This window comes from Pseudomonas baetica (assembly GCF_019733355.1).
GTDB lineage: Bacteria > Pseudomonadota > Gammaproteobacteria > Pseudomonadales > Pseudomonadaceae > Aquipseudomonas > Aquipseudomonas baetica_A.
The window spans coordinates 1-57671 of record NZ_JAIHLQ010000039.1 but is presented as its reverse complement, the minus strand read 5'-3'; the positions used below and the strand labels follow the sequence as shown (position 1 = coordinate 57671).

At 57.8% G+C, this 57671-nt stretch carries 51 protein-coding genes, 1 tRNA gene and 4 pseudogenes (1 of these 56 running past the window's edge); 12 read left to right on the top strand and 44 right to left on the bottom strand.

Going from position 1 to position 57671, the window contains the following annotated elements:
* The 4 genes from ptsP to treP all read right to left on the bottom strand — a co-directional run.
* On the bottom strand, positions 1 to 1594 hold the 5' portion of the coding sequence (gene ptsP / locus K5E40_RS27355) for a phosphoenolpyruvate--protein phosphotransferase (protein WP_221733394.1). It extends 944 nt beyond the left edge of the window; the window shows 1594 of its 2538 coding nt (coding positions 1–1594); it begins with the start codon at positions 1592 to 1594; the stop codon falls past the left edge of the window.
* A gap of 62 nt (positions 1595 to 1656) precedes the next feature.
* On the bottom strand, positions 1657 to 2880 hold the full coding sequence (locus K5E40_RS27350) for a carbohydrate porin (RefSeq protein WP_221733393.1): 1224 nt from the start codon (positions 2878 to 2880) through the stop codon (positions 1657 to 1659).
* Between the two features lie 97 nt (positions 2881 to 2977).
* Positions 2978 to 4630 carry an alpha,alpha-phosphotrehalase gene (treC, locus tag K5E40_RS27345; RefSeq protein WP_221733392.1) on the bottom strand — a complete coding sequence of 551 codons (1653 nt, stop codon included), beginning with the start codon at positions 4628 to 4630 and terminating at the stop codon, positions 2978 to 2980.
* A gap of 28 nt (positions 4631 to 4658) precedes the next feature.
* The gene (gene treP, locus K5E40_RS27340; RefSeq protein WP_221733391.1) at positions 4659 to 6101 is read right to left on the bottom strand and encodes a PTS system trehalose-specific EIIBC component; all 1443 of its coding nucleotides are present in this window, start codon (positions 6099 to 6101) and stop codon (positions 4659 to 4661) included.
* Positions 6102 to 6336: 235 nt separating this feature from the next.
* Here treP and treR point away from each other — a divergent pair, with 235 nt between their 5' ends.
* Positions 6337 to 7041 carry a trehalose operon repressor gene (gene treR / locus K5E40_RS27335; RefSeq protein ID WP_221733390.1) on the top strand — a complete coding sequence of 235 codons (705 nt, stop codon included), beginning with the start codon at positions 6337 to 6339 and terminating at the stop codon, positions 7039 to 7041.
* Between the two features lie 101 nt (positions 7042 to 7142).
* Positions 7143 to 10235, top strand: a complete 3093-nt coding sequence (locus K5E40_RS27330; protein WP_221733389.1) for a membrane-targeted effector domain-containing toxin — start codon at positions 7143 to 7145, stop codon at positions 10233 to 10235.
* An 82-nt stretch (positions 10236 to 10317) separates the two neighbouring features.
* Here K5E40_RS27330 and guaA read toward each other — a convergent pair whose 3' ends face one another.
* The 3 genes from guaA to K5E40_RS27315 form a co-directional block, all read right to left on the bottom strand.
* A complete protein-coding gene (guaA, locus tag K5E40_RS27325; protein ID WP_221733388.1) occupies positions 10318 to 11895 on the bottom strand; it encodes a glutamine-hydrolyzing GMP synthase in 1578 nt (525 codons plus the stop codon).
* A gap of 99 nt (positions 11896 to 11994) precedes the next feature.
* Positions 11995 to 13464: an IMP dehydrogenase gene (guaB, locus tag K5E40_RS27320; protein ID WP_221733387.1), complete on the bottom strand. Its 1470-nt coding sequence runs from the start codon at positions 13462 to 13464 to the stop codon at positions 11995 to 11997.
* A gap of 116 nt (positions 13465 to 13580) precedes the next feature.
* Positions 13581 to 14129, bottom strand: a complete 549-nt coding sequence (locus tag K5E40_RS27315; RefSeq protein ID WP_221733386.1) for a sugar ABC transporter ATPase — start codon at positions 14127 to 14129, stop codon at positions 13581 to 13583.
* A gap of 220 nt (positions 14130 to 14349) precedes the next feature.
* Between K5E40_RS27315 and xseA the strand changes: the two genes are divergently transcribed.
* From xseA to leuA, 3 genes are all read left to right on the top strand, one after another.
* A complete protein-coding gene (gene xseA / locus K5E40_RS27310; RefSeq protein ID WP_221733385.1) occupies positions 14350 to 15729 on the top strand; it encodes an exodeoxyribonuclease VII large subunit in 1380 nt (459 codons plus the stop codon).
* 3 nt (positions 15730 to 15732) lie between these two features.
* Positions 15733 to 16554, top strand: coding sequence for a M23 family metallopeptidase (locus K5E40_RS27305; protein WP_221733384.1), 822 nt, complete (start codon positions 15733 to 15735; stop codon positions 16552 to 16554).
* A 459-nt stretch (positions 16555 to 17013) separates the two neighbouring features.
* Positions 17014 to 18693, top strand: coding sequence for a 2-isopropylmalate synthase (gene leuA / locus K5E40_RS27300; protein WP_221733383.1), 1680 nt, complete (start codon positions 17014 to 17016; stop codon positions 18691 to 18693).
* Positions 18694 to 18856: 163 nt separating this feature from the next.
* Here leuA and K5E40_RS27295 read toward each other — a convergent pair whose 3' ends face one another.
* The 21 genes from K5E40_RS27295 to trmJ all read right to left on the bottom strand — a co-directional run bounded on the left by K5E40_RS27295 (position 18857) and on the right by trmJ (position 37730).
* Positions 18857 to 19648 carry an amidohydrolase gene (locus K5E40_RS27295; protein WP_221733382.1) on the bottom strand — a complete coding sequence of 264 codons (792 nt, stop codon included), beginning with the start codon at positions 19646 to 19648 and terminating at the stop codon, positions 18857 to 18859.
* The gene (locus K5E40_RS27290; protein ID WP_221733381.1) at positions 19636 to 20784 is read right to left on the bottom strand and encodes a pyridoxal phosphate-dependent aminotransferase; all 1149 of its coding nucleotides are present in this window, start codon (positions 20782 to 20784) and stop codon (positions 19636 to 19638) included. The genes K5E40_RS27295 and K5E40_RS27290 overlap by 13 nt, the downstream gene beginning before the upstream one ends.
* 156 nt (positions 20785 to 20940) lie before the next feature.
* A complete protein-coding gene (gene der, locus K5E40_RS27285; RefSeq protein ID WP_221733380.1) occupies positions 20941 to 22410 on the bottom strand; it encodes a ribosome biogenesis GTPase Der in 1470 nt (489 codons plus the stop codon).
* Positions 22411 to 22623: 213 nt separating this feature from the next.
* Complete coding sequence (gene bamB / locus K5E40_RS27280) at positions 22624 to 23775, bottom strand: outer membrane protein assembly factor BamB (protein ID WP_221733379.1); 1152 nt, start codon at positions 23773 to 23775, stop codon at positions 22624 to 22626.
* Positions 23768 to 24409 carry a tetratricopeptide repeat protein gene (locus tag K5E40_RS27275; protein ID WP_221733378.1) on the bottom strand — a complete coding sequence of 214 codons (642 nt, stop codon included), beginning with the start codon at positions 24407 to 24409 and terminating at the stop codon, positions 23768 to 23770. Before K5E40_RS27275 ends, bamB begins: the two co-directional genes overlap by 8 nt.
* Before the next feature lie 41 nt (positions 24410 to 24450).
* Positions 24451 to 25740 (bottom strand): histidine--tRNA ligase, encoded by a 1290-nt coding sequence (hisS, locus tag K5E40_RS27270; protein WP_221733377.1) that lies wholly within the window; start codon positions 25738 to 25740, stop codon positions 24451 to 24453.
* A 37-nt stretch (positions 25741 to 25777) separates the two neighbouring features.
* On the bottom strand, positions 25778 to 26887 hold the full coding sequence (gene ispG, locus K5E40_RS27265) for a flavodoxin-dependent (E)-4-hydroxy-3-methylbut-2-enyl-diphosphate synthase (protein WP_003227888.1): 1110 nt from the start codon (positions 26885 to 26887) through the stop codon (positions 25778 to 25780).
* A 3-nt stretch (positions 26888 to 26890) separates the two neighbouring features.
* A complete protein-coding gene (locus K5E40_RS27260) occupies positions 26891 to 27898 on the bottom strand; it encodes a RodZ family helix-turn-helix domain-containing protein (RefSeq protein ID WP_221733376.1) in 1008 nt (335 codons plus the stop codon).
* On the bottom strand, positions 27898 to 28656 hold the full coding sequence (gene pilW / locus K5E40_RS27255; RefSeq protein ID WP_221733375.1) for a type IV pilus biogenesis/stability protein PilW: 759 nt from the start codon (positions 28654 to 28656) through the stop codon (positions 27898 to 27900). The genes K5E40_RS27260 and pilW overlap by 1 nt, the downstream gene beginning before the upstream one ends.
* Positions 28657 to 28668: 12 nt before the next feature.
* Positions 28669 to 29817 carry a 23S rRNA (adenine(2503)-C(2))-methyltransferase RlmN gene (gene rlmN / locus K5E40_RS27250; RefSeq protein ID WP_221733374.1) on the bottom strand — a complete coding sequence of 383 codons (1149 nt, stop codon included), beginning with the start codon at positions 29815 to 29817 and terminating at the stop codon, positions 28669 to 28671.
* A gap of 28 nt (positions 29818 to 29845) precedes the next feature.
* Positions 29846 to 30271: a nucleoside-diphosphate kinase gene (gene ndk, locus K5E40_RS27245; protein ID WP_007916882.1), complete on the bottom strand. Its 426-nt coding sequence runs from the start codon at positions 30269 to 30271 to the stop codon at positions 29846 to 29848.
* An 88-nt stretch (positions 30272 to 30359) separates the two neighbouring features.
* Complete coding sequence (gene iscX, locus K5E40_RS27240) at positions 30360 to 30560, bottom strand: Fe-S cluster assembly protein IscX (protein ID WP_095190531.1); 201 nt, start codon at positions 30558 to 30560, stop codon at positions 30360 to 30362.
* A gap of 14 nt (positions 30561 to 30574) precedes the next feature.
* Positions 30575 to 30916 carry an ISC system 2Fe-2S type ferredoxin gene (gene fdx / locus K5E40_RS27235; protein WP_007916885.1) on the bottom strand — a complete coding sequence of 114 codons (342 nt, stop codon included), beginning with the start codon at positions 30914 to 30916 and terminating at the stop codon, positions 30575 to 30577.
* The gene (hscA, locus tag K5E40_RS27230) at positions 30916 to 32781 is read right to left on the bottom strand and encodes a Fe-S protein assembly chaperone HscA (protein ID WP_221733373.1); all 1866 of its coding nucleotides are present in this window, start codon (positions 32779 to 32781) and stop codon (positions 30916 to 30918) included. The genes fdx and hscA overlap by 1 nt, the downstream gene beginning before the upstream one ends.
* Before the next feature lie 51 nt (positions 32782 to 32832).
* Positions 32833 to 33354, bottom strand: a complete 522-nt coding sequence (gene hscB, locus K5E40_RS27225; RefSeq protein ID WP_221733372.1) for a co-chaperone HscB — start codon at positions 33352 to 33354, stop codon at positions 32833 to 32835.
* Between the two features lie 8 nt (positions 33355 to 33362).
* Positions 33363 to 33686, bottom strand: a complete 324-nt coding sequence (iscA, locus tag K5E40_RS27220; RefSeq protein ID WP_003227904.1) for an iron-sulfur cluster assembly protein IscA — start codon at positions 33684 to 33686, stop codon at positions 33363 to 33365.
* 34 nt (positions 33687 to 33720) lie between these two features.
* Positions 33721 to 34107 carry a Fe-S cluster assembly scaffold IscU gene (gene iscU, locus K5E40_RS27215; protein WP_003227907.1) on the bottom strand — a complete coding sequence of 129 codons (387 nt, stop codon included), beginning with the start codon at positions 34105 to 34107 and terminating at the stop codon, positions 33721 to 33723.
* Positions 34108 to 34190: 83 nt separating this feature from the next.
* The gene (locus K5E40_RS27210) at positions 34191 to 35405 is read right to left on the bottom strand and encodes an IscS subfamily cysteine desulfurase (protein ID WP_221733371.1); all 1215 of its coding nucleotides are present in this window, start codon (positions 35403 to 35405) and stop codon (positions 34191 to 34193) included.
* A 50-nt stretch (positions 35406 to 35455) separates the two neighbouring features.
* Positions 35456 to 35947 (bottom strand): Fe-S cluster assembly transcriptional regulator IscR, encoded by a 492-nt coding sequence (iscR, locus tag K5E40_RS27205; RefSeq protein ID WP_009045442.1) that lies wholly within the window; start codon positions 35945 to 35947, stop codon positions 35456 to 35458.
* Positions 35948 to 36179: 232 nt separating this feature from the next.
* A complete protein-coding gene (cysE, locus tag K5E40_RS27200; RefSeq protein ID WP_221733370.1) occupies positions 36180 to 36956 on the bottom strand; it encodes a serine O-acetyltransferase in 777 nt (258 codons plus the stop codon).
* Between the two features lie 3 nt (positions 36957 to 36959).
* Positions 36960 to 37730: a tRNA (cytosine(32)/uridine(32)-2'-O)-methyltransferase TrmJ gene (gene trmJ, locus K5E40_RS27195; protein WP_221733369.1), complete on the bottom strand. Its 771-nt coding sequence runs from the start codon at positions 37728 to 37730 to the stop codon at positions 36960 to 36962.
* A 145-nt stretch (positions 37731 to 37875) separates the two neighbouring features.
* Between trmJ and suhB the strand changes: the two genes are divergently transcribed.
* Positions 37876 to 38694 (top strand): inositol-phosphate phosphatase, encoded by an 819-nt coding sequence (suhB, locus tag K5E40_RS27190; protein ID WP_016773320.1) that lies wholly within the window; start codon positions 37876 to 37878, stop codon positions 38692 to 38694.
* 251 nt (positions 38695 to 38945) lie between these two features.
* Here the strand turns inward: suhB and K5E40_RS27185 are convergent, their stop codons facing one another.
* The 6 genes from K5E40_RS27185 to queA form a co-directional block, all read right to left on the bottom strand.
* Positions 38946 to 39494: a glycine zipper 2TM domain-containing protein gene (locus K5E40_RS27185; RefSeq protein ID WP_221733368.1), complete on the bottom strand. Its 549-nt coding sequence runs from the start codon at positions 39492 to 39494 to the stop codon at positions 38946 to 38948.
* 120 nt (positions 39495 to 39614) lie between these two features.
* Entirely contained in the window at positions 39615 to 40529 is a 915-nt protein-coding gene (secF, locus tag K5E40_RS27180) for a protein translocase subunit SecF (RefSeq protein ID WP_221733367.1), read from the bottom strand.
* A gap of 9 nt (positions 40530 to 40538) precedes the next feature.
* Positions 40539 to 42407 (bottom strand): protein translocase subunit SecD, encoded by a 1869-nt coding sequence (secD, locus tag K5E40_RS27175; RefSeq protein ID WP_221733366.1) that lies wholly within the window; start codon positions 42405 to 42407, stop codon positions 40539 to 40541.
* 62 nt (positions 42408 to 42469) lie between these two features.
* Complete coding sequence (gene yajC, locus K5E40_RS27170) at positions 42470 to 42808, bottom strand: preprotein translocase subunit YajC (protein WP_003227923.1); 339 nt, start codon at positions 42806 to 42808, stop codon at positions 42470 to 42472.
* 43 nt (positions 42809 to 42851) lie between these two features.
* Positions 42852 to 43967 carry a tRNA guanosine(34) transglycosylase Tgt gene (gene tgt, locus K5E40_RS27165; protein WP_162130185.1) on the bottom strand — a complete coding sequence of 372 codons (1116 nt, stop codon included), beginning with the start codon at positions 43965 to 43967 and terminating at the stop codon, positions 42852 to 42854.
* Between the two features lie 14 nt (positions 43968 to 43981).
* Positions 43982 to 45046 (bottom strand): tRNA preQ1(34) S-adenosylmethionine ribosyltransferase-isomerase QueA, encoded by a 1065-nt coding sequence (queA, locus tag K5E40_RS27160; protein WP_221733365.1) that lies wholly within the window; start codon positions 45044 to 45046, stop codon positions 43982 to 43984.
* A gap of 108 nt (positions 45047 to 45154) precedes the next feature.
* On the opposite strand from queA, the gene K5E40_RS27155 reads away from it, so the two are divergent.
* Positions 45155 to 45239, top strand: a tRNA-Leu gene (locus K5E40_RS27155).
* A gap of 1182 nt (positions 45240 to 46421) precedes the next feature.
* Here K5E40_RS27155 and istB read toward each other — a convergent pair.
* The 8 genes and pseudogenes from istB to K5E40_RS27115 all read right to left on the bottom strand — a co-directional run.
* Complete coding sequence (istB, locus tag K5E40_RS27150) at positions 46422 to 47225, bottom strand: IS21-like element ISPsy20 family helper ATPase IstB (protein WP_221733364.1); 804 nt, start codon at positions 47223 to 47225, stop codon at positions 46422 to 46424.
* 7 nt (positions 47226 to 47232) lie between these two features.
* Positions 47233 to 47988 (bottom strand): annotated as a pseudogene (locus K5E40_RS27145) (Mu transposase domain-containing protein); the annotation flags it as partial.
* 18 nt (positions 47989 to 48006) lie between these two features.
* A complete protein-coding gene (locus tag K5E40_RS27140) occupies positions 48007 to 48528 on the bottom strand; it encodes a hypothetical protein (protein ID WP_221733363.1) in 522 nt (173 codons plus the stop codon).
* Entirely contained in the window at positions 48525 to 49259 is a 735-nt protein-coding gene (locus K5E40_RS27135; RefSeq protein ID WP_221733362.1) for an alpha/beta hydrolase, read from the bottom strand. The genes K5E40_RS27140 and K5E40_RS27135 overlap by 4 nt, the downstream gene beginning before the upstream one ends.
* Before the next feature lie 3 nt (positions 49260 to 49262).
* Entirely contained in the window at positions 49263 to 49760 is a 498-nt protein-coding gene (locus tag K5E40_RS27130) for a PAAR domain-containing protein (RefSeq protein ID WP_221733361.1), read from the bottom strand.
* 771 nt (positions 49761 to 50531) lie between these two features.
* Positions 50532 to 50750 carry a hypothetical protein gene (locus tag K5E40_RS27125; RefSeq protein ID WP_221733360.1) on the bottom strand — a complete coding sequence of 73 codons (219 nt, stop codon included), beginning with the start codon at positions 50748 to 50750 and terminating at the stop codon, positions 50532 to 50534.
* A gap of 313 nt (positions 50751 to 51063) precedes the next feature.
* On the bottom strand, positions 51064 to 51672 hold the full coding sequence (locus K5E40_RS27120) for a LysE family translocator (protein WP_221733359.1): 609 nt from the start codon (positions 51670 to 51672) through the stop codon (positions 51064 to 51066).
* 145 nt (positions 51673 to 51817) lie between these two features.
* A pseudogene (locus K5E40_RS27115) lies at positions 51818 to 52317 on the bottom strand (hypothetical protein); the annotation flags it as partial.
* Positions 52318 to 52420: 103 nt separating this feature from the next.
* Between K5E40_RS27115 and K5E40_RS27110 the strand changes: the two are divergent.
* Positions 52421 to 53323, top strand: coding sequence for a LysR substrate-binding domain-containing protein (locus K5E40_RS27110; RefSeq protein WP_221733358.1), 903 nt, complete (start codon positions 52421 to 52423; stop codon positions 53321 to 53323).
* 164 nt (positions 53324 to 53487) lie between these two features.
* Here K5E40_RS27110 and K5E40_RS27105 read toward each other — a convergent pair whose 3' ends face one another.
* The gene (locus K5E40_RS27105; RefSeq protein ID WP_221733357.1) at positions 53488 to 53727 is read right to left on the bottom strand and encodes a DUF6429 family protein; all 240 of its coding nucleotides are present in this window, start codon (positions 53725 to 53727) and stop codon (positions 53488 to 53490) included.
* Between the two features lie 286 nt (positions 53728 to 54013).
* Between K5E40_RS27105 and K5E40_RS27100 the strand changes: the two genes are divergently transcribed.
* Entirely contained in the window at positions 54014 to 54343 is a 330-nt protein-coding gene (locus tag K5E40_RS27100) for a hypothetical protein (RefSeq protein WP_221733356.1), read from the top strand.
* Positions 54344 to 54394: 51 nt separating this feature from the next.
* On the opposite strand, the gene K5E40_RS27095 is transcribed toward K5E40_RS27100, so the two are convergent.
* The gene (locus K5E40_RS27095) at positions 54395 to 55150 is read right to left on the bottom strand and encodes a hypothetical protein (RefSeq protein ID WP_221733355.1); all 756 of its coding nucleotides are present in this window, start codon (positions 55148 to 55150) and stop codon (positions 54395 to 54397) included.
* Positions 55151 to 55277: 127 nt separating this feature from the next.
* Here K5E40_RS27095 and K5E40_RS27090 point away from each other — a divergent pair, with 127 nt between their 5' ends.
* The 3 genes and pseudogenes from K5E40_RS27090 to K5E40_RS27080 all read left to right on the top strand — a co-directional run.
* Positions 55278 to 56027: a hypothetical protein gene (locus K5E40_RS27090; protein ID WP_221733354.1), complete on the top strand. Its 750-nt coding sequence runs from the start codon at positions 55278 to 55280 to the stop codon at positions 56025 to 56027.
* A 71-nt stretch (positions 56028 to 56098) separates the two neighbouring features.
* Positions 56099 to 57052: pseudogene (locus tag K5E40_RS27085) on the top strand (alkaline phosphatase family protein); the annotation flags it as partial.
* A gap of 437 nt (positions 57053 to 57489) precedes the next feature.
* Positions 57490 to 57671: pseudogene (locus K5E40_RS27080) on the top strand (2-oxoadipate dioxygenase/decarboxylase family protein); the annotation flags it as partial.

Sequence of the window (57671 nt, the reverse complement as noted above, 5' to 3'; positions counted from 1 at the left end):
GGGTACAGGCTGCCTGCGTTGCGTGCGCGTGTTCGTGTTGATGGCGCTGGCGTTGTTGATCATGCCTGATCTGCCATTCATTGATCGCCACGGGATCCGGGTCTACGTGCAGCTCGCCCCGGTCGGCATCGAGCAACACGCGGGAGCCACTGACCAACGCCAGCATTTGCATGGGCATCCCGCAGATCGCCGGCAAACCACAGGCGCGGGCGAGAATCGCGACATGACTGGTCGCACCACCGCCAACCGTGGCGAACCCCAATACTTTGTTCGTATCGAGCCCGGCGGTCTGGGACGGCGTCAGTTGATCGGCGATCAGAATGGTCCCCTCCGGCAGCTCCAGCGCATGCTCACGAACCCCAAGGATCAGCTTGAGGACGCGCAGCCCCACGTCGACCAGATCCGCCGCCCTTTCGGCCAGCAACGGACTGCCGAGATGCTGGAAAAGTGTCGCTGTTGCCTGCGTGGCCGCGCGCCAGGCAAACGCCGCACTTTTGCCCTCGGCAATCAACGTTTGAGCCTGATCGAGCAGACCCGGGTCTTCGAGCAGTTCCTGATGAGCCTTGAAAATGTCTGCCTGCGCTTCACCCGTGGCGGTGTCGCGCAGGTGCTGCAAGGCCATATCGGCCTCTATCAGTGCATTGGCGAGGGCTTCGCGCTCTATATGCGACCCGGCGCCGAACTCTTTCACGTCAAGCGTTGGCTCGACGATCTGCATCACTCGGCCCAACGCCGAACCGGGCGATGCACAGACCCCACGCATGACCGTCAGGGCCTCAGGCTCGACCGCCTCGACCTGCACCACATCAGGCATCACATCCACCGCTTCACCACAGCCCTCGGCCAGCAATCGGGACAGCGTGTTGATCGCGGCTTCAGCGTCTTCGCCCACCGCACTCACCTGCACACGGTCACCCAGAGCGGTCTGCAACGCCATGATCGCCACCAAGGACTTGGCGTTGGCTTCAGCCTGCTGTTTGTGCAGATAAATCCTTGCTGAAAAGCCTTTTGCCGCCTGAGCGAATACCGCCGCCGGACGCGCATGCAGGCCATTGAGATTGGGCAATGTCACTGTTGCGCAGAAAAACCTTTCGCCTTCAGCGGCCGCCGGGGCCTCGCTGGTCGCCTCGCAAGTGGCGAGGCTCAACAACGGCTGGCCGAGGTCAACGAGACCGGATGGCGCAGTCAACCTGGTGAATGACTCGCCACTGACCACCAGCATCAGAGTCATCAGGCTGCGGGCGTGCAGCGCGATGTAATCGGCATCGAATTCGATCAGCGCCTGCCCGACCTCAACCCTCTGGCCTTCCTTGACCAGGCGGGTGAAACCCTGACCTGCAAGATTGACCGTATCGAGCCCGATGTGCAGCAATACTTGAACGCCGTTGTCATCGGTAATGCTCACGGCATGCCCGCTGGCCTGGACGTTGCTGACCACGCCGGCCAGCGGTGCGCAAAGGGTCGGCGACGTCGGATCGATGCACAGACCGTCGCCGATCACCCGGCTGGAAAACACCTGATCCGGCACTTGCTCCAGCGGTATCAGCACGCCGGCCAAAGGCGCCAGCAGTTGTAATGGTTGGGATGTGGCCATGACGTCACCTGCGGTTTTGTTCTTTGAAGTGCCGATGGAGCGCGACGCCCCAACAGCATCGCTTATTTCCACCAGTATTCGACCTGCAATCCGACGTTCGCACCGTGGCGTGCATTGCCGAAGGCACCGGTGTCGGACAGCGCCGAACCTTGGGCCAGTTCGTTGGCCGCACGTTTGGCGGCCTCGTTCCAGGTGGCGTACGTGTAATACAGACGCACCTCAGGGCGCGCCCAGAACTCCGGGCCCTTGGGTGACCAGGTCGGGGCAACGGTGAACTTGCTCAGCTTGCGCGTGCCGCCCGGCGCTTCGACTTGATCGTGGCCCAGTTCCGTCACCAGTTTGAACTGTTCGGTGAACGCATAAGTCGGGCGCACGCCCAGAGAAATCCAGTTCTGGTCAGCACCGTCCGGGCGAATGTCTTTCTGATACACCGCCTCGAACTGCCCGCCGAAACGCGGCGTCACCTGCCAGTCGAAAAACTCGACGATCCGATAACTTTTATTGCTGTCGTCCAGTTTGACGTTGCCGGTGTAGCCCAGCCCGGTGCCGGGGCCTTCACCATATTGCAGGGCCAGTTTGTTCTTGCCGCCCAGAAAGTCCTTCTGCACATGCTGAGTGGTGATTGCCCAACCACGGTGGGCGTCACGGCTATCGGGCTTGTCGATATAGCTCAAGCCGAACTCAAGCTGACCGCCCGGGTTGGTATTGAAACCGGCCACGTTGAAGTCGTGCCGGTTGATGTAGTCCTTTTGGTACAGATTGTCCTTGCGCGAGAAGGCGTAGCTGTATTTCAGGTCACCGATCAACACATCCTCGATCCCACCGCCCGTAGCGCTCTGGTTCCAGTAGTAGAAATCGGAAATGTGGATGTCATTACGCTTGTAGTAGCGGCGGCCAGCCCAGAGTGAACCACCATTGAGCGCGGGCATGTTCGACCACTGTGCGTAGGCCTGTGGCAGGCGAATCGAGCCGTTGTCGTCCTTGAACGTGGGCCGGCGGTCGTAGCGGTTGTACAGCGAGGCCATGCCATCAACGCTAAGCACCGAGCCATCGTCGAGGGTGTACAAATCCTGGCGCAACTCAAGCTCGCCATACTGTTCGCACTCGTTGCCCAAACGGTATTTGGTCTGCGCGCCCGGCAACTGGAAACACGATTGGCCACCGCCCTGGGTCGAGCTGCCGACGCCGCTGCGCAAGTAACCGCCGAACTCCAGCGCTTGTGATGTTTGTGGTAACGCCAGGCAAAAACCTGCGACTGCAAGGCTACGATTTATTGTTGTTTTCATAAGCCACCCCATTATTTTTGTTGTGTGATTGCATGAAATCGGCGCGCAAAACTCTCCCGCGCAGGGTTCTGCGTGTTTTTTGAAACACTGTTTTTAGTTAGATGTCAGGGTCGATCAGATGCAGGACGAACGATTCGTAAGGTCGCAAACTCACCCGTCGATTGCGCAATGGACAGTCCAGATAATTACTTATCAACAACCGCTGGCTCAGCGACTCGCCGATCACGATCGGCAGTTCGACGTCACACGGTGCGCCATAGAAATTGTTCACCACCAGCAGACGCTCCCCCGTCCCTTCGCGCAGGTAGGCCCAGACCTGCTTGTGCTCGGGCAGCAACTGTCGATATACGCCCTCTGAGATCAACGCCTCTGTACGCCGCAACGTAATCAAATGGCGGTAGTGATGCAGCACCGACTCCGGGTCGTCGAGCTGGTTGGCGACGTTGATTTGCGCGGCATTGGCCGGCACCCCGATCCACGGCTCGCCACGGCTGAAACCGGCATTGGGTTGCGCGTTCCAGTGCATCGGCGTACGCCCGTTGTCACGGGACTTCTGCATGATCGCCGCCATGTTCTCGACATCACTGGCTCCCGCTTCACGCTTGAGCCGGAAGATGTTCAGCGTTTCGACATCGCGGTACTGATCGATATGCTCGAAACCCGGATTGGTCATCCCCAGTTCCTCGCCCTGATACACGAACGGCGTGCCCTGCAGGAAGTGCAGCGCGGTGCCGAGCATCTTCGCCGAGAGCTCCCGATACTCGCCGTCGTCGCCGAAACGCGAGACCACGCGCGGCTGATCGTGGTTACACCAGAACAGTGCGTTCCAGCCGCCACCGGCCTGCATGCCGGTCTGCCAATCGGACAAAATCTGCTTGAGCTGCAGGAAATCGAATTCAGCGTGAACCCACTTTTGCAGGTTCGGATAATCGACTTTCAAGTGATGAAAGTTGAAGGTCATCGACAGTTCTTTTGATTGCGGATTCGAGTAACGAATGCAGTGTTCGAGGCGGGTGGACGACATCTCGCCGACGTTGATCAGATCGTGCCCTTCGAAGACTTCGCGGTGCATCTGCTGCAAGTATTCGTGGACGTTCGGGCCATCGGTATAGAAGCGTCGACCGTCGCTGTTGTCCTCGGGAAAATCCGCTGGTTTGGAGATCAGATTGATGACGTCCAGACGGAAACCACCCACGCCCTTGTCCCGCCAGAAGCGCATCATCTTGAACACTTCGGCGCGCACCTTGGGGTTATCCCAATTCAGATCAGCCTGGGTGTGGTCGAACAGGTGCAAGAAGTATTGGCCAGTCTGGGCTTCGTACTCCCAGGCAGAACCACCAAACTTGGATTCCCAGTTGTTCGGCTGATCGCGCCAGATATAGAAGTCGCGATAGGGATTGTCGAGGCTGCTGCGCGCCTGCTGGAACCAGACGTGTTCGATCGAAGTGTGGTTGACCACGATATCGAGCATCAGCTTGATCCCGCGCTTGCCGGCTTCGGCGATCAGCAACTCGCAATCGGCCATGCTGCCGTAACTCGGGTCGATCGCGTAGTAATCGCTGATGTCGTAGCCGTTGTCCCGTTGCGGCGAGCGCAGGAATGGGGTGATCCACAAATAATCGACACCCAGCCAATGCAGGTAATCGAGCTTGGCCACGATCCCGAGCAAATCACCTGTCGGGTTGCCGGCGTGGCTGTAAAAACTCTTCGGGTAGATCTGGTAGATCACCGAACGTTGCCAGTCTTGCATGGCACAATTCCTTCAATAAATGGAAGCGTCAGGCAACCCGATATCCAGGCCGGACAATCTTCATGCTCAGTGCACAGGTCAAAACAAACGGCACAACCATGGCGATGACCATCCCGATCACAAACATCGGGATGAACTGCGGAATGATCGAGATGAAACCGGGCAGGCCTCCGACACCGATGGCCGATGCCTGAACCTTGTTCAGCGACAGGAAGATGCAGCCCATTGCCGACCCCGTCAGTGCCGCATAGAACGGAAACTTGTAGCGCAGATTGACCCCGAACATGGCCGGTTCAGTGATACCGAAATACGCGGAAATCGCCGAGGTCGACGCCATGCTCTTGTCCCGCGCATTGCGCGTCATATAGAACACCGCCAGCGCAGCACTGCCTTGGGCGAGGTTCGACATGACGATCATCGGCCAGATGAAGGTGCCGCCTTGGGTCGAGATCAATTGCAGATCGACCGCGAGAAACATGTGGTGCATGCCGGTGATGACCAGTGGCGCGTACAGCAGTCCGAATATCGCCCCGCCGACCATCGGTGCCAGGTCAAACAGCATGACCACACCCTCGGTGATGAAGATGCCAACGTGGCGGGTCACCGGGCCGATCACGGCCAGCGCCAGCACGCCGGTGACGACGATGGTGGTGATCGGCACCACCAGCAACTGCACCGCGTTAGGCACTCGCGCCCGCAGCCATTTTTCGATGACGCTCATGACATAGGCTGCCAACAGAATCGGCAGGATCTGCCCCTGATAGCCGACTTTTTCAATCTGGAACAATCCGAGGATGTCGAAATAGGGGAGGCTCTGGCCATCCAGTCCGGCAACAGCCTTGCCGTAGTTCCACGCGTTCAGCAAGTCCGGGTGAACCAGCATAAGGCCGAGCACAATGCCGAGGATTTCACTGCCGCCAAAACGCTTGGCCGCCGACCAGCCCACCAGTGCCGGCAAAAACACAAACGAGGTGTTCGCCATCAGATTGATCAGGCTCCAGAGCCCGTCGAGTTTCGGGTAGGCATCCAGCAGGGTCTGCCCTTCGATGAACATGCCCTTGGCACCCAGCAGATTGTTGATGCCCATCAGCAGACCGGCAATGATCAGCGCCGGAAGGATGGGCATGAACACATCGGAAAACACCCGCACCAGACGCTGCATGGCGTTGATCTTCTCGACACTTTTCTGTTTAACGTCGGCGATGGTCGCTGCGGCGAGACCGGTCTGTCGGCGCAGTTCGGCGTAGACCTTTTCCACTTCACCCGGACCGATCACTACCTGATAGAGGCCGCCGGTGAAGAACGAGCCTTTGACCAGATCGATCTGGTTGAGCGTGGCGCTGTCGACCAGGCCGGGATTCTTCAGGGCCAGACGCAAGCGCGTGACGCAATGCGCGGCTTGCTCGAGGTTGTCGCTGCCACCGAGGCTTTGGAGCAACTCGCTGGCGATGTTCGGATAGTCATGGCTCATGCTTGTTCTTCCACCGTGAATTGTTGTTATTGGCAGCACGCCGAAGCGAAAAATACTCGTCTGTACGAGTTAATGCAACAACTCGTACAGACGAGTTTGTTTTTGCATATTCCCGTCAGATCGGCAGCGAATTCTCCTACCCTGCCCTTGGGTGATTTCCATTCCCCACATGGACAAAGCCCTACCCTGCCCTTAAGGTTCGACGTTTTGAGCACAGTCGGCACAGAGCCTACCCATGAGCAAATACAACCGGATCTATAGCGATCTGCTGGCCAGCATCACGACTGAACGCCTGGAACGCGGCGCCCGTCTGCCTTCGGAAACCGAACTGATGGACAGCTATCAGGCCAGCCGCGGCACCGTACGCAAGGCCATCGAGCAACTTCAGGAGCGCGGTTTCGCCCAAAAGATCCACGGCAAAGGTACGTTCGTGCTGTCGACCAACCCGATCGAGTTCCAGCTCGGCGGCATCGTTAGCTTCCAGGAAACCTATCCGCGACTGGGCAACGACGTCAGCACCGAAGTCGTCGAACTGACGCAAATTACACTGGAAGGTGCTCTGCTCGAACACATCAACGCCGAGCCCGGCTGCCCCATCACGCGAGTCAAACGGGTGCGGCGCATCGACGGTAAACGGGTGATTCTCGACATCAACCATTTCGTCACCGAGGTGATTCCCGGCCTTTCCCTCGATATCGCCAAGCAGTCGATCTACGCCTATATCGAACAGACCTTGCAGCTTCAGATCGCCTACGCCCAACGCACCATCGAGGCTGTGCCGCGCAGCAAGGATGATCAGTTGCACCTTGATCTCGATGAGCAAAGCCATGTGATCGTGGTCAGCAATCAGACCTTCCTCCAGGACGGTCGGCAGTTCGAGTACACCGAGTCCCGGCACACGCTGGACAAGTTCTACTTCTCCGACGTGGCACGGCGCTGACCGCAGCACGTTTTCGACGGCAATGTGCGGTACATAGTTAGTGCACTCCCCTTGAGCGATTCGGCCATGCTCGGCCTTCGTTTCTCATGGATGGAGACAGCATGAACGCCCCCATACAACGTCCTCAGCCCAATGCGGCAGATAAAGCGGCCCTCAAGGCAATGGCTACGGCCATCGTGCAAAACTGTCCGGGCCTGCACGACACGGCACATGAAGCTGCCCGTCATCTGTTACAAGAAAAAGGTCTAGCGAATCTCGACCCGGATCAGGTCTATTTTCATCGATTCAAGGCCGCCCAGAGCAGCACCCGGTCATTTACCGGCTGGGAGCACATCCGCGAAAAACCCTACGAATCGATGACCCTCACCCAACTGGTGATTCATCGTTTTCGCGCCACCGACCAGGACAACGCCGATCTGCTGGATCTCTACGCGGGTTTCTACAAGGACGGGCCCCAGACCGAAAATTTCGACCACCGCAACGAAGTGCGTCTGCACGGCAACGAGGTGCTCAACACTTTTTGGGATATCGACTTCAGCACGCGATACAACGACAGGTTGACGGCTTTCTGGAACACGCACGCCGATGATTTTCGCACGCTGGCCAAGTGCAACTTCCTCAGCCGTGCCGTGCAGGCACTGGAAGTCGGGCAATTGACCGGAACGGATTTCCAGTGGATCGTCGATTCGGTGATCGGGCCTGTCACCTGGCCAATGAACCTCTCAACGCTGCAAACGCCTCATGCGGCGGGCAATGAGGTGCGAGCGTTCGATATCGACGGCCATCCGGCCAGCAACCTGCTACGCATTGCCGATCCGGCTGGTCGGCAGATTATCTATCTGCCCGGCGAGGTCCTGACGTTCGTAGTACTGGAAACCTCAGCGGACATGCATTGGTGGGTTCTAGAGCAGATGAATCACGACACGCTGCGCAAGCATTTGCTCAATCACTTTCCACTCGCCGAACGTCAGCAGATGACCGAGAACATCACCGATTTGATGAATCGTCTGGTCAGCACCTGGGGCCGTACCGATCACCACCTGATCAATCGGCACAACCTGGCGATCAGTGGTGATGCGTTCAGTTGGTTGCGTGATTCGACCCGCAACGCAATGTTTGCCGAAGCCAGCCTGTCCCTGACCTCCAATGGCGACCTGCGTAAAAAACTATGGATCGGGTATCTGAGTGCAGGCCTCAAGGCTTTTGGCCCGATGGCCGCTGTAGGCTGGCCGGTCGCACTGCCGGTCATTGGCGCCAGCATCGTCAGCATGGGGCTGAACATTGATCAGGCGGTCAACGGCACAACCGCCCATGATCGCAACGCAGGCGTGCTGGGTGCAGTGCTGAGCGGGATTGACGCGCTGTTCAACGTTCCCTTCCTCAAGGGCACCGGCTCGATGCTGGAGGTGGGAGCCGAGGTGGAAGCGGCCGAGGCAGCAGAAATGGCTGAGCTGAGCGCGTCCACGTCGGCACTGGAGCTAACGGATCCGCTGGTCGAACAACCGGAGCTCATCGGTCCGGTCGAGCCAGACGTTATTGCTCCCGGACCTGAAACGTCCGGGTCGATCCCGGCGCAAAGCGCTCTAGCGCCGCCGATCCCTGACAAATACATGTGCAACGAACTGCTCGACGGCCTGGATACGCAGACCGAACCCGGACAGTTCCAAGGCATCTTTCGACTCAACAGCGATCCGCCTTACGCCATTCTGATAAATGACAACCCGTACTATGTGCGCTATTTCGGCGACTATGGCGAAGGCGGCTATTGGGCTATCGTGGACCCGGACAGACCCAATCAGTTTGTTCATTCGTTGCCGGTACGTCTGAATGCCACAGGCGAATGGGAGCGAATGCAGTCGTTGCGCCTCACCGGCGGCGGCCAATGCATGGGAAAAACCTGCGCTCCCGATATTCCACTCGACACCCTTGAACCGACTGGGCCTGAGGCAACCGCTCAACCGCAGGTCGAATCACATACTCCGGTATCACGCCCACTGCGCATAGTGAACTCTGCCTACGATATCGAACCGACTGTGCGCAGTTCGATAAGAGCCTGGGCACTGAACCTGACCGAAACCCATGCCCAACTGATGCGAAATGCCGACGGTAGCTTCAGCATGCACGACCCCTTTGAGATGTATGCCGTGGGCAAGCGCAAACTGCTGCAGGCCGGCGCGAGAAAATTTTTCAGCAATCTTCCGTGGATCACCCCGCCTCCCCGGCCTGCCATGACCGCCATCAGTACACCGATTTCAATTTCAGAGTTCGTCGATCGCATCTTTGAATCGGCACCCGGACTGGTAGTGGGTGAGACGCTGAACCGCATTGCCAGCATGCGCTTCATGATTGAACACATGCCGGCGCTGGCCAGGCACGCCAAAACCCTTTACCTGCGTGGCGTGCTCAGTGACTTCGCTCAAGTGGAATTGAACCGCTACTTCACAACCGGCACCCTGTCGGCAGAGTTACGAACCTACCTGAGCAGCCTGGGCACCGATCCTACGGGGCGATTCAATGTGTTGGAACTGGTCAGGGCAGCCAAGGCCAATGGTGTGCGCATCCAGGGCATCGACTGCGCAGCGAGCTACAAAATGAAGTCACCGCTTTCGCCCTATGACGAACAAATGATGGGCACCTATCTGGCGAGCGACATCATGACGGGCGACACCTACCTCAACAGCCCCAAAAAATGGATCGCGCTGACCGGTGTGCAAAACACCAACACACTGAGAGGTCTACCTGGTATCAGCGAAATAAAGGGCGCTATCGGTTTGCGCATCGAGGAAATCGGAATGGGTGACACCCTGCAAGTCGACGCCGACCCGGGTATCGAAGTGCGTCGAGGATCATTCTCAAATGGCGCTGCGACACAGACTAACGATGTTCTTCGCGCTGACTTTCGCCTGCGAATGCCAGCCGAACCGGTGGCCTGGAATGAGGAGACACTGGAGAACCTGCTGCACAGGCGTGGCATGTATATGATCCAGAAAACCGCAGACACTTACACCGTGTTGCACCGTAGCAAGCAAGGCATGCTCGTGCGTACGCCTGTGGCGAATCTGGCCGACGGCGTCATTTCCCTGCATCGTCCTGCATGGACTCGGGTGAATGACGTCCAGTTCGCCAACATCGAGGAAATGTCGCTACGACTGACAGAGATGGGGCTGGCGCTACAGAGCAGTCTCCCTGACTGACATCCGCGTCAGAAACGAAACCCCCCTGGCCTGGGCCAAGGGGTTTTCAGTCACTCAATGCAAGCATCGAAGTGCAGCAGGATCACTCCCACTCAATCGTCGCCGGCGGCTTGCTCGACACGTCGTAAGTAACGCGGGAGATGCCTTCGATTTCATTGATGATGCGGCCGGAAACGGTTTCCAGCAGTTCGTAAGGCAGGTGTGCCCAACGCGCGGTCATGAAGTCGATGGTTTCCACGGCACGCAGGGCCACGACCCAGGCGTAACGACGGCCATCGCCGACCACGCCAACCGATTTCACTGGCTGGAACACCACGAAAGCCTGGCTGACCTTGTGGTACCAGTCGGCTTTGCGCAGTTCTTCGATGAAGATGTGGTCGGCACGACGCAGCAGGTCGGCGTATTCCTTTTTCACTTCACCGAGGATGCGTACGCCCAGACCAGGGCCCGGGAACGGGTGACGGTAGACCATGTCGTACGGCAGGCCCAGTTCCAGTCCCAGACGACGGACTTCGTCCTTGAACAGTTCGCGCAGTGGCTCGACCAGTTTCAGGTTCATCTCTTCCGGCAGACCGCCCACGTTGTGGTGCGACTTGATCACGTGCGCCTTGCCGCTTTTCGCGCCAGCCGACTCGATCACGTCCGGGTAGATGGTGCCCTGAGCGAGGTACTTGATGTTTTCCAGTTTGTTGGACTGGGCATCGAAGACGTCGATGAAGGTGCGACCGATGATCTTGCGTTTCTTCTCCGGGTCGGCTTCGCCGGCCAGGTTGTTCAAGAACTGGTCTTCGGCGTTGGCGCGGATCACTTTGACGCCCATGTTCTCGGCGAACATAGCCATCACTTGCTCGCCTTCGTGCAGACGCAGCAGGCCGTTGTCGACGAACACGCAGGTCAGCTGATCGCCGATGGCTTTGTGCAGCAGCGCCGCAACCACCGAGGAGTCAACGCCGCCGGACAGACCCAGCAGCACGTTGTCGGTGCCGACCTGTGCGCGGATGTTGGCGATGGCGTCTTCAGCGATCTTCGACGGCGTCCATAGGGCTTCACAACCGCAGATGTCGAGAACGAAACGCGACAGGATGCGGCCGCCCTGTTTGGTGTGGGTCACTTCCGGGTGGAACTGCACGCCATAGTAGCCACGGTCGTCGTTGAACATGCCGGCGATCGGGCAGCTCGGGGTGCTGGCCAGGATGTGGAAGTCTTCCGGCATCTTGGTGACCTTGTCACCGTGGCTCATCCATACGTCGAGGCCGAACAGGCCGTCGGCGTCGATGTGGTCTTCGATGCCGTCGAGCAGGCGGCTCTTGCCGACCACATCAACGCGGGCGTAACCGAACTCACGCAGTTCGGAACCTTCAACCTTGCCGCCCAGTTGCTCGGCCATGGTCTGCATGCCGTAGCAGATACCGAAGACCGGTACGCCCAGGTCAAACACAGCTTGTGGGCAGCGCGGGCTGTTGGCTTCGTGCACGGACTCGGGGCCGCCGGCGAGGATGACGCCTTTCGGAGCGAATTCGCGAATCGCATCTTCGTCCATGTCGAACGGGTGCAGCTCGCAGTACACACCGATCTCGCGCACGCGGCGGGCAATCAGTTGGGTGTACTGGGAACCGAAGTCGAGGATCAGGATGCGGTGAGCGTGAATATCGAGGGCCATGATTCAGTCTCGTCTAAGTCATTCAGAAACAGTCGTGATTCAGAAACAACTCGGGGCTGAATAAAACAGCCCCGGTTGCTTAGCTTGTTGCTTGAAGGCTCAACCTACGCGGTAGTTTGGCGCTTCTTTGGTGATCTGCACGTCGTGAACGTGGGATTCGGCCATGCCAGCGCCGGTGATCCGCACGAACTCAGGCTTGGTGCGCATTTCTTCGATATTGGCGCTACCGGTGTAGCCCATCGAGGAACGCAGACCGCCCATCAACTGGTGAATGATCGCGCTCAGGGTGCCTTTGTACGGCACACGGCCTTCGATGCCTTCCGGAACGAGTTTCTCGGCGCCTGCCGAGGAGTCCTGGAAGTAACGGTCGGAAGAGCCCTGAGCCTGGGACATGGCGCCCAGCGAACCCATGCCGCGATAAGCCTTGTACGAACGGCCCTGGAACAGTTCGATCTCACCCGGCGCTTCTTCAGTACCGGCGAACATCGAGCCCATCATCACGCAGGAGGCACCAGCGACGATGGCCTTGGACAGGTCACCGGAGAAACGGATGCCGCCGTCGGCGATCAACGGTACGCCGGTGCCTTCAAGGGCAGCGGCAACGTTGGCGATGGCACTGATTTGCGGGACGCCGACACCGGCGACGATACGGGTGGTGCAGATCGAGCCAGGGCCGATACCGACCTTGACGGCGTCGGCGCCAGCTTCGGCCAGGGCCTTGGCGGCTGCGCCGGTGGCGATGTTGCCGCCGATCACCTGCACTTCAGGGAAATTCTCTTTGACCCAGCGAACGCGGTCGATCACGCCTTTGGAGTGACCGTGAGCGGTGTCGACCACCACCACGTCCACACCGGCATTGACCAGCGCAGCGACACGATCACCGGTGTCTTTACCGGTGCCGACAGCAGCACCAACGCGCAGACGACCTTGATCGTCCTTGCTGGCCAGCGGGTAGGCTTTGGCTTTTTCGATGTCGTTGACCGTCATCATGCCTTTGAGGGCAAATTTGTCGTCGACGATCAGTACGCGTTCAATGCGGTGTTTGTGCAGCAGTTCACGCACGTCGTTCTTGTCGGCGCCTTCCTTGACCGTGACCAGACGCTCTTTAGGCGTCATCACTTCACGGACGGTGGCATCCAGGCGGTTTTCGAAGCGCACGTCACGGGAAGTGACGATGCCGACCAGGTCGCCATCGTGCAGTACCGGAACGCCGGAAATGTTGTGCATGCGGGTCAATTCAAACAGATCACGAACCGTGGCATCGGCCTCGATGGTGATCGGATCCTTGACGACGCCGGCTTCGAACTTCTTGACCTTGCGAACTTCGGCAGCTTGCTGCTCGATGGTCATGTTCTTGTGGATAATGCCGATGCCACCTTCCTGAGCCATGGCAATTGCCAGACGGGCTTCAGTGACGGTGTCCATGGCGGCAGAAACCAGAGGAATATTCAGCTCGATGCCACGGGTAAGGCGGGTCTTGAGACTGACTTCGTTAGGAAGCACCTCGGAATAACCAGGCACTAGTAGAATGTCGTCGAATGTCAGAGCTTCTTGGCTGATACGCAGCATCGCGGGGGCTCCCGAGCGGGAAAATGGAAGCGCGCCATTATAGTCAGACACCCCCCGCTGTTCAATGTAAAACTCCGCTTAATATCAATGTTGCTGATATACGGGAATCGACGCCCCTACAACTCGACTTTCACCCAGCTCACCGGCAGATCCAGCCAATCGGCGAACTCGTCGATAAAGCTCTGCTTGAACCCTGCTTCCAGCCAGTTGTTGAAGATGAATCCGAGGTTGGAAAACCCGCATTCCTGCAAATACAGAAAGCCGTTGATGTCGTCTTCATGTCCGCATTCCGGGCAAGTGAAGTTGTCGGTGCGGGCCGGCATCCAGTCTTCGAGACTTTCGAACAACGCCTCGCCGACTTCGCGGCGGCATTCGGCGCAACCGGCTTCTTCGAGAAAGCCTTTGGCCGGGGTGTAGATACAGCGTTTGGTGATGATCTCCAACCCGTTGATCGGCTCACCGAATGGCAACGCCTCGGGGTGCAGCACCACGGCGCGGGCGCCGTCGGCAATGGCGTGAGCCATGCGATTGCCGGTACGACCGCAGGTGGTCAACGCTTCTTCGATGATGTTCTTGCGCACCAGCCAGCGCACGATCGCCCTGGCCCGGGGTTCGTGGACCGGCAGGGTGGAGATTTTCGGGACGATGATGCTTTGCGAATTCATGGAAAGGCCTGCGGTGTGGCGTCTGACGCCTTCGCGCTCAAGCCTGCTCCCACCGTGGCCTCCGTCGTTCACACATCTTGTGTACACCAGAGAAACCTGTGAGAGCGAGCTTGCCCGCGAGGGCGCCCTAAAGGCCGGCAGCTTAAGCCCTGACAAAATCCGGTCAAGTGCCTAGTGGGCGTGTGGTGATTCTCAGGCGAATGCCTTTAAACTGCGCCCCATGATTAAAGATCCCTTTGCAAGACTCGGCCTGGACCGTGAAGTCCTGACTGTCAGCCAGCTCAACGGCCGCGCGCGGGTGTTGCTGGAAGACGTGTTCAGCAATATCTGGGTCGAAGGCGAAATTTCCAACCTCGCCCGCCCGGCGTCCGGCCACATCTATTTCACCCTCAAGGACAGTGGCGCGCAGGTGCGTTGCGCGCTGTTCCGGCAGAACGCGGCGCGGGTGCGTCAAGCGTTGAAGGATGGCTTGGCAGTCAAGGTGCGCGGCAAGGTCTCGCTGTTCGAAGGCCGTGGCGACTATCAGTTGATTCTCGACACGGTTGAGCCGGCCGGTGACGGTGCACTGCGACTGGCCTTCGATGCGCTGAAAGAAAAACTCAGCGCCGAAGGCCTGTTCAGCGCTGAACGCAAAGTGCCGCTGCCAGCGCATCCGCAACGCATCGGCATTATCAGTTCGCCGACCGGCGCGGTCATCCGCGACATTATCAGTGTGTTCCGCCGCCGTGCGCCGCAAGTCCAGCTGACATTGATTCCCACCGCCGTGCAGGGCCGCGAAGCCACCGCGCAGATTGTCCGTGCTTTGAAAATGGCCGATGCCCGGGGTTTTGACGCGCTGATCCTCGCTCGCGGCGGTGGTTCGCTGGAAGACCTCTGGTGCTTCAACGAAGAAGCCGTGGCCCGTGCGGTCGACGCCTGCGTGACGCCGATCGTCAGCGCGGTCGGCCATGAAACCGACGTGTCGATCAGCGACTTTGTCGCCGACGTGCGGGCGCCGACGCCGTCCGCGGCCGCCGAATTGCTCGCCCCCGATTCAAGCCATCTGATCCGTCAGGTCGAAAGCCTGCATCGCCGCTTGGTGATGCGTATGCGTGACCGTTTGATGCGTGATCGTCTGCGCCTGGAAGGCATGGCGCGCCGCTTGCGCCATCCAGGTGAACGTCTGCGCCAGCAGGCTCAGCGCCTGGATGATCTGGACATGCGCATGCGCCGGGCGTTCGAGCGCAACTTGAATACCCGTCGAGAACGCCTGATCCGCCTGGAAACCCGCCTCGCAGGGCAACATCCGGGGCGGCAACTGGCGATGTTGCGCCAGCGTCTCGATAGCCTCGCCGAACGTCTGCCGCGCGCGATGCGTGAAGGCCTGAAAAGCCGTCGCCTGCAACTGCACAGCCAAATGCAGACACTGCACGTGGTCAGCCCATTGGCGACCCTCGGCCGCGGCTACAGCATTTTGCTCGACGAACGCGGCAACGCGATTCGCAATGCTGCGCAAACTCATACCGGTCAGCGCCTGAAAGCCAAACTGGGCGAAGGCGAACTGCAAGTGCGCGTCGAAGACAATCATCTGACGCCTGTCACCCTCTCTTTACTGGACTGATCCATGCCGCGTTTTCTGGCTCCACTGTTGCTCCTGTGCCTGACTTTCAATGCCCACGCCGACAGTTACATCACCCGGATGCTGAACAAACCGGTGCCGGGCGGCGTCGCCGTGGTTGATCTGGGCGTATCGAGCCAAGCGCCTAGAGCTACTTATCAGGGCAAACCGGTGCTGGTCGTGAAGGAACAGAACAATTGGCTGGCGATCGTCGGTGTGCCGCTGACGGTCAAGCCCGGCGCGCAGCAGATCAGCAGCGGCGGACGCAATCTGCCGTTCACCGTGGGTAACAAGAAATACCCGGAACAACGCATCACTCTTAAGAACACTCAGCAGGTCAATCCAAACCCGGCCAACCTCAAGCGCATCCAGGGTGAACTGGCCGAACAGATCAAGGCTTACCGCAGCTTTAGCCCGAACACGCCGAGCAATCTGCTGCTGGACAAACCGGTCAACGGGCCACTGTCGAGTAAGTTCGGTGTGCGCCGTTTCTTTAATGGTGAAGAACGCAATCCCCACGCCGGCCTCGACTTTGCGGTGCCGGCAGGCACACCGATCAAGACCCCGGCGGCGGGCAAAGTGATTCTGATCGGCAACTACTTCTTTAACGGCAACACCGTGTTTGTCGACCATGGGCAGGGCTTTATCAGCATGTTCTGCCATATGTCGAAGATTGATGTGAAGGTTGGCGATCAACTGGCCCGTGGTGGCGTGGTTGGCAAGGTGGGTTCGACCGGCCGGGCGACCGGGCCGCACATGCACTGGAATATCAGCCTGAATGATGCGCGGGTCGATCCGGCGATTTTCATTGGTGCGTTCCAGCCTTGAGTCATGCGCTGAGGCTGCTGGCCTCTTCGCGAGCAAGCCCGCTCCCACACAGGTTGGTGGTGTCCATGAGGTGTGTGTGTGCGACACGGACAATGTAGGAGCGGGCTTGCTCGCGAAGGCATCGTGACTGCCATCGAAAAGCGATTGCGCCCGTATCCAACCTCGCGCAAACATCCATACGATTCCCGCCATACCGCACAATAAAATCGTGCAAATCTCTACTTTTCGAGTATTCCTCTCAATTTTTTTCGACTGCTTGCCATCCTTCCCACCCGCGGTTAGGGTTGAGGGCATGAAAACCTCTCACACCCTCATTCAGCTTCGCCAGCACCGCAGCCTGTGCCTCGTCAGCGCACGACTGCGAGGCTGAATCGCTACGCCTCGTCCCACGCTTTTCCAAGAACATTCGTTCCACCGGCAGGCCGCCTCTTTTCGGCCCAGACAATAAGGAATTTCCCGATGAGCATGCTCAAAGATCCGTCTTCAAAGTACCGTGCGTTTCCTGTCATCAACCTGCCGGATCGCACCTGGCCGTCGAAAACCATCGACGCCGCGCCGATCTGGTGCAGCTCCGACCTGCGTGACGGCAACCAGTCGCTGATCGAGCCGATGGATGCGGTGAAAAAGCTGCGTTTCTGGAAAACCCTCGTTCAAGTGGGCGTAAAGGAAATCGAAGCCTCCTTCCCGGCCGCTTCGCAAACCGACTTCGACTTCGTGCGCACCCTGATCGAAGAAGGCCACATCCCGGACGACACCACTATTCAGGTGCTGACCCAAGGTCGTGAAGACCTGATCGAGCGGACGTTCGAATCCCTGCGCGGTGCGAAGAAAGCCATCGTTCACCTGTACAACGCCACCTCGCCTTCCTTCCGTCGCATCGTCTTCAATCAGGACAAGGACGGCATCAAGGCCATCGCGGTCAACGCCGCCAAGCTGTTCGTCAAATACGCCGCGATGCAGCCGGACACCGAGTGGACCTTCGAATACTCGCCGGAAACCTTCAGCGCCACTGAGCTGGAATTCGCCAAGGAAGTCTGTGACGCGGTGATCGAGGTCTGGAACCCGACGCCCGAGCACAAGATGATTCTCAACCTGCCGGCCACCGTGGAATGCGCGACCCCGAACATCTACGCCGACCAGATCGAATGGTTCGGCCGCAACATCAACCGTCGTGACAGCGTGATCATCAGCCTGCACACCCACAACGACCGAGGCACTGGCGTGGCTGCGACCGAGTTGGGCCTGATGGCGGGCGCCGATCGTGTCGAAGGCTGCCTGTTCGGCAACGGCGAGCGCACCGGTAACGTCGACCTCGTCACCGTGGCACTGAACCTGTACACCCAGGGCGTCAACCCTGAACTGGACTTCTCCGACATCGACGGCGTGCGCAAAGTCGTCGAAGAATGCAACCAGATCCAGGTTCACCCACGCCACCCGTACGTTGGCGACCTGGTTCACACCGCCTTCTCTGGCTCGCACCAGGACGCCATCCGCAAGGGCTTCGGCCAGCAGAAACCGGACACCCTGTGGGAAGTGCCATACCTGCCAATCGATCCGGCCGACATCGGCCGCAGCTACGAGGCGGTGATCCGCGTCAACAGCCAGTCGGGCAAGGGCGGCATCGCTTATTTGCTGGAACAGGAATATGGCATCAGCCTGCCACGTCGCATGCAGATCGAGTTCAGCCAGGTCGTGCAGCGTGAAACCGACCGTCTGGGCCTGGAGATGTCCGCCAAGCAGATCCACTCGCTGTTGATCAGCGAATACCTGCAAGCCAACACGCCTTACGCGCTGGTCAGCCATCGCCTGCAGGAAGAAAACGGCAACAGCTCGGTCGAAGTGGAAGTGGCAAGCCAAGGTCAGGGCGAAACCAACCTGCACTGGCGCGGCAAAGGCAATGGTGCGCTGGAAGCACTGGTCGCTGGCCTGCCGATTCCGGTGGAGATCATGGACTACAACGAGCACGCGATCGGCGCGGGCACCAATGCCAAAGCGGCGGCCTACATCGAGCTGCGCGTGAACGGCGAACGTGCGGTGCACGGCGTGGGTATCGATGAGAACATCACCACGGCCAGCTTCAAGGCACTGTTCAGCGCACTCAACCGTTCGCTGAGCCAGCCGGAAGCGAAAGCGGCTTAAGCCATCGCTGAAACGCAAAAGGCCCCGGAGTGCGAACGCCGGGGCCTTTTTTTGCCTGATGGTTTTGTGTTGCTCAATCTGGCCTGCCCGCTCCCCCATTGGAACGCGGTCAACTGTGGGAGCGGACTTGCTCGCGAAGACGGCCTGTCAGGCACCGCAAATATCAGGTGAACTCGAAGGTATCGGCATCCAGATTCGCCGGGAAACGCTCACGGTAAGCAGCCAATGGCGCAGCCTCCAGCACGGCCATGAACACCCCGTCAGCCTCCCCCGCCGCCAGCAAGGTTTCGCCCTGAAAATCCAGCACCTGACTGTCGCCGGTATACGCGAACCCCTTGCCGTCAGTGCCCACACGATTGACCGCCGCCACGTAGCACAGGTTTTCGATGGCTCGTGCAGGCAGCAGGCGATTCCAGTGCAAACGCCGTGCACCCGGCCAATTAGCGGTGTACAGCAGCAGATCGGTGTCCTGCGCGTCACGACTCCACACCGGGAAGCGCAAGTCGTAGCAAATCAGCGGTCGAACCCTCCAGCCCTTGAGCTCGAACTGCACCTGACGTTCGCCGGGGGTGTAGTGGTTGTGCTCGCCGGCCATGCGGAACAGGTGGCGCTTGTCGTAATGCCAGACTTCGCCGTCGGGCCTTGCCCACAACAAACGATTGCGGTGGCTACCGTCGGCGGCCTGAACGATCACGCTGCCGGTGATCACCGCATTGAGCTTGGCCGCCTGCACCCGCAGCCATTTGCTGGTCGGGCCATTCTCGGCTTCGGCGAGGGTTTCGGACTCCATGGAGAAGCCGGTGGTGAACATTTCCGGCAGGATGATCAGGTCCGCGCCACGCGCCTGCTCCAGTAACACGTCGAATTGCTCGAAGTTGGCCTGGCGGTCATGCCACGCCAGGCTTGTCTGGATCAGTGCCAGATTGAGATCGGGTAACGCACTCAGATCGCGCATAGTTTGGCCGCCGCTTCGCGCAGCGTCTCCTCGCGTTTGGCGAAGCACAGGCGCACCAGGCGCTGGCCTTCGGGTGGCTTCTGGTAGAACACTGACACCGGAATACTCGCCACGCCATGCTCGCGGGTCATCCACACAGCCATCTCGACGTCGTTGAGGTCAGGACGGATTTGCGAGTAATCGACCAGTTGGAAATAGGTGCCGGTGACACGGGTAAAGCTCAATCGCGACGGCGTCAGCAGATCACAGAACAGATCGCGCTTGGCCTGATAGAAACCTGGCAGCTCTTCGACGTGCTCAGGGTGTTGCGCCATGTAATCGGCCAAGGCGTATTGCAACGGCGTCACGCCGCAGAAACTGACGTACTGATGCACCTTGCGCAATTCGAGGGTCAGCGCGGGCGGCGCAACGACATAACCGGTTTTCCAGCCCGTGACGTGGTAGGTTTTGCCAAACGAACTGACCACAAAGGCGCGCTGATACAACGCTTCATGGGCCAGCACGCTGACATGTGGCGTGCCGTCGAACACCAGATGTTCGTAGACTTCGTCGCTGATCAAATAGATGTCGCGATCACGGATCAACGCTGCCAATTGGTCAAGTTCACCCCGACTGATCAGGGCGCCGCTCGGATTGTGCGGGGTGTTAAGGATGATCATCCGCGTACGTGGGCTAAGGGCTGCGGCGAGCTTGTCGAAATCAATGGAGAAATCGTTCGACCTCAATTGCACATGTACACAGCGACCGCCGGCCAACTGCGTCGCGGGCTCGTAGCTGTCGTAGCATGGATCAAACACGATGACTTCGTCGCCGCTGTGGATAACGGCCTGAATGGCACAGAAAATCGCCTGGGTTGCACCCGGCGTCACTGTCACTTCATTGTCGGCATCGACGTTCACGCCATAACTGCGGGCGATCTTCACCGCGATCTGCTCGCGCAGTGCCGCCAGGCCGGTCATCGGCGAATACTGGTTATGGCCGCTGGCGATATGCCGACCCACCGCCTCGCGCAGAGCCTGCGGGCCGTCGAAATCGGGAAAACCCTGAGACAGGTTGATGGCGCCGGTCTGCGCCGCGAGCTGAGACATCTGCGTGAAAATCGTGATGCCGACATTCGGCAGCTTGCTGGTGATCATCGGGGTTCCCTGCTCTGCCCCCGGCTCTGACGACGGCGCGGGAGAGCCCGAGGATAGCCCATACGACGCCCATAAAAAAAGGGCGCCGGACGGCACCCTTCTCTTTCAATGATCGTTCCCACGCGGAGCATGGGAACGATCAAATGACAATCTCCATCACTTCTTGTCGCGGCGCTTCTTGTCGGCTTTCTTGGTGTGCGACATCATCCGACGCTTTCTGTTGACCTGGCGATCGGTCAGCGTGTTTTTGTTGCCTTCGTACGGGTTCTCGCCGCCCTTGAACTCGATGCGGATCGGCGTACCGACCAGCTTCAGCACACGACGGTAAGTGTTCTCCAGATAGCGCACATACGACTTCGGTACTTTCTCGATCTGGTTACCGTGGATCACGATGATCGGCGGGTTGGCACCACCCAAGTGAGCGTAACGCAGCTTGATCCGGCGGTTGTTGACCATCGGTGGCGCGTGCTCGCCAACCGCGTCTTCCAGAATCTGGGTCAGACGGTTGGTCGGCCAGCGAGTGACCGCCGACTTGAACGAGTTCTGTACGGAAGCGTAGAGGTTGCCCACGCCAGTGCCATGCAGTGCCGAGATGAAGTGGATGTCGGCGTAGTCAACGAAGAACAGACGACGCTGCAGCTCGACCTTCACGAAGTCGCGCTCGCTCGGCGTCATGCCGTCCCACTTGTTGATCGCGATCACCAGCGCACGACCCGACTCGATGGCGAAGCCCAGCAGGTTGAGGTCGTGATCGACCACACCTTCGCGCGCGTCCATCACGAAGATCACCACGTTGGCGTCTTTGATCGCCTGCAGGGTTTTGACCACGGAGAATTTTTCGACTTCTTCGTGGATCTTGCCGCGCTTGCGCACACCGGCGGTGTCGATCAGCGTGTACTTTTCTTCATTGCGCTCGAACGGAATGTAAATACTGTCGCGCGTGGTGCCGGGTTGGTCGTAGACGATTACCCGGTCTTCTCCGAGCATGCGGTTGACCAGAGTCGACTTGCCGACGTTCGGACGGCCGATGATGGCGATCTTGATCCCGTCTTTTTCGCTCGGGCCAGGAATGCGCTTGGCTTCCTCGCCTTCGGCAACGACCTCTTCTTCGCCGTCTTCTGGCTCTTCCTCGTCTCTCGGGAAATCACCCAAGGCGATTTCCAGCATCTGAGTGATGCCACGGCCGTGAGCACCGGCGATCGGAATCGCGTGGCCCATGCCCAACGGAGCAAATTCAGCGCGGGCCATTTCCGGGTCGATGTTGTCGACCTTGTTGGCAACCACGTAGGAGCGCTTGTTACGTTTGCGCAAGTGTTCGGCGATCATCTGGTCGGCGGCGGTAAAACCGGCCTTGGCATCTACCAGGAACAGCACAACATCAGCTTCTTCAATGGCCAGCAGCGACTGCTCGGCCATTTTTTCGTCCATACCGTGCTCGTCACCGGAGATACCACCGGTGTCGACCAGAATGTAGGAACGCCCTTGCCACTTGGCCTCACCGTACTGGCGATCACGGGTCAGACCGGACAAGTCGCCGACGATGGCGTCACGAGTCCTGGTCAGGCGGTTGAACAAGGTGGATTTGCCGACGTTCGGTCGGCCCACCAGGGCGATTACGGGAACCATGCGGCTCTCCACTTCGTTATTTCAGAAAATACAAAAGCCGCTGCGAGGCAGCGGCTGGTGCTCGGGCAACACTGTGGGAGCGGGCTTGTCCGCGAAAAAACCGTAGCAGCACCGCGTTTATTCAGGCTGTACGCGTCATCGTTGACGCTCTTCGCGAGCAAGCCCGCCCCCACAAGTGAAGCTGCCTGGGTGTGTTAACCCCAAGCATAGTTGTTACTTGATGGTCAGGGCTTCCAGTTTGCCGCTGTTGCCATACACATAAATCGTGTCGCCCACCACCAGCGGACGGGCGCGAAGGCCGTCGCTGTCGATGCGCTCACGGCCGACGAATCGACCGTCCACCTGACTCAACAGGTGCAGGTAACCTTCCATGTCGCCGACTGCAACGTAGCTGGAGAACACTTCCGGCGCCGACAGTTGACGGCGAGCCAGCGAATCGTTGCTCCACAATGCAGTGGTGGAACGTTCGTCGACGCCTTCAACGGTGCCCGATGCCAAGCTGACATAGACGCTGCCGAAACCCTGCGCAATACCGGCGTAGCTCGACGCATCGCGCTGCCATAGTTGACGACCGCTCTCCAGATCCAGTGCCGCAACACGACCCTGATAGCTGGCAACGTAAAGCGTACCGCCGGAAAGCAGCAGACCGCCGTCGATGTCGACTACGCGCTCCAGTTCCGAACGACCCTGTGGAATCGCGATCCGTTGTTCCCAGACCGGCACACCGTTGGAAATGTCCACAGCGACCACTTTACCGGTCGACAAGCCAGCCACCGCGAGGCGGTTGGTCACGATCGGCGCACTGGTGCCACGCAGCGTCAGTACGGCCGGCGTGCTGTCATACACCCAGCGTTGAGTACCGGTGGAGGCATCCAGGCCGACCAGACGATCGTCCTGAGTCTGCACCACTACCACGTCGCCGTTGTTGGCCGGCGGCGCGAGGACTTCGCTGTTCACGCGAGCATGCCACTTCTCTTCACCGGTGACGGTGTCCAGAGCAACGACTTCGCCTTGCAGGGTGCCAACCAGAACCAGACCGTAACCAACGCCTACGGCGCCGGAGACAGGCAGTTCAAGATCTTTTTTCCACTTCACGTCGCCGTTGCTGCGATCCATGGCCATCACGATGCCGGTTACATCGGCAGCGTAGATGGTGTCACCATCAACCGCTGGCACCAGCATGTTGTAGGTTTCGCCCTGACCATCACCAATCGAACGACTCCACTGCTTTTGCAGAACCACTTCTTCTTTGAAGTCGGTCAGTTCAGCCGGTGGCAATTCTTTTTTGCTGTTGCTGCTGCAACCCGCGGCCAGAAGGGCCAGAGCCAGCAATGCTGCATGCTTCCAACGGATCACGTCACGCATCCCCTTTGGCCAGGTCGTCGAGTTTTATTTGAAGGCCACCGACTGCCGCTTCATCCGACAGTGCTGCCTTGGCTTTTTGATACGCCTTGTTCGCGTCATCGGTACGGCCCAACTGCACCAGCAGGTCGCCCTTGAGCTCTTCGCGAGTGGCCAGAAACGCTTTGTCGGCATCGCCGTCGAGCAGTTTCAGAGCGTCATCGGCCTTGTTCTGCGCACCCAGCACTTGCGCCAGACGCTGACGGGCGATTTCGCCGAGCGCCGGGTTGGCCGGTTTGTCGACAATGGCTTTCAGTTCCATCGCCGCGTCATCGAGCTTGCCGCTGTCGACTGCAACCTTGGCCACGAACAGGCTGCCGTACTGCGCGTAGGCAGTACCGCCGAATTCACTGTTGAGCTTGCCGGCCAAATCCGCAACGCGGGCAGTATCAGGCTTGCCGTCAGGCGTCAGTGTGGTCTCCAGCAGTTGCTGATAGAGCACCGAGGCGCCTTGCGACTGGTTGCTCTGATATTTGTGATAAGCCTGCCAGCCGAACACGATGACCAGCGCCAACAGGCCGCCGGTGACCAGAGGTTTGCCGTTGCGTGTCCACCAGTCCTTCAAATCCGCCAACTGTTCGTCTTCGGTACTCGACACCCCAATACTCCTTAATCGCTAAATCGGCTGTTTAGACAGCTTCAACCCTGCACGACGCAGGTGGCCAGGTGAGCGGCGAGCGCATCCCAGGCAATGCTTTGTTGTTCGCCCTGGCCACGCAGGGGTTTGAAACCTACCACTTGCTGGGCCATTTCGTCGTCACCCAGGATCAGTGCGTACAGTGCACCGCTCTTGTCGGCTTTCTTGAACTGGCTTTTGAAGCTACCGGCGCCGGCATTGACTTGCAGACGCAGGTTTGGAAGTTGATCGCGAACACGCTCGGCCAAGGTCAGAGCGGCCAACTCGGCCTCTTCACCGAAGGCACAGAGGTAGACGTCGACCTGACGGGAGATTTCTTCCGGGATCTGTTCCAGGGTTTCGAGCATCAGCACCAGACGCTCGATGCCCATGGCGAAACCAACGCCTGTGGTCGGCTTGCCGCCCATCTGCTCAACCAGACCGTCGTAACGGCCGCCCGCGCACACGGTGCCTTGGGCGCCGAGCTTGTCGGTGACCCATTCGAAAACGGTTTTGCTGTAGTAATCAAGGCCTCGAACCAGCTTGGGGTTGAGCACGTAAGGAATGCCGACGGCGTCCAGACGGGCCTTCAGGCCTTCGAAGTGGGCACGGGACTCGTCGTCCAGGTAGTCAGCCATTTTCGGCGCATCGACCAACACGGCTTGAGTGTCGGCATTTTTGGTGTCGAGCACCCGCAGCGGGTTGGTTTTCAAACGACGCTGGCTGTCTTCGTCGAGCTTGTCGTGGTGCGCCGAGAGGTACTCGACCAGCGCTTCACGATAACGACCACGGGACTCGCTGGTGCCCAGGCTGTTGAGTTCAAGTTTGACGGCGTCACGAATGCCCAACTCGCCCCAAAGGCGCCAGGTCATGATGATGAGTTCGGCGTCAATGTCCGGACCGTCGAGGTTGAACACCTCCAGACCGATCTGATGGAACTGGCGATAACGCCCCTTCTGCGGACGTTCGTGGCGGAACATCGGGCCGATGTACCAGAGTTTTTGTACTTGGCCGCCACCGGTGATGCCGTGCTCGAGCACTGCACGCACGCACGCTGCGGTACCTTCCGGACGCAAGGTCAGGGAGTCGCCGTTGCGGTCTTCGAAGGTGTACATCTCTTTTTCAACGATGTCGGTGACTTCACCGATCGAGCGCTTGAACAGCTCGGTGAACTCGACGATCGGCATGCGGATCTGCTTGTAACCGTAGTTATCCAGCAGACGCGCAACAGTACCCTCGAAATAACGCCACAGCGGGGTCTGTTCGGGCAGGATGTCGTTCATGCCACGAATGGCTTGCAATGACTTGCTCACTTTAAATCCTTAAATTCGTTCGGCTCTACAGTCAGGCTCAACCGCGCGCGATAACCGCAGCGTCAGCTTCGACCTTTTCGGCCGCTTTCTGGCGGATCAGCTTTTCCAGCTCATCCACCAGATTGTCATTCGTCAGTTTCTGCGACGGTTTGCCGTCGATGTAAATCAGGTTTGGCGTGCCGCCGGTCAAGCCGATATGAGCTTCCTTGGCTTCGCCGGGGCCATTGACCACGCAACCGATCACCGCGACATCCAGCGGCACCAGCAGGTCTTCAAGGCGTCCTTCCAGCTCGTTCATGGTCTTGACCACATCGAAGTTCTGCCGCGAGCAACTCGGGCAGGCGATGAAGTTGATTCCACGGGAACGCAGGTGCAAAGACTTGAGAATGTCGTAGCCGACCTTCACTTCCTCGACCGGGTCGGCCGCCAGCGAGATGCGGATAGTATCGCCAATCCCCTCGGCGAGCAGCATACCTAGGCCCACGGCGGATTTCACCGTACCCGAACGCAATCCACCCGCTTCGGTGATACCCAGGTGCAGTGGCTGAACGATTTCTTTCGCAAGCAGGCGGTAGGCTTCGACAGCCATGAACACGTCGGAGGCCTTCACGCTGACCTTGAAATCCTGGAAATTCAGGCGTTCGAGGTGTTCGACGTGACGCAGCGCGGATTCAACCAGCGCAGCGGGGGTGGGCTCGCCGTATTTCTTTTGCAGGTCTTTTTCCAGGGAACCGGCGTTAACGCCGATGCGAATCGGGATCCCGCGGTCACGGGCGGCATCAACCACCGCACGCACGCGGTCTTCACGACCGATATTGCCCGGGTTGATACGCAGGCAGTCCACACCCAGTTCTGCCACGCGTAAAGCGATCTTGTAGTCGAAGTGGATGTCGGCAACCAGTGGCACCTTGACCAGTTGCTTGATCTTGCCGAACGCCTCGGCAGCGTCCATGTCTGGCACCGAGACGCGGACGATGTCGACGCCGGCAGCTTCAAGACGGTTGATCTGCGCAACAGTGGCGGCAACATCATTGGTGTCGCTGTTGGTCATGCTCTGCACAGCGATAGGCGCATCGCCGCCTACCGGTACGTTACCGACCCAGATCTTGCGCGAGACGCGACGTTTGATTGGTGATTCGCCGTGCATGACTTATTGACCCAACTTCAGGCGAGCAGTCTCGCCACTGGTGAACGGAGCGATATCGACCGGTTGGCCGTTGTAGCTGACCTGCGCGGCGCGGGCAACACCCAGGCGCACAGCAAGCGGCGGCTTGCCGGAAACAGATACGCTGTCGCCTTTATGTTTCAGACCACTGAACAGAACCTTGCCACGACCATCGGTCACTTGTGCCCAGCAATCGCCGGTGAACTGCAACTGCACCTGACCATCGCCGGCAACGGGTGCAGGCGCTTCCTGGGCCGGTGCAGGCGTTGCCAGGGCGACCGGTGCTGTGACCGTCGGCGCTGGCGTGGCCGGTACGCTGGGGGCCGGGGTCGCAACAACTGGCGCGGGAGCGGGAGCGGCCGGTTCGGCTGGAGCAGGTGCAGGGGCGGCGCCTTCAGGGCCGGTCGATTCGGCTGTGGTTTCCGACTGCGGTAGCGCCAGCGCAGTGGCGCCCTCGGCCTGACCTTGCGCAACAGCCTGGTCCTCCGGCTCGTCTATCGGGTGTATCTGGGTCGTGCCGTCGGCGCCTTCGACTTCAACGTGCTCCGATGCCAGGCTGGTCAATTCTTTGGTTCGCAGCGATGTCTGATCCTGCCACCAGACGAAACCGCCGCCAATCACCGCGATCAACAACAGCAGGCAGACGATACGCAAAATGGTGTGGGAAACCCGAACAGGCTCCTCGATACGGCCAAGGGCGTGTACGTTACTGCCTTGGGAGTCGGTGCCAGTGGACTGGTCGAATTGCTGGACCAGAACGGTCTGGTCCATGCCGAGCAATTTGGCATAAGCGCGAATGTAACCGCGTGCGAAGGTATGCCCCGGCAGCTTGTCGAAAGCGCCGGCTTCAAGATTGCTCAGGGAAGTCACAGTGAGGTTGAGCTTGAGGGCCACTTCGGCCAGCGACCAGCCATTGCTTTCGCGGGCCTGGCGCAGGGTCTCACCGGGGTTAACGCGATTCGCTGCTACAATTTCGGGATGCGCCGCTTTCATCATTGCTCCGACAGGTATTGCTGATATTCCGGCGTACCGGGATAGAGTCGTTTTAATTGCAGGCCGTAACTGGCTGCCTTGTCGCGATCTTCAAACACTTTCGCCAGCCGAACGCCGAGCAATAGACTACGTGCATTTTGATCGGTAAGCAGGCTGAAACGGTCGTAATAGTCACGTGCGGGCACATAATGCCTGTCTTCGAAGGACAACTCAGCCATTTCCAGCAATGCGCGCGGTTGTTGACGATTCAATCGCAGCGCCTTTTCCAGCTGCTGCTGCGCCAGGTCACGCTCACCGAGCTTCGATGCCGTCATGCCGAGGTTCTCGAACACACGCGAACGCTCAGGATACAGGGTATCGGCGGCGGCCTGTTCAAAACGCTCGTAGGCTTCCTTATAACGCTGCTCTTCGTAGAGAAAACTGCCGTAATTGTTGAGCGTTCGCGCATCACCCGGACGGGAGGACAAGGCCTTGCGAAAGTGCTCGTCAGCCAGTTTTGGCTCCATCTCGGCCTGAAATACCAGCCCGAGGGCAGCATTGGCGTCAGGATCCGAACTGTCGAGCTCCAGTGCTTTTTTCAGCGGCACTTTGGCCCGCTCGCTCATGCCTTGCTGCAAGTACCCCAGCCCGAGTTGCACGTAGGCAGCCCGCGCTTCATCGCGGCCCTTGCTGGTCTTCATCGGGTTGTAGTCACCCGACAGGACACAACCAGCAGACAGGCTGGCCAACAGCAACAGCAGCGCAAAGCGCAGGGACATAGAGATCCTCTCTTAGTTAGTGTTCGCGGCGTTCTGTGCCAGATCGCTGTCGGCGCTCAACTCACGCACGGCGATGTAACGTTCGCTGCGACGGGTGCGATCCAGCACCTGCCCTACCAATTGACCACACGCGGCGTCGATGTCTTCACCACGGGTGGTGCGGACGGTGACGTTGAAACCGGCCTGATGCAACTGATCCTGGAAGCGACGGATCGCGTTGTTGCTCGGCCGCTCGTACCCGGAATGCGGGAACGGGTTGAACGGAATCAGGTTGATCTTGCACGGAATGTTCTTCAGCAACTCGACCATTTCAACGGCGTGTTCAACCTTGTCGTTGACGTCCTTGAGCAAGGTGTACTCGATGGTCAGCACACGCTTCTCGCCAAGGGCGGACATGTAGCGCTGGCACGACTCGAGCAGCATCTTAAGCGGATATTTCTTGTTGATCGGCACCAATTGGTTACGCAATGCGTCATTCGGTGCGTGCAGGGACAACGCCAGGGATACGTCGATGTGCTTGGCCAGCTCATCGATCATCGGCACCACACCCGACGTGGACAGGGTCACGCGGCGCTTGGAGATCCCGTAACCAAGGTCATCCATCATCAGATGCATGGCGGCCACGACGTTGTCGAAGTTCAACAGCGGCTCACCCATGCCCATCATCACCACGTTGGTGATAGCACGGTCGACGGTTGCCGGGACGCTGCCAAAAGATTTGTTGGCAATCCACACCTGACCGATCACTTCGGCGGCGGTGAGATTGCTGTTGAAGCCTTGCTTGCCGGTGGAGCAGAAACTGCAATCCAGGGCACAGCCTGCCTGGGACGAAACGCACAGAGTGCCGCGTTTGCCCTGGGGAATGTACACGGTCTCGACGCAGCTGCCGGACGCCACGCGCACCACCCACTTACGGGTGCCGTCGCTGGAAATGTCCTCGCTGACCACTTCAGGACCACGGACTTCAGCAATTGCCTTGAGCTTGTCGCGCAAGGCCTTGCTGACGTTCGTCATGGCGTCGAAATCATCGACGCCAAAGTGGTGAATCCATTTCATTACCTGACCGGCACGGAAACGCTTCTCCCCGATTGAGTCGAAGAATTTTTCCATTTCCTGTTGAGTCAGACCCAGCAGGTTGGTTTTTACAGTCGATGTAGTCATGGATTCACCTTCACTCTTAAGCCAATGCTTAGCGAGTGGTTACTTCAGTAGCTGCGAAGAAGTACGAGATTTCACGAGCAGCTGCAGCTTCGGAGTCCGAACCGTGAACAGCGTTGGCGTCGATGGAATCAGCGAAGTCAGCGCGGATGGTACCGGCAGCAGCTTCTTTAGGGTTGGTAGCGCCCATCAGCTCACGGTTCAGAGCGATAGCGTTTTCGCCTTCCAGAACCTGAACAACAACCGGGCCGGAGATCATGAAAGCAACCAGGTCGCCGAAGAAACCACGAGCGCTGTGCTCAGCGTAGAAGCCTTCAGCTTCGGCTTTGGACAGTTGCTTCAGTTTCGAAGCTACAACGCGCAGGCCTGCTTTTTCGAAACGAGTGGTGATCTCGCCGATGACGTTTTTTGCAACAGCGTCAGGCTTGATGATGGAGAAAGTACGTTGAACAGCCATGGTGTAACTCCAGAAACGGTAATTTGCGAAAAATTAAACCCGCGAATTATACGCGGGTTCTTGGGTATTGCCTAACCTGCGAGGACGATCAGTCTACTTCTTCGATCCAGAGCGCCTGAACCGCTTCCAACACCTTCTCGCCGACGCGGCCAGAGGTGTCGTCGAAGTCAGGCAGTTCCTTGATCCATCGCTGCAGGTCGACGAAATTCACAGAAAGCGGATCTACATCCGGCTTGGCTTCGGCCAATTCTTCTGCAATGCGTTGAACATCATTCCAACCGTAGCTCATGACAGTCTTACCAGTCAGTGCGGCGCTTCGGCCGCATGGTTAAGCGAATATTTCGGAATCTCGACGGTGATGTCTTCTTCACCCACGATAGCCTGACAGGCAAGGCGCGACTGCGCTTCCAGGCCCCAGGCACGATCCAGGAAGTCCTCTTCCAGCTCATCAGCCTCTTCCATCGAGTCAAAACCCTCGCGGATGATGCAGTGGCAAGTGGTGCAGGCGCAGACGCCGCCGCAGGCGCTTTCCATCTCGATATGGTGTTCATGGGCCAGTTCGAGAATCGATGTGCCGGGCGCAGCCTCGACCACCATGCCTTCAGGGCAGAACTTCTCGTGGGGCAGAAAAATGACCTGCGGCATCAGATATCCTCGATTTCATTCAGGTTGCGCCCCGACAGAGCGGCTTTCACCGTCAAATCCATCCGGCGAGCAGCAAAAGCATCGGTCACTTGCGACAGACGCTTGGTCTGCTGCTCGATGGCGTAACCATCAGTACCTTTCATCAGTTCGGCCAGTTCCTGCACCTGCAGGTCGATGACCATGCGCTCTTCGGCGTCGAGCAAACGCTCGCCATCCACCTCGAGAGCGCCCTGCACCGCCTCGATCAGGCGCTGGGCATCCACCTGCTGCTCGCGCAGAACGCGGGCGACCTTATCGTCATTGGCGTGCTGGAACGAATCCTTGAGCATCTTGGCGATTTCGCCGTCGGTCAGACCGTAGGACGGCTTGACCTGAATGCTCGCTTCAACGCCCGACCCCAGTTCACGGGCAGAAACGCTGAGCAGTCCGTCGGCATCGACCTGGAAGGTCACGCGAATCTTCGCCGCACCGGCCACCATCGCCGGAATGCCGCGCAATTCGAAGCGCGCCAAGGAGCGGCAGTCGCTGATCAGCTCACGCTCTCCTTGCAGCACATGGATCGCCATGGCCGACTGGCCGTCTTTATAAGTGGTGAAATCCTGGGCGCGTGCGACGGGGATGGTGGTGTTGCGCGGGATTACCTTCTCCATCAGGCCGCCCATGGTTTCCAGCCCCAGAGACAGCGGAATCACGTCGAGCAGCAGCAGTTCGCCGCCATCGCGCTTGTTGCCAGCCAGGGTGTCGGCCTGGATCGCAGCACCAATGGCCACCACTTGATCCGGGTCGATTTCAGTCAACGGCTGACGACCGAACGCTTCGGCGACGGCTTCACGCACGCGCGGAACGCGGGTCGAACCGCCAACCATGACCACGGCGTGTACGTCATCCAGCTCAATGCCGGAATCGCGAACCGCACGGCGGCAGGCTTTCAGGCTACGAGCAACCATCGGCTCGATCAGCGCATCAAAGGCCTCTCGAGTCAGCTGCGCTTTCCAGTCACCGTAGGCAACTTCAACGCTGGCCGCATCGGTCAGGGCTTCTTTGGCTGCGCAAGCAGTTTGCAGCAGATTACGTTGCGCGCCCGGATCGAGATCAGCGGACAAACCCGCACTCTCGATGATCCAGCCGGCAATCGCGTGATCGAAGTCGTCACCGCCCAGCGCACTGTCGCCGCCGGTGGCCAGGACTTCGAAAACACCGCCGGTCAGACGCAAAATGGAAATATCGAAGGTGCCGCCGCCCAAGTCATAAATCGCGACCAGGCCCTCGGCGTGCTGATCCAGACCGTAAGCCACAGCGGCTGCGGTTGGCTCATTGAGCAGGCGCAGCACATTGAGGCCGGCGAGTTTCGCCGCATCCTTGGTGGCCTGACGCTGAGCATCATCGAAATACGCTGGCACGGTGATCACCGCACCAACCAACTCGCCACCCAAGGTCGCTTCAGCACGCTGACGCAGCACCTTGAGGATATCGGCCGAGACCTCGACCGGGCTTTTCGGGCCTTGTACGGTATCGATGAACGGCATGTGCGATTCGCCGCCGACAAAGCGATATGGCAGTTGCTCGCCCAGTTGCTTGACGTCGGACAGACCGCGACCCATCAAGCGCTTGACCGACAGCACGGTGTTCAAGGGATCGGAAGCGGCGGCCAGCTTGGCCGACTCGCCGACCTCGACGCGATCGGCGTGATAACGCACGGCGGACGGCAGGATGACCTGCCCGTCAGCGTCGGCCAGCGGCTCGGAGAGACCACTGCGCAACGCAGCGACCAGCGAATTGGTAGTGCCCAAGTCGATCCCCACAGCCAGACGACGCTGGTGCGGTTGAGGACTTTGGCCGGGTTCGGCGATCTGCAGTAGGGCCATCGTGATCAGGACTTATCTGTATATCAGGCGTGCGACCGGAGCGGCACTGGGTTAATCGTCGAGGCGCTCTTCTAACTGGCGCACTTCGTAGGTGAGCTTGTCGAGGAACTGCATGCGCCGCATCAGGCGTTCGGCCTGCTCACGTCGCGCGGCATCATCCCAACAGGCTGCGAAGCTTTCATTGAGTTCTTCCTGAGCCACTTTCAGGCGACGCTTGAATACGGCGACACCATCCAGGTCCGCGCTGTCCTGAAGGTCTTCGAGCTCTTCGCGCCATTGCATCTGCTGCAAAAGAAACTCGGGGTCGTGGACCGTGACCTCCATCGGCACTTCATGCCCGCTGATGTTCAGCAGGTAGCGCGCACGCTGGGCCGGGCTCTTGAGCGTCTGATAAGCGTCATTAAGACGCGCAGACTGCTCAAGAGCCGACCGCTGCTCACGCTCTGGAGCGTCGGCAAAGCGGTCAGGATGAACGCCGCGCGCCAACTCACGATAGCGCGTGGCCAACTGCTCGAGATCCAGACGGAAACTCGGTTGCAGCTCGAATAAAGCGAAATGACAAGGAATACCCACGACAAGCCTCAGATGTTGAAGCTTTCGCCGCAGCCACATTCACCGCGTACGTTGGGGTTGTTGAACTTGAAGCCTTCGTTCAACCCTTCCTTGACGAAATCGAGCTCGGTGCCGTCCAGGTAGGCCAGGCTCTTCGGGTCGATAATCACTTTTTCACCGTGACTTTCGAACACCTGATCCTCTGCAACCACCTCGTCGACAAACTCCAGCACGTAGGCAAGGCCGGAACAGCCTGTGGTGCGAACACCCAGACGAATCCCTTCACCTTTGCCGCGCCCGTCGAGGGAGCGCCGCACGTGTCGAGCAGCCGCTTCTGTCATGCTGATAGCCATCGGTGACTCCTTACTCGTCGCCAAATCCTGAAAGTCAGATCAAGCCTTTCTTCTGCTTGTAATCGCGAACAGCCGCTTTGATAGCGTCTTCAGCCAGTACCGAGCAGTGAATCTTCACTGGTGGCAGGGCCAATTCTTCGGCCAGCTGAGTGTTCTTGATGGTTTCGGCTTCGTCCAGGGTCTTGCCCTTCATCCACTCGGTAGCGAGGGAGCTGGAAGCGATTGCCGAACCGCAGCCATAGGTCTTGAACTTGGCATCTTCGATAACGCCCTGATCGTTGACCTTGATCTGCAGACGCATCACGTCGCCGCACGCAGGTGCGCCAACCATGCCAGTGCCGACATCCGGGTCTTCGGCATTCATCTTGCCGACGTTACGCGGGTTTTCGTAGTGGTCGATGACCTTTTCGCTGTAAGCCATGATTCTTAATCCTCACTCATCAGAGAGTCGCTCTTTATGCCCCACAACCGGAGTTGACGGGGCCGGTTCGCGGCGACTTGAAATCAGTGTGCCGCCCACTCGATTTTCGAAATGTCGACACCGTCTTTGTACATGTCCCACAGCGGCGACAGAGCGCGCAGCTTGGTAACGGCCTCGCAGACTTTCTGCGCGGCGTAGTCGATTTCTTCTTCGGTGGTGAAACGGCCGAAGGTGAAGCGGATCGAGCTGTGCGCCAATTCGTCGTTGCGGCCCAGAGCGCGCAGTACGTACGAAGGCTCAAGCGATGCCGAGGTGCAGGCCGAACCGGACGAAACCGCCAGATCCTTGAGTGCCATGATCAGCGATTCGCCTTCAACGTAGTTGAAGCTCAGGTTCAGGTTGTGCGGAACGCGGGCAGTCAGACTGCCGTTTACGTACAGCTCTTCCAGATGTTCGACCTGCTTGTAGAAACGATCGCTCAAGGCTTTGATACGAACGTTTTCAGCAACCATGTCTTCCTTGGCCACACGGAACGCTTCGCCCATGCCGACGATTTGGTGAGTCGCCAGAGTGCCGGAACGCATGCCGCGCTCGTGACCGCCGCCGTGCATGGTCGCTTCGATGCGCACACGCGGCTTGCGGCTGACGTACAACGCGCCGATGCCTTTAGGGCCGTAGGTTTTGTGGGCGGAGAACGACATCATGTCGACTTTCAGCTTCTGCAGATCGATCTCGACCTTGCCTGTGGACTGAGCGGCGTCAACGTGGAACAGGATGCCTTTCGAACGAAGCAGTTCGCCGATGGCCGCGATGTCGTTGACGGTGCCGATTTCGTTGTTTACGTGCATGATCGACACGAGGATGGTGTCTTCGCGCAGCGCGGCGTCGATCATCTCAGGAGTGATCAGACCGTCAGTCTGAGGATCGAGGTAGGTCACTTCGAAACCTTCACGCTCCAGTTGGCGCATGGTGTCGAGGACAGCCTTGTGCTCAATTTTGGAGGTGATCAGGTGCTTGCCCTTGGAGGCGTAGAAATGTGCCGCGCCCTTGATTGCCAGGTTATCGGACTCGGTAGCACCGGAAGTCCAGACGATTTCGCGCGGGTCGGCGTTGACCAGGTCGGCCACCTGACGACGTGCATTTTCGACGGACTCTTCAGCCTTCCAGCCGAACACATGGGAACGGGACGCCGGGTTACCGAAGTTTCCGTCGACCAGCAGGCATTCACTCATCTTTTGCGCAACGCGCGGATCGACCGGGGTGGTCGCAGAGTAATCAAGGTAAATCGGCAATTTCATGGACTATCTCCTAAATCAGGCTGGCTGGCGTGCCGCTAGCTCTTTGGCTGTCATTCGACGGCGGACGCTTCAATCTTGTCCAGGTGCTGCGCCTTGCCATTGCAACGACGCTGATCCTGACGCTGGGCTACTTCTTGCACCTCACGGCGAGTGACAAGGTCAGCCAAGCTGATACCGCTCAGAAATTCGTGAATCTGCAGGCTCAGGTCGCACCACAGATGATGGGTCAGACAGGTGTCGCCGGAATGGCAATCGCCCTGGCCCTGGCACTTGGTCGCATCGACCGATTCGTTCACCGCATCGATCACCTGAGCGACCTGAATGCCCTGCATGTCGCGGGACAACTGGTAGCCACCGCCCGGACCGCGAACACTGGAAACCAGGTTGCTGCGGCGCAGCTTGGCGAAAAGCTGTTCGAGGTAGGACAGGGAGATCCCTTGGCGCTCGGAGATATCGGCCAGGGACACGGGCCCGTGCTGCGCGTGCAACGCCAGGTCGAGCATGGCGGTCACGGCGTATCGGCCTTTTGTAGTCAGTCGCATGGACAGTTACCACGGAGTTCAGAATGGGCGGGAGTATGCAATTCCCGAGCATTTAAGTCAACTATAAGACCTAGTGCTTTAGTCGGGTTTACCCCCAAAAGAGCGCGCGCATCATAGCAAAGGCTGGCGGCGCACAGCCAGACATACCGCGTTATCGTTCTTCGCGAGCGAGTCCACCCCCACAAGGGAATGCATTCCAACGCTGGCCTGCTCGCGAAGAAAACGACGCGGTTTAGCTCGCCTGACTCTGATCCTTGTCTTTTACACAGGCAAAGTCTTCTTCACGCAGCTCAGGCAGATCTTTCGCACAGTAATTACTGCCCAGATCCTTTAGCGCGCCGCACATTCCTTCCAGTCGCCCATCCACCGCTTGCAGGTGATCGAGCAACTGACCGATGGCACGCGCCACCGGGTCAGGCATGTCCTCACTGACACCATAGGCATCGAAGCCGATCTTCTCGGCCATGGCCTTGCGTTTGGCGTCCTGCTCCTCATCGGATTTGACGATGATTCGCCCAGGAATCCCCACAACCGTGGCGCCCGGCGGCACTTCTTTGGTTACCACGGCATTGGAGCCGACCTTGGCACCCGCACCGACCGTGAACGGGCCGAGCACTTTGGCGCCCGCACCGACGACAACACCATCACCCAACGTCGGATGGCGCTTGCCTTTATTCCAACTGGTGCCACCCAGGGTCACGCCCTGATAAATGGTTACGTCATCGCCAATCTCGGCGGTTTCGCCAATGACGATCCCCATGCCGTGATCGATAAAGAATCGTCGACCGACTTTCGCCCCCGGATGAATCTCGATCCCGGTCAACCAACGACCAAAGTTCGACACCAGACGCGCAAGCCATTTCAGATCATGGCGCCAGAGCATCCCGGCCAATCGGTGAATCCAGATCGCATGCATCCCGGGGTAGCAGGTCAGGACTTCAAAAGCGTTACGCGCTGCCGGGTCTCGATGGAACACACTTTGGATATCTTCACGCAAACGCTCAAACATCATTTAGTCCTTCCGCTTAAGAAGCTCACCACGGGCCGCTTTTTGGGTTTCCGTGAGAATGCCACGCAAAATATTCATCTCCGCCCGGCTGACCGAGCTGCGTCCGTACAACCGGCGCAGGCGCGCCATCAAGTGCCGTGGTTTTTCCGGATCAAGGAATTCGATGGCGACCAGCGTCTGCTCCAGATGCTCATAGAATCGCTCCAGCTCATCCATGGTCGCCAGCTCGGCGCTTTTCACCGAGGCCACTTCTTCTTTCTCGATCTTGCTCGGCTGACCCTGTGCAGCCAGCCAGGCCATGCGCACTTCATAGCTCAACACCTGCACCGCCGCGCCGAGGTTCAGCGAACTGAACTCTGGATCGGAGGGGATGTGCACGTGAAAGTGACATCGCTGCAACTCTTCATTGGTCAGGCCGGAATCTTCACGACCAAACACCAGGGCGATTTCGGCGCCCTGCCCGGCTTCCTCAACCACTTTGGTGCCGCATTCGCGCGGATCCAGCAGTGGCCACGGAATGCGCCGATCACGAGCACTGGTGCCGAGCACCAGATTGCAGCCGACCAAGGCATCTTCCAAAGTGGCGACGACTAGCGCGTTTTCAAGAATGTCACCGGCACCGGAAGCACGAGCATCGGCTTCGTGATGCGGGAACAGCCGCGGTTCAACCAGCACCAATCGCGACAGACCCATGTTTTTCATGGCGCGCGCAGCCCCGCCGATGTTGCCGGGGTGGCTGGTATTGACCAGGACGACACGAATGTTCTGCAGCAAGGGAGGCGCTCTCGGACACAGGGAAGGGGTGCAAATCTTACAGAACAGCCTACCGTTAAGCTATGAAAGCGAACAGCGTCCTTCACCTGAAGAAAAGTTCTGATAGAATGCGCGGCTTTCTTTAACAACCTTAGGTGACACATCCATGCAGCCCATGCTGAATATCGCGCTGCGCGCCGCCCGCAGCGCCAGTGAACTGATCTTCCGCTCCATCGAGCGCCTGGATACCATCAAGGTCGACGAAAAAGACGCCAAGGATTATGTATCCGAGGTGGATCGCGCCGCCGAACAGAAAATCATCGACGCCCTGCGCAAGGCCTACCCGAATCACTCGATCCAGGGTGAAGAAACTGGCCTGCACGCCGGCACCGGCATCGAAGGCGAAGAATACCTGTGGATCATCGACCCACTGGACGGCACGACCAACTTCCTGCGCGGCATTCCTCACTTTGCTGTCAGCATCGCCTGCAAATATCGCGGTCGCCTGGAACACGCAGTGGTTCTGGACCCGGTTCGCCAGGAAGAATTCACCGCCAGCCGTGGTCGTGGCGCTCAACTGAACGGTCGTCGCCTGCGCGTCAGCGGTCGTACCAGCCTCGACGGTGCCCTGCTGGGTACCGGCTTCCCGTTCCGTGACGACCAGATGGACAACCTCGACAACTACCTGGGCATGTTCCGCGCCCTGGTGGGCCAGACTGCCGGCATACGCCGTGCTGGCTCGGCAAGTCTGGACCTGGCTTACGTCGCTGCCGGTCGTTTCGATGCGTTCTGGGAGTCGGGCCTGTCCGAGTGGGACATGGCTGCAGGCGCCCTGCTGATTCAAGAAGCTGGTGGCTTGGTGAGCGACTTCACCGGCGGTCACGATTTCCTTGAAAAAGGCCACATCGTTGCCGGTAACACCAAATGCTTCAAGGCAGTTCTGACGGCCATCCAGCCGCACCTGCCGGCTTCGCTGAAGCGCTAAGCTTTTAGCGAAACGCAAAAAGCACCCTTAGGGGTGCTTTTTTAATGCCCATGACTTAGACCTCCAGACACACCACAGACCCAATGTGAGAGCAGGCTTGCTCGCGAGAGCAGTGATTCATTCAGCATCCACTTTGAATATTAAACAGCATTCGCGAGCAAACCCGCTCCCACAAGGGATTTACGGCGCGACCTGAATCGCGGACACAAAAAAGCACCCCGCAGGGTGCTTCATCTCAAACGATCGAACGATTATTGGCCCGACCCATTCTGCGACAGAATCAATTTACCTTCCTTGTCGACCGGAATCTGGTTGCCCGGATCGCGATCCATCCGAACCTTGCCTTCCTTGCCATCCAGCGAATAACGCACGTCGTAACCAACAACCTTGTCACTGATGTCATTCACTGTGTTGCAGCGCGTTTGCGTGGTGGTGTAGGTGTCACGGTTTTGCATACCTTCCTGCACCTTGTTACCGGCATAACCACCGCCGACCGCACCTGCCACCGTGGCAATCTTCTTGCCAGTGCCACCACCCACCTGATTACCCAGCAAACCGCCCGCTACCGCACCGATAGCGGTGCCGAGGATCTGGTGTTGATCCTTGACTGGCGCCTGCCGGGTCACGGTTACATCCTTGCAGACTTCACGTGGAGTCTTGATCTGTGTTTTGACCGGCTCAACGGCCAGCACTTGCGCATACTCAGGGCCGCTTTTAACCAGGCTGTAGGTGGCAACAGCACCCCCGGCTGTTACACCGACAGCACCCAATACCGCACCAACCAGTAACGACTTGTTCACATGAACCTCCTGACCATCACATGCGGGACGGGCCCGCGCTTATCCCAGCCTTGGAGCATAAAAAAAGGCGCGAGTTCAACTCGCGCCTTTTTTGGCTGACAACCGGGAAAACGATGGCCGTTATGGACGGTCGTCGATTTCCTTGTCGGTGTTGGCGGGTGGAATCAGGTCTTCAGTGGTCAGATCCAGCCAGATCAACACCACGTTAGCGATGTAGATCGACGAGTAAGTACCCGCCAGAACACCGATAAACAGGGCAATGGAGAAGCCGAACAGGTTGTCACCACCAAAGAACAGCAGAGCCGAGATCGCCAGCAACGTGGAGATCGACGTCGCCATGGTGCGCAGCAAAGTCTGAGTGGTCGAGATGTTGATGTTCTCGATCAAGGACGCCTTGCGCAGCACACGGAAGTTCTCACGAACCCGGTCGAATACCACGATGGTGTCGTTCAGCGAGTAACCAATAATCGCCAGTACTGCCGCCAGTACCGTCAGGTCGAAGGTGACCTGGAAGAACGACAGAATACCGATGGTCACGATCACGTCATGGATCAGCGAAACAATGGCGCCGACCGCGAACTTCCACTGAAAGCGGAAAGCCAGGTAGAGCAGGATGCCGCCGAGCGCCAGCAGCATGCCGAGGCCGCCCTGGTCGCGCAGCTCTTCACCGACCTGCGGGCCGACGAACTCGACACGCTTGACCGTCGCCGGGTTGTCGCCGCCGACCTTCTGCAGAGCATCAGCCACCTGATGACCCAGTTGCGGGTCTTCGCCAGGCATACGCACCAGAAGATCAGTGGTTGCTCCGAAGCTCTGCACGATGGCTTCGTGGTAACCCGACTCCACCAGTTGCTCGCGCACCTTGGTGACATCGGCCGGACGCTCGTAGGTCAGCTCAATGAGCGTACCGCCGGTAAAGTCCAGCCCCCAGTTCATGCCCTTGGTGGCGACACTGAACAAGGCCAGCAAGGTAAGGAACAATGTGACGCCGAACGCAACGTTGCGAACGCCCATGAAGTTGATTGTACGTAACATGGCAGCCCCTTAAATCCACAACTTCTTGAAGTCACGACCGCCGAAGATCAGGTTGACCATCGCGCGGGTCACCATGATGGCCGTGAACATCGAGGTAAAGATCCCGAGGGACATGGTCACTGCGAAGCCTTTGACCGGGCCTGTGCCCATGGCAAAGAGAATCCCGCCGACCAACAAGGTTGTCAGGTTGGCGTCGAGAATCGCGGTGAATGCCCGGCCGAAGCCTTCGTTGATTGCACGCTGCACGGTCATCCCGGCGGCAATCTCTTCGCGAATCCGCGAGAAGATCAGCACGTTGGCGTCAACCGCCATACCCATGGTCAAGACGATACCGGCGATACCCGGCAGGGTCAGCGTTGCCCCCAGCAGCGACATCAGCGCCAGCAGCAACACCATGTTCACGCCCAGAGCGACAGTGGCGATGATGCCGAAGAAGCGATAGATGGCGATGATGAACAGCGAGACAAACAGCATGCCCCACAGCGATGCATCGATACCTTTGGTGATGTTGTCAGCACCCAAGCTCGGACCGATGGTGCGCTCTTCAGCGAAGTACATCGGCGCCGCCAGACCACCGGCACGCAACAGCAGCGCCAGTTCCGACGACTCGCCCTGACCGTTCAGGCCAGTGATGCGGAACTGAGCCCCCAGCGGCGACTGAATGGTCGCCAGGCTGATGATCTTCTTCTCTTCCTTGAAGGTCTGCACCGGTACGTCTTTCTCGACGCCACCAACCACTTGCTTGGTGTAAGTGGTGACCGGACGCTGCTCGATGAAGATCACTGCCATGCTGCGACCGACGTTCGAACGGGTCGCACGGCTCATCAGCTCACCACCATGACCATCCAGACGGATGTTCACTTCAGGCGTACCGTGCTCGCCGAAACCGGCCTTGGCGTCGGTAACCTGATCACCTGTAATGATCAGACCACGCTCGATTTGCGCCGCAGGACGATTGCCTTCACGAAACTCGAACGTCTCGGAGGTGGCTTTCGAAGCGCCCGGCTCTGCCGCCAGACGGAACTCAAGGTTGGCCGTTTTGCCGAGGATACGCTTGGCTTCGGCAGTGTCCTGCACGCCCGGCAGCTCAACCACGATGCGGTTGGCGCCCTGACGCTGGACGATCGGTTCGGCAACACCCAGCTCATTGACGCGGTTACGTACCGTGGTCAAGTTCTGCTTGATGGAGTATTCACGGATTTCCGCCAGCTTGGCCGGGGTCATCGCCAGACGCAGCACCGGTTGACCATTGAGGTCGGCCGGAACAATGTCGAAATCGTTGAAGTTCTTGCGGATCAGTGCACGGGCTTGTTCGCGGCTGCCTTCATCAGCGAAGCCCAGCTGGATGGCACCGCCCAGTTGCGGCAGGCTGCGATAACGCAGCTTCTCTTTGCGCAGCAGGCTCTTGACGTCGCCTTCGTAGACTTTCAGGCGTGCATCGAGGGCTTTATCCATGTCCACTTCCAGCAGGAAGTGCACACCACCGGACAAGTCCAGACCCAGCTTCATCGGGTGCGCGCCCAGATTGCGCAGCCATTGCGGGGTGGTTTGTGCCAGGTTCAGCGCGACGACGTAGTCATCACCCAATGCCTTGCGCACAACGTCTTTGGCCGGCAGCTGATCTTCAGCCTTGCTCAGACGGATCAAGCCGCCCTTGCCGTTTGCCGCCAGAGTGGCCGCCTTGACGTTGATCCCGGACTCGTGAAGCGCGGTGCTTACGCGGTCCAGATCGGCCTGATTGACCTGCAGAGCCGTGCTGGCGCCGCTGATTTGAATAGCCGGGTCATCGGGGTAAAGATTGGGAGCGGAATAAATCAGACCGACCGCCAGCACCGCCAGGATCAGAATGTATTTCCACAGAGGGTATTTGTTCAGCATCACGCCGCCCGTTATGACGCGGGGCGCCTTGCGCGCCCCGTCGATTGAGTAGAAGTTGTTGCTTAGATCGCTTTCAGCGTGCCTTTTGGCAGCGTGGCGGCGATGGCGCCCTTCTGAAACTTCATTTCCACGGTGTCGGAAACTTCCAGAACCACGAAGTCATCGGCCACTTTGGTGATCTTGCCGGCGATGCCACCGGTGGTAACCACTTCGTCGCCCTTCGCAAGGCTGCTCAGCAGGTTCTTCTGCTCTTTGGCGCGCTTGGCCTGTGGACGCCAGATCATCAGATAGAAGATAACCAGGAAGCCGACCAGGAAAATCCACTCGAAACCGCCGCCCATTGGGCCGGCAGCAGCCGGTGCAGCAGCGTCAGCCATGGCATTAGAGATAAAAAAGCTCATTTAGCACTCCAGTTGCAAATGTTGAATCTTGGGGTCAGAAAACTTAGTCCAAAGGCGGAACGGGGAGCCCGCGTTTGGCGTAGAAGGCATCGACAAAGGCGGCCAATGTACCCTGTTGAATAGCCTCGCGCAAACCAGCCATCAGCACCTGATAATGGCGCAAGTTGTGGATGGTATTGAGCATACTGCCCAGCATTTCGCCGCATTTGTCCAGGTGATGCAGATAAGCGCGGGAGAAGTTCTGGCAGGTATAGCAATCGCAGGTCGGATCCAGCGGCGATTCATCATGGCGATGGAATGCGTTACGGATCTTCAGAACGCCTGTATCAATGAACAGATGCCCATTGCGGGCATTACGGGTTGGCATCACGCAATCGAACATGTCCACACCGCGGCGCACACCCTCAACCAGATCTTCCGGTTTGCCAACGCCCATAAGGTAACGAGGTTTGTCAGCCGGCATCATGCCCGGCAGATAATCCAGCACCTTGATCATCTCGTGCTTCGGTTCGCCCACCGACAGACCGCCAATGGCGAGGCCATCGAAGCCGATCTTGTCGAGACCTTCCAGCGAACGCATGCGCAGATCCTGGTGCATGCCGCCCTGTACGATACCGAACAGGGCCGCGGTGTTGTCACCGTGAGCGTTTTTCGAGCGTTGAGCCCAACGCAGCGACAGCTCCATCGACACGCGCGCGACGTCTTCGTCAGCCGGATACGGCGTGCATTCGTCGAAGATCATCACGATGTCGGAGCCCAGGTCACGCTGAACCTGCATCGACTCCTCCGGGCCCATGAACACTTTGGCGCCATCCACCGGAGAGGCGAAGGTCACACCCTCCTCCTTGATCTTGCGCATCGCGCCAAGGCTGAACACCTGGAAACCGCCGGAGTCGGTCAGGATCGGGCCTTTCCACTGCATGAAATCGTGCAGGTCACCGTGCTCCTTGATCACCTGAGTACCCGGGCGCAGCCACAGGTGGAAGGTGTTACCCAGGATGATCTCGGCGCCGGTGGCGACGATGTCACGCGGCAACATGCCCTTGACCGTGCCGTAAGTACCCACCGGCATGAACGCCGGGGTCTCGACGGTGCCACGCGGGAAGGTCAGGCGACCACGACGGGCCTTGCCATCGGTGGCCAGGAGCTCAAAGGACATGCGACATTCGCGACTCATTCTGTTTCCTCTGGGCCTGTTTGTTTAGGGGCAGTAGATGCGGGATTACGGGTGATGAACATCGCATCACCGTAGCTGAAAAAGCGGTAACCGTTGTCGACGGCGGCCTTGTAGGCGGCCATGGTTTCGGGATAACCGGCGAATGCCGAAACCAGCATCAACAGCGTGGATTCCGGCAAATGGAAATTGGTGACCAGGGCATCGACCACATGGAACGGCCGGCCCGGGAAGATAAAAATGTCGGTGTCGCCACTGAACGGCTTGAGCACGCCATCACGCGCCGCACTTTCCAGCGAACGCACGCTGGTGGTGCCGACCGCGATCACCCGACCACCCCGCGCACGGCAAGCGGCGACGGCATCAACCACGTCCTGGCCGACTTCCAGCCACTCACTGTGCATGTGGTGATCTTCGATCTTCTCCACGCGCACCGGCTGGAACGTACCTGCGCCAACGTGCAACGTGACGAATGCGGTCTCGACGCCCTTGGCGGCAATCGCCTCCATCAGCGGCTGATCGAAATGCAGCCCCGCCGTCGGCGCCGCCACCGCGCCCAAGCGCTCGGCGTACACCGTCTGATAGCGCTCGCGATCCGAGCCTTCATCCGGGCGGTCTATATAAGGAGGCAACGGCATGTGCCCGACGCGATCGAGCAGCGGCAGCACTTCTTCATCGAAGCCCAACTCGAACAACGCATCATGGCGCGCAAGCATTTCAGCTTCGCCACCGCCATCGATGAGAATCTTCGAACCCGGCTTCGGCGACTTGCTGGAACGTACATGCGCCAGCACGCGATGCGCATCAAGCACCCGCTCGATGAGGATTTCCAGCTTGCCGCCGGAGGCTTTCTGCCCGAACAGCCGCGCCGGAATCACCCGGGTATTGTTGAACACCATCAAATCGCCCGGGCGCAAATGCTCAAGCAAATCAGTGAATTGACGGTGTGCGAGGGCGCCGCTAACCCCATCCAGGGTCAACAGGCGACTACCGCGACGCTCGGCCAAAGGGTGGCGAGCGATCAGCGAATCAGGGAGTTCGAAGGTAAAGTCAGCAACGCGCATGATGGGGTTCGTCTAGCAGGGCCCGAAAGTCTAGCGGAAATATCGAAAATTGACCATGAAACGTGATTGACCAACGGTAATCTCATCTCTATACTTCGCCGCCATTGAGCCCTGATGGCGGAATTGGTAGACGCGGCGGATTCAAAATCCGTTTTCGAAAGGAGTGGGAGTTCGAGTCTCCCTCGGGGCACCAAAATTAAGAAAGGTCTTGCTTAGCAAGGCCTTTTTTTATGGGTGGCGTAAAAATGGCGTAACCGCAATTTACCTACCTCACCAACCGCTCTCCCCTGTCGCGGGCTGATTCCTACAACAACTGGCGGACGACCAGGTTGGCCAGCGAGAGTGAGCGACATGCTTGAGAGGCCCGTTTTCTCAAGTCCGCAATGAGTGTCCGCGCATCAGACACACCCCCTATACGAGGGGAAAAAGTTTTCCGGTCCTACTCTCAAAAACATGTAAGAAGTGTAAGTGAGATTTCAATCTTCTCTTAAACCCAGATAAATCAAGGGATTGAGAGCTTTCAAGACTGTAAGTGAAGTGTCGGATGGTTGTTTTTGCCCTACAGTTTTCGACTGCAAGTGAGCAATCTTTCAAACCGTTGATTTAAAGTTTTTTTTTACAGAACCAACCTCGCTTACAGTTTTCTACAGTCCTACTGTAAGTGACGAAGCCCAGCAAATACGGGGCTCCCAGCCGCTTTCTGACGCTCCTGACACCACTTACACGTTTGGAGGGGGTTACCGAGAAAAGGTTTTCCCGGCAGCCTTGGCGTTTATCCCGCCCCCCCTAGCTAACGCCCCCGGATTGTGAAAGCCGCTGAAACTCTTCAATCCGGCTGAAACCCTTGCCGCACTTGGGATACAGGGGAATCTGCCTCTCCACGCACACATGCAGTTGCCACCCGAAAAAGATCGTGCGCGTTTGGGAAAACACACCGAAAGCCACGTTTTGAGAGTTTCCGCCCAATGAAACCAGGGGTTCCAGAGCTATCCCGCCCGTGACCGCCCTGAGTGCCGCTATGCAACCGCGCTGCATTTCCTTTCAAAACTTTGCACTTTGTGAAATTGCCGACCGCCTGCAGAGCCCCACGGCCCGCCTGGGCTGTAGGTTCGTTTGCACTACATCGGGATTTGCACAAAAAAAGGACGCAAGGCCCGTCGGCGGGAGGGGGATAAGTGCTTTTTCAGAGGTTTTTTTCTTGGAGGCTGTTGGCGCTGATTGAAAACTGACCCACCCTGCCGATTGAAAATTGACCCAGGACGGATTGCTGATTTCTGTCCCAGCAATTGTGGATAAGCTTAGCAGCAGTGTTCCGATTCAAGACGCATCAAGCCCCACCGCATTTATGCATGCAGCAGGGTATTTATGGTGACGATCAAAATGGCCCATCGTCCTCGATATCATCTCCGTCCTTGCGCTTTCGTTCCCGTGACTTGATCTTTGTCTGGGCGGCCAAGGTGCTGTGTTGCAAGCGGAAAGACTCGTTGTCTGTTTCGACGATGTGGCAGTGGTGTGTCAGCCGATCCAATAACGCGGTGGTCAACTTTGCGTCGCCAAATACACTCGACCACTCCGAGAAGCTGAGGTTGGTGGTGATGACCACGCTGGTGTGTTCGTAAAGCTTGGACAGCAAGTGAAATAACAGTGCGCCGTCACTCTGGCTAAAGGGCAAATACCCCAGCTCATCGAGTATCACCAGGTCTGTGCGCAGCAGTGCCTGGGCGATTCGCCCTGCCTTGCCATCGTACTTCTCACGCACCAGCAGATTCACCAGATCCACCGTGGAAAAGAAGCGCACGCGTTTGTTGTGGGCCGTGACTCCAGATACAGCCAAGGCACTGGCCAGGTGTGTTTTCCCGGTTCCAGAGCCGCCGATGAACACGACATTCTGCGCGGTTTCAGTGAACGCTAAGCTGGATAGATCGCTGACCAGCCGGGCATCAGCGCTGGAAGCGCTGAAGTCAAAGCCAGCTAAGTCACGGTGCATGGGGAGTTTTGCCATGTTCATCTGATGATTCACCGAGCGCACCGCGCGATCCGCATATTCCTGCTGAAGCAGATGTTCCAGCAGCCATTTCGATGAAGCCGTCGACGCTGTTCCTTGAGAGACCAGTTCTTCCCAAGCACTGGCCATGCCGTGCAGGCGCAGTTCTTTGAGTTCAGTCATTAGGTCACGCATTGCGATTCTACTCATCGGCAGTACGGAGCCGGTCGTAGCGTGCTGTATTGGCAACAGGCGCCACTTTGAGTTGCAGGCTGGTTTCTACACAGAGAGGTGGTGCGGTGGAGGTCAGGCGGGCAACGACATTGAGGATGTGATCGGCGCTCAGACTTCCCGATTCAAGTACCAGCTCCACCGCCACCAGCACTGGTTCGAGACCGGCGATGGGCACAGCAGCCAGTACCTGCATCATGATTCGATCACCGTTGGTGTGACGCCTCAGTCCGCGTTTGAGAAGCTGTTACGGTTTTGGCAGATCCGCAAATGGCGCGCCATTGCGTAGTGCACCAGGCTTGCGTTCGATGAGTGGGATGTAGTGCTGCCAGTCAAAACCGACCTGATCTCGATCAAAGAGCCGTTCGTGACTGGCGATCACCGTTTCGTCGGCAATGACCACGATCCGCGAAGGGTACAAACGGCTGCTGCCCCATTGACCAACACGCTCACATGGCACTGAATAGCGATTTCGCGCCACGCTGATCAGGCAGGTGCTGGAGACCCGCACGGTACGCTCGACGGAGCCATCAAATGCCGTCGGCATTGGCATCATTTCGGCCTGCTCCAGCTCCAAGACCTCCGCCACCGTCAGCCCGTTGTACTGCGGATGCACCAGTTCGCTCCAGAGCGACAGGCAACGTCGGCCGAGCCAGACATTCAGTTCCTCGAAGGTGTGAAACATGCAGTCTAGAGCATCGAGCCAGATTCGCCTCCGGCTGTCCTGCGGTGCTATCTAAAAAAGCTAAGGGTTTTTAAATATCTGCTCTGTCATTTTCGTGGTTGGAATGATCAATGACTTCGTGTAATAGGTTTTATATCCATACGCGGTAATGCTTACCTTGCAGGGTATGAGAGCTTTATTGGCTAGAAGCGGCCGGACGGCTTCGTAATCATTCAGATCGAGTTGCGTCCCATCGGGTCTTGTATTGTAAAAAACAAGTTCTGAAGTGAAAGTGTAATTTGGTCTGGTTTGGCTGCTCGCATTCACCAGACCTTCAGCCTTTATATTGATTGAATGCTCGGACGAAAAATCCATATCGCCGTCTAACGAGCAGGTCAGCGTTGGTGTGAGCTGATTAGAGTTTTCGAAATCATTGAATGCGCTAGCCAAATCTACTGTTGAAGTGAATTTCACAGTAAAAAGATTATTCGGCCCTAATTCAAAAGACGACAAAGTGAGGTCTGCGGGAGGGATGTTGGCTGTTTTTACACAGCCCGCGCAGAGAAGTAATGTCAGGTAAACGAAGCCGCGATATAGATTCATTGGCCGAAAATACCATTGATGGAATCAAAAATCAGATCGAGCGCTGATTTTGTTTCCTGAACAGGTTGAATGAACATCCAGTCTGCAGAGGCGTGGTGAATGTCGATGGTTTTGTTCATGGTCGGACCGGACTTTATATTCCAGCGCTCGCCGAAATCAGCGACGCTGTCAGAAGAGTCGGGTTTGCTTGAGTTGGCTCGAATGTTAATCCAGGACTCTGCGACAGGTTGCGGCTCTGACATGTAGATATCCGAGCCCAGCCATACCCAAAAACCTTCGCCGACAGGGTCGAGTGTCACCAGAAATTTAATGGTGTAACCCGCTTCAGATAAAATTTTGGAAAGATGTGCTCCGTTCCATCCCCCCAAACTGTGACCCACGATATACACCGGGCTTGATTTGCTGGGTATTTTATCGATGAAGTTGGTCTTGATGTCGCCGGAGCCTTTGGCGTCGTTGTAGCCTCTGGCCCAGCTTGTGTATTTGGGTTTCAGTTTTGCGTTTGGGCTTATTCTGTTGTCGAGCAGATTTTTTGCGGCATCGATGTTGTGATAGGCACCTTGGAAGTAATATTTTTCCTGGTCTGCGGCGCCACCGATAAAGAAGACGATGGCCTTCTTTTCCGGAACTGGTACTGCTTTTACGGTTGAGTCATTTGCAGCGGTCAATGTTTTTCTTGCTGCCAGGCTTGCGGTGTTGCCGTTTGGAAGAACAATTTGCTCTGCGGCCATTACTTAGTCTTCCAGAAAGATTTTGATGGTTTCTGCCAAGTGCGAACTCACTATATGGGTGAAGCCCATCGAGTCGCTAACGCCATGTTCCAGGCTTCCATCCTCACGTTGGATGGCGTAACCGTGATTAGGCATTGGCTCGCCAGTCGTGCCGTCGACCAGTTTGATCTTGTCGCTGAAGTGCACCGGCATTGGCAGTAAACCGCTGAAGGGCGCTGATACAAAGGTGTCGCCGATGATGACGGTGCCGGAACCGCCAATGACAATGTTGCCGTGTCCCCCGGTGCTGTCTATTGTCGCGGCGTTCAGGCCGTTGATGAATACAGTCGAACTGATGCCCCCGGTAATCGGGCTACCACAGGCGGATTTGTCGGTCATGCGAGCAGCTGCGAGGCCGTCGAAGAATACGTTCGGCGAGCCGCTGGCAATAGGATTGGTACCGTGTCCTGGAAGTGGGCAACTGGTGGGATCTGAGACGCGAGCAGCTGGTTTTCCACTCATGGGAGGTTCCGTTTCGAAATGTCAGTGGCGGGCTCGTGATGCGCGCGCGAGCATGGGGACGCAATTTGCGTTAGACGATTGGTGTTTTTACGAGCAGCCGCTCGACGTAGCCGTCGCCCAAGCAGGGATGGCTTTCAATGCGGGGGCGTATATGAGAAGCGCTGGCGCGGAGGCGCTTCCGTACGTGGGGCAGGCATAAAAGTGAATCGTCCTTGAAAAATCGCGGTGAAGGATGCCCGAGGTGAAGATTTCGTTCAACGAGATTTTTCGAGTGCTCTTGTACTTTTGGTATCATTTCCGAAATTTTTTTGCAGCGCGTATAGGCCGCTGTAGTCAGCGGCTGAATTCAAGCCGAGAGAAACTCCAGGCTGTTGAGGTTGATTTCGGCATAGATCCCAAGTTCGCACTTGTAGAGGCATATTCTGGATAAGCCCAGTTCAGATTGTAGAAAACCAACGAGTCCCCTGAGACTTGAGTGTTTGGACATGCTTGTTGGATGCACCACAGTAGCTTTACCGGACTCGTCGTAAGTTCTGATAATAAAAGTGTCCTCGCCATTCTGGATGATGTAGTTAAAGCCACGGTATTCAAACCCAGCATCATGGTCGACATCATCGAAACGGGTAGCGCTTATTATTTTCAAAGTAGATTTCCGTTGAATTTAACTAGTGGCGGGTAGCTTTTCAAACCGCTGGAATTGTTACTTCTCGGGAAACATTCTTCGTGGCACCAGCCTAGCAGCGGTCACAGGGGAAAAAGGGGAGGTCGGAGTTATCTGATTTGGAACAGGCGGGAGATCGCGGTCATGGCCTTGTCTCCGTCAGCTTCATAGAGACTGAGCAGGCGCGTTTGGTCGCTTAGGTGATGAAGCCGAAAATGGTTATAGAACGCTTGGCCCAAGCGCTGATTAGCGAATGTTCCGCGTTCCCAAAGAGATAAAAACTCTTGGTACGCAACGCGCTCAATTTCCACTCTCGGCATGCCTTCCATATACACATCCATTTATGTCAGCGATGACCAAATCCTACTGATGCCGGACAGATGCGGCAATGCGCGTTTTTGGGCGATTTTTAGTCATCCGGTCGCGGTAGGGGCGGCAGGAAACTGCCGTCCCTACCGCGACCCTCCTTGGGGGATAGTCCGCTTTCCAATAGCAGCAGAATCGTAGCTCGGGTAACGCTTCTATGCGGCAGAAGTCCGGAGCGAGCGATTTTCTTTAGCCGCTCACGGTCTTCGTCCACGAGTAGAAACTTGATCGCCTTCTTGGCCATGTAGCCTCCCGGGTTAAATCATCGAAGTTTGTTTATTTACTGGCTGTAGCCATCAGCACGCCAAAACAGAAGAAGGTGATGCCCGACAGTTTTCCGACAATTCTGGCGCCCTTGTTCGTGGAGAGCCAGCCTCTTGCACCGTTGGCCATCAGGGCATATCCGGTATGAACAAGCACCACGAGCAAGCTATAGGACGACACCAGCAAGAAAAACTGGCTGTAGTAGTTACCCTCAGGTTTGATGAACGGCGGGAACACCGCGAGGAAGAAGAAACCGGCCTTGGGATTAAGCAACTGTATCGACAACGCCTCGACGAATCGACGCCACGGACGCGACGATGTGACATTGAGTTCCGGGATAAGACTCTTGGTACGCCACATCTTTATCCCCAAGTACAACAAATACAGTGCGCCGACGTATTTGAGAATCGTAAACGCAGTGGCCGAGGTGGCCAGGACCAACCCTATGCTACTGGCGGAAATGCCCGCCACGACAAACGCCCCCAGGGCGATACCGACGATGCCCGGCAACGAGCCCATCCAGCCATGTCGCAATGAGTTGGAGAGGGTCAATACCACGCCAGGGCCAGGGCTCAGCACCGTCAGGGTTGCCAGAATGATAAATAGTCCGTAACTAGCCATGAATGATTCCAGGCAGCACATCCAGAAGACTCTGCGTGGCCCATAAGATGTATTTGCCTAATAAACCCGTCAGCAACAACCCGGCACCGAAGCCATAGAGACAGGGATGAATATGCTTGTAGTCATTCCATACGCGTTCGCTGCTCAAGGCCAGAAGCAACCCGGCCACCATCACTGCGTCGCCCGCCATCAACTGCTGCGCCTGCAGTGAAAGACCGATAATAAAGAGCCCGTCCAGTGTCAGCCCTTCGATAAACGACCAGACCGCAACACGAGCCATGACCGTGCGGACAAGTTCAGCACTGCGTAGGACAGACCCCAACTCAGGCGCAACAGTAGCAACGCCCAGAATCCCGAAAGCGTCGCGTAACCCAATGCACAAAGCGCCGCAGTCCCGGCGGCCAGTAGCGAAGCCGGGCGATCACCTTTGCTCGCATAAAAACTCATGGCGTAGCGGTAACCAAAAATCCTCACCAAACGGTTGACGGCCAGCAAAATGCCCGCTTGTGCCAGGTTGATGCCGAAGGCCTCTGGTTGCATGGGCAGCAGCAAATACAGCAACGTGTCTGCGGGCAGGCAAAGGCCCAATATGGCGGCTGCTCGCATCGAGGCTCGATCAGCTACATGGGTGTTTTTGACTGACATTGGATCAATGGCCGGCAAGACAAAGTGCGGCCTTCAGATTGGCGTGAAGCGAGAACGCTGACAAACGCTTTAATTGCACCTCGGATGTGACTAAATTAGACACATGATTTCCGACCTTCCCCCTTTGAACGCCGTCCGTGCCTTCGCCGCTGCCGCTCGCCATCAGAGCTTCAGCCGTGCGGCCGAAGAACTGCATGTCAGCCATAGTGCCGTCAGCCGTCATATCAAGCTGCTTGAAGAACACCTGAGGGTGCCGCTTTTCGAGCGTCGGACCCGGCAATCCGTGCTCACGCCCGCCGGCCAGACGTTCTATCAGCATATCAGTGTGGCCTTGGCGCAAATCGCCAACGCTGCCACAGCCCTGACTCGTAGTGCCCCGTTGCGCAAAGTGACCATCAATGTGCGCCCATCCTTTGCAGTGCGATGGCTGATCCCGCGCTTGCCGAATTTCATGGCACTTTATCCGGATATCCAGCCCGAAGTGGTCACCAGTACCCTGCCACCGGATCAATCGCGGGAAACATTCGACGTGGTCATTCGCCGTGGGCAGGCCGGATGGTCCTCCAATGTTCAACCGCAAATATTGCTGGAAGATGACATGGTGCTGGTCGCGTCCCCTTCACTACTGCAAGCCGTGCCGCTGAACAGCGCTCAAGACCTGCTTCGTCATACCTTGCTGGCAGGCAGAACCCGCAGCATGGACTGGAAAAACTGGGCCGATCACACCGGTATCGCCCAATTACACAGTCAGCCCACCCTGCAATTCGATCACATGCACCTGGTGTTACAGGGCGCCGTCGATGGGCTCGGCGTGGCCCTGTGCCCGGAATCGCTGCTGGGCAAGGACTTGTCCACAGGACGGTTGATCAGCCCGTTGCCCTCCCTGCGTCTGCCACTGACCCGCTACTACTATGGCGTTTCCCAAGAGGCTGCGGCCGAAACGCAGATCTTTATCGACTGGATGTTTTCCCACATCCATCAGGACAAAACAGCCAGTACGTCGTGAACTTCAGCCTAACCTTAACGACTGACGGCAATTTTTCCCGGATCAAAGCGCAATCGGGGGGGCATGTCGAGATAAAAGAAAATCAGTAAATTTGGTCTTTAGTCAGATGGTTTATTTAGGCGTCCACGACCCGTCCTCCCAGCTCCAATCGCCGTAGCAGGGACTCAGATGTCGGAACTGCACGCAGGCTCGACTTGGGCACTCTCTCCGAACAACCGCGAGGCAATCTTGCGACCTCGCTCCAGCCCCTCCTCCGTCAACCAGATCGACTTGTTTCTGTTCACTGGGTTACTGATGAAACCCTGTTCATGCAATCGATTCATGACTTCGAAGTCGAACCCTTTCCAGGCATTGCCGTCGTCGGAACTGAAGGCTGCCAGCAGGGCAAGCAAGGCGTTTTCCATCAGTTTGTCGTCCTATTCCATGGTCGTCGCTCCGCCCGTATCCAAGAGTTAACGTCGAGTTGTCAGGGCTCACCATCTTACTCGCCGATCTCCCGTGGGAAATGGCGTTCGATCCAGTAAAGGTTACTGATCGGCTTTAGCGTGACCAGTCTCACCCCGGGCTGCACTTGTTGATCCCTCTCCGTATAATCACGCCCATCTGAAAACAGGGGCGCCTTGTGCATCTCTCGCAGGTTGCATCCACGTTTTCGACACTCACTCTGAAGGACGTCGCTAAAGGCACACCATGGAAACGTCACTGGAAACAGTCGCCCTTTTCTCCCTCAAACTCGCCTACGAGGAAGAAGGCCTGAGCCCGATTCTGCGGGACGACATGGTCATGGGTGACTACCAGCGGGATATTTTCGAATTGTTGGTACGCCGGGGCGATGTCGAGACCATTCAATTCAAGATGAATGAGTGCCTGGGGCTGGCGATGGATGCGTTGGGCGGTGTCGAGAAACCGCTGGGACGTGAACTGCACAAACTGTCAGCCGATTTCAGCCAGGCGCAGTCGCTGGAGCAGCTCGATCAGCCGCTCCTCGCGCTCAAGGGTTACTTGAAGGACATTCTGTGATCCAACGCGCGATCACTTGCCCACGCTCAGGTTGAAGAACAAACCTGCAGATTACTTGAGCACCTTTACCACTCGAATGTTGATCGCAAACCCACCCGCTCCAGTCAGTTTCTTCCATCCCACGTACTGAAATATCAAGTCCTCGTCGATGGGGTCGCCCCTCTCTACCATTGCTGCGCCCAGCACCGCGACTTCCTTATAAACGGTGCAGCTGCCCGCATCGGGGTGGACGGTGTAGATCACGTAGGGTTTGACGTATCGCACGGCGCGCAAATGTCGGCCGCATTCCCAGTCGACCGTAATCATCAACGTCTTCAGATACGCTTCGCCATCGGTTTCCGATTCCTCGGCGAGTTCGTTGAGCTTGGCGATTCCGCCGACGTCGCTAAAGCCCAGAGCGCGGGCGCGCTTGTATTGCGGGGTCTTCTTGTGCTCGGCCTGGGCCTTGAAGTATTGCTCTTGAAGCTCTCTGACCAGGACCTCCTCTTCCTTGTTCCGGATCTCGAACGCTTGGGCAATGACGTTTTCGCAACGGGCATATTCGGGAGAGGCAAGGCTTGCCTTGGCGAGGTGATCGCGATGGACGTAAAGAGTGTGATTCAAGCTGTCGACGCGGTTCATCGCTTGCCTGGTCGTCATGGTCCCGTTTTGAACTCTGTTCACTACGTCCTGAAAACTCTGACAATCGGAGAGGTATCCTTTCCAGGCCTCCTCCGGGGTTTCATCCCAGTAGGCAAGTGCCGGGGTCATTACGATGGCGAAGAACAAAGCGCTGAGCAGGCGCAAGACAGAAGAAACGGTAGGCATGTGTAGTCCGTTACGCAGTTGAAGAAAGTGGCGCGAAGCTACTATTTTGTTATCTTGCCGTCCATCTCCAGCGCGCCTCATCAATACGCGCTGTTTCAAGGTTTTTGCAGGTTAAGGAAAGGATCGAATGGAGTTTCTGTGTCTACTCGCATTTCTGGCGACGTGGGGTTTCATGTGGCGCTGGGTGGTAAAAAACCGTGGCAGTTGGAATCTGTTTATCGGCAACGTTCTCGGTGCAGGGGCGGGGTTTATTGTCGGGTTTGTGGTGTTTTCCGTCACGATGTCGCTGTTCGCGCCGGAACGTATAGTCGAGCAGGCAAAGATACAGAACGCCGCGAAGCAGAGCGCTGAACCGGCCCTCATGCCTGAAGCCGAATCCGCGCCTGAGGAACCTCCCGTTGCTGCGCCTGCGCCTGTTTCCGACAAACTCCCGGCCTACGTCGCCAGCGAGCCGCAGAACGAGCCTTCACCACCTGAGTCCGCTCTCCTGCCGAACTTCAGCAAACGGCTACCTGCTTCGCTGCTGGAGAAGGACTTCAAGGACAATGTGGGCCACGATTTTGCCGCTTTGCGCAGAGTGGCAGGCAGTAATCCGAACGCGGACAAATCGTTGATGGCTTTCATGATTTGCGAACCCTTTATCAAGAGTGCGATGCGCTTTTCAGCGTCGACAGTGATGGCAAGCGCGAAGGACGCCAGCAGTCAACGGTTCAAGGATCAGACCTACACCATTACAAGTACCGCCACCTCACGGAACATGGTGGGAGACGATGTGAGGTATCGGTTTGACTGTTCAGTGCAACAAGTGGACGGCAACGATGCAAGCAAAGCCGCGTGGCGACTGCTCGATCTGAAATTGAAGAAGAGCGAATCTTAAGCCTCGTTTAAGGGTTCAAGGCGCCCGCTGCGCTATTATCGCCGGCTTGTGCGCCTTGAGCTTTGCCCTTGATGTCACCCACACCCAATGACCTGATCCCGCTGCCTCCTGTCTTGGCCCGCCCGCTGTTGCGACGGCTGGAGCCGACGCGATTGGTGTTGTGGCTGGTCGGTACGCGCCCACTGTCGCTGACCTTGCGCCTGCAGGGTGTAGGAGACATTCCCCTCGATACCGAGAAATGCACGGTCATTCCCGTAGGCCGCCAGGCGTTCGTTCATCTCATTGATGTAGCCCTGGACAGCGCCCTGCCCTGCGACACCCGCATCGACTATGACCTGCTGATCGAAGGCCAGGAACGCATCGTCGATTGGGCGCCGCATCTGTTGTATGGCAATGCCACCTGCCCGAACTTCGTCCTGCGTTCACGCATCGACCATCTGCTCCACGGTTCCTGCCGCAAGCCGCATCACCCAGCGGCGGATGGTTTGCTCTGTGTCGATCAACTGTTGGCGGACGAAACCGATCCGCAACAACGCCCCGCCCTGTTGATGATGAGCGGCGACCAGGTCTACGCCGATGACGTTGCGGGGCCGACGCTGCGGGCGATTCATGCCCTGATCGAACGCCTCGGTCTGTTCGACGAACACCTCGAAGGCGCCGTGGTCAGTGACAGCGCCAAGCTTTACGAGCACCCGGCCAGCTATTACCACCGTGCGGATTTGTTACCGGCACTGGAGAGCAACGAGACGTTGCGTGAGCGATTTTTCGGCGGTGCGCGTAAGCCGATTTTCACCAGCAGCAGCGCTGACAATCATCTGGTGACCTTTGCCGAAGTCATGGCGATGTACTTGCTGGTGTGGTCGCCGACGGCATGGACGCTGATCAATCCGACAGCTCCTGCGCTGGCACCCGAACGCCACAAGCGCTTTGCCCTCGAACAGACACGAATCGACGGTTTCAAGGCTGGCTTGGGCAACATTGCGCGAGCGCTGGCGCACCTGCCGAGCCTGATGATCTTTGACGATAGTCCGAATGTAGCCCTATTGACAGCATAATCCGAGCGCAAAACTGTATGCCCATACAGATAACATTTCCGGATAATTCGTCGTGGCAAGAAATCACATCAGGAGTAAAACCGGGCAAGGGCGCTACGACTCGACCGCACGTAGAGTCCTCATTTCTGAGTTCAGGCCAGTAACATTGTGCTTCCTCGAATCGCCCGATCGTGGGACCTCGAAAAGCCTACCGGATTATGAGTTCATAACGGGCGAAAAGGGATACCTACCAAATTTTCCCGTACTAATTCAGAGCGACGGTGAACCGTGGATCATCGGAATCCTTTACCTAGTTACGAAACTTCATAAAGAGGTTGGTTATGAATCAAGGACATTCCGCAGGATTGCAGACTTTTAGCACCACTAAACCAAGAAATGGTTTCCACCAAGTGGGCACGATTTCTTGCTCCGCTAGCCTCGGTGACGCCTCGCTAGAGGATTTGTTGCGCAATGGTTATGTGAAAGCTGAACCGCTGGTGTACGAAGATTTCCTGCCGGTCAGTGCGGCGGGGATCTTTCAATCGAACCTTGGGGATGCAGCGCAGGCCCACTATGGCGAACATTCCAACCGACAGGCATTCGAGCAGGC

Coding starts and splice junctions, on each gene's coding strand:
- iscA (WP_003227904.1), bottom strand. CDS start 33,686: ATGGCTATCAGCATGACAGAAGCGGCTGCTCGACACGTGCGGCGCTCC.
- iscX (WP_095190531.1), bottom strand. CDS start 30,560: ATGAGCTACGGTTGGAATGATGTTCAACGCATTGCAGAAGAATTGGCC.
- K5E40_RS27135 (WP_221733362.1), bottom strand. CDS start 49,259: ATGGCCGCAGAGCAAATTGTTCTTCCAAACGGCAACACCGCAAGCCTG.
- tgt (WP_162130185.1), bottom strand. CDS start 43,967: ATGTCCTTTGAGCTCCTGGCCACCGATGGCAAGGCCCGTCGTGGTCGC.
- K5E40_RS27295 (WP_221733382.1), bottom strand. CDS start 19,648: ATGCGCGATCTGAGTGCGTTACCCGATCTCAATCTGGCACTGATCCAG.
- K5E40_RS27315 (WP_221733386.1), bottom strand. CDS start 14,129: ATGAATTCGCAAAGCATCATCGTCCCGAAAATCTCCACCCTGCCGGTC.
- K5E40_RS27105 (WP_221733357.1), bottom strand. CDS start 53,727: ATGGAAAACGCCTTGCTTGCCCTGCTGGCAGCCTTCAGTTCCGACGAC.
- guaA (WP_221733388.1), bottom strand. CDS start 11,895: ATGGCCCTCGATATTCACGCTCACCGCATCCTGATCCTCGACTTCGGT.
- fdx (WP_007916885.1), bottom strand. CDS start 30,916: ATGCCGCAGGTCATTTTTCTGCCCCACGAGAAGTTCTGCCCTGAAGGC.
- iscU (WP_003227907.1), bottom strand. CDS start 34,107: ATGGCTTACAGCGAAAAGGTCATCGACCACTACGAAAACCCGCGTAAC.
- bamB (WP_221733379.1), bottom strand. CDS start 23,775: ATGCGTGACGTGATCCGTTGGAAGCATGCAGCATTGCTGGCTCTGGCC.
- rlmN (WP_221733374.1), bottom strand. CDS start 29,817: ATGACTACATCGACTGTAAAAACCAACCTGCTGGGTCTGACTCAACAG.
- iscR (WP_009045442.1), bottom strand. CDS start 35,947: ATGCGACTGACTACAAAAGGCCGATACGCCGTGACCGCCATGCTCGAC.
- guaB (WP_221733387.1), bottom strand. CDS start 13,464: ATGCTGCGTATCAGCCAAGAAGCTCTGACATTCGACGACATTCTACTA.
- K5E40_RS27130 (WP_221733361.1), bottom strand. CDS start 49,760: ATGAGTGGAAAACCAGCTGCTCGCGTCTCAGATCCCACCAGTTGCCCA.
- K5E40_RS27140 (WP_221733363.1), bottom strand. CDS start 48,528: ATGAATCTATATCGCGGCTTCGTTTACCTGACATTACTTCTCTGCGCG.
- ispG (WP_003227888.1), bottom strand. CDS start 26,887: ATGCACGGCGAATCACCAATCAAACGTCGCGTCTCGCGCAAGATCTGG.
- K5E40_RS27125 (WP_221733360.1), bottom strand. CDS start 50,750: ATGGAAGGCATGCCGAGAGTGGAAATTGAGCGCGTTGCGTACCAAGAG.
- leuA (WP_221733383.1), top strand. CDS start 17,014: ATGAGCATGCTCAAAGATCCGTCTTCAAAGTACCGTGCGTTTCCTGTC.
- K5E40_RS27290 (WP_221733381.1), bottom strand. CDS start 20,784: ATGATCACCAGCAAGCTGCCGAATGTCGGCATCACGATTTTCACGCAG.
- xseA (WP_221733385.1), top strand. CDS start 14,350: ATGATTAAAGATCCCTTTGCAAGACTCGGCCTGGACCGTGAAGTCCTG.
- suhB (WP_016773320.1), top strand. CDS start 37,876: ATGCAGCCCATGCTGAATATCGCGCTGCGCGCCGCCCGCAGCGCCAGT.
- der (WP_221733380.1), bottom strand. CDS start 22,410: ATGGTTCCCGTAATCGCCCTGGTGGGCCGACCGAACGTCGGCAAATCC.
- pilW (WP_221733375.1), bottom strand. CDS start 28,656: ATGTCCCTGCGCTTTGCGCTGCTGTTGCTGTTGGCCAGCCTGTCTGCT.
- cysE (WP_221733370.1), bottom strand. CDS start 36,956: ATGTTTGAGCGTTTGCGTGAAGATATCCAAAGTGTGTTCCATCGAGAC.
- K5E40_RS27210 (WP_221733371.1), bottom strand. CDS start 35,405: ATGAAATTGCCGATTTACCTTGATTACTCTGCGACCACCCCGGTCGAT.
- secD (WP_221733366.1), bottom strand. CDS start 42,407: ATGCTGAACAAATACCCTCTGTGGAAATACATTCTGATCCTGGCGGTG.
- K5E40_RS27350 (WP_221733393.1), bottom strand. CDS start 2,880: ATGAAAACAACAATAAATCGTAGCCTTGCAGTCGCAGGTTTTTGCCTG.
- K5E40_RS27100 (WP_221733356.1), top strand. CDS start 54,014: ATGGAAACGTCACTGGAAACAGTCGCCCTTTTCTCCCTCAAACTCGCC.
- K5E40_RS27090 (WP_221733354.1), top strand. CDS start 55,278: ATGGAGTTTCTGTGTCTACTCGCATTTCTGGCGACGTGGGGTTTCATG.
- hscA (WP_221733373.1), bottom strand. CDS start 32,781: ATGGCCCTACTGCAGATCGCCGAACCCGGCCAAAGTCCTCAACCGCAC.
- K5E40_RS27095 (WP_221733355.1), bottom strand. CDS start 55,150: ATGCCTACCGTTTCTTCTGTCTTGCGCCTGCTCAGCGCTTTGTTCTTC.
- K5E40_RS27110 (WP_221733358.1), top strand. CDS start 52,421: ATGATTTCCGACCTTCCCCCTTTGAACGCCGTCCGTGCCTTCGCCGCT.
- treC (WP_221733392.1), bottom strand. CDS start 4,630: ATGCAAGACTGGCAACGTTCGGTGATCTACCAGATCTACCCGAAGAGT.
- K5E40_RS27305 (WP_221733384.1), top strand. CDS start 15,733: ATGCCGCGTTTTCTGGCTCCACTGTTGCTCCTGTGCCTGACTTTCAAT.
- yajC (WP_003227923.1), bottom strand. CDS start 42,808: ATGAGCTTTTTTATCTCTAATGCCATGGCTGACGCTGCTGCACCGGCT.
- K5E40_RS27260 (WP_221733376.1), bottom strand. CDS start 27,898: ATGAAAGCGGCGCATCCCGAAATTGTAGCAGCGAATCGCGTTAACCCC.
- secF (WP_221733367.1), bottom strand. CDS start 40,529: ATGTTACGTACAATCAACTTCATGGGCGTTCGCAACGTTGCGTTCGGC.
- queA (WP_221733365.1), bottom strand. CDS start 45,046: ATGCGCGTTGCTGACTTTACCTTCGAACTCCCTGATTCGCTGATCGCT.
- treP (WP_221733391.1), bottom strand. CDS start 6,101: ATGAGCCATGACTATCCGAACATCGCCAGCGAGTTGCTCCAAAGCCTC.
- istB (WP_221733364.1), bottom strand. CDS start 47,225: ATGCGTGACCTAATGACTGAACTCAAAGAACTGCGCCTGCACGGCATG.
- K5E40_RS27330 (WP_221733389.1), top strand. CDS start 7,143: ATGAACGCCCCCATACAACGTCCTCAGCCCAATGCGGCAGATAAAGCG.
- K5E40_RS27120 (WP_221733359.1), bottom strand. CDS start 51,672: ATGGCTAGTTACGGACTATTTATCATTCTGGCAACCCTGACGGTGCTG.
- ndk (WP_007916882.1), bottom strand. CDS start 30,271: ATGGCTGTTCAACGTACTTTCTCCATCATCAAGCCTGACGCTGTTGCA.
- treR (WP_221733390.1), top strand. CDS start 6,337: ATGAGCAAATACAACCGGATCTATAGCGATCTGCTGGCCAGCATCACG.